Origin of the sequence: Nitratireductor aquibiodomus (assembly GCF_900105565.1) — a bacterium.
Classification (GTDB): Bacteria; Pseudomonadota; Alphaproteobacteria; order Rhizobiales; family Rhizobiaceae; genus Nitratireductor; species Nitratireductor aquibiodomus.
Genome location: NZ_FNSL01000001.1, coordinates 2389964 through 2447024, shown reverse-complemented (window position 1 = coordinate 2447024; position 57061 = coordinate 2389964). Strand labels below are relative to the sequence as shown.

The window sequence follows — 57061 nt, the reverse complement described above, 5'->3', positions numbered from 1 at the left end:
TGAAGGCGGGATCGAGATCGCGCATAGAGAGGCGGGCAACGCCCACATGGCTCCAGACCACCTCACCATCACGGGCGATGACCACAGCGCTGTTGAGCTGATGCGTGCGACCGGAAAGTTTCAGGAGGTGGCGGCGCGCACCTTCCATATCGGCCGGCTTGTGGAACACCTCGTCATCCAGCGAAAGCGTCTGGTCGGCACCGATGACGAGCGCACCCTGCTCTCGTTCAGAAACGTCAACGGCCTTGGCTTCCGCCAGAACCTGGGCGAGTGTTTCGGGATCGGCGCCGCTGCCCTCAAGTGTTTTTTCCACGGCGCGCTCGTCAATCTCGGAGCGTTCTACGCGGAAGACAACACCGGCATCGCGCAGCATTTTCTGGCGAAAGGCGCTGCCGGAGGCCAGGACGATGGCGGGCCTGCTGGTCATGTCGTCACCCTCTGTTTTCTCGTGCCTTCGCATACAATGCGAGAATGGCCGCTGCGGTTTCCTCGATGGAGCGGCGGGTTACATCGATTACCGGCCAGCCATGGCGTGTGCAGAGCTGGCGCGCATAGGCGATCTCGCGGGAGATCGTCACACGGTCGGTATAGGGGTTGAAGGCGTTTTCATCCACCGATCCCAGAATCCGGTTCTGGCGGATCTGCGAAATGCGTTCGGCGGAGGCGACCAGTCCGACAATCAGGGGCCTTTTCGCCAGGGCGAGCGCTTCCGGCAGTTTCATGTCGAGCACGATAGGCACGTTTGCGGTCTTCACACCACGATTGGCCAGATAGATGCTGGTCGGCGTCTTGGACGTGCGGGATATGCCGACGAGGATGACATCCGCTTCCTCGACATCGAGCGGAAGCTGACCATCGTCATGCTCCATGGTGAAATTGAGCGCCTCGATGCGGTGAAAATACTGCGCATCCAGCACATGCTGCGCGCCGACCCGACGGCCGGCGGGGGTGCCCAGATAAGACTGGAAGACCATCAGAACGGGTTCGAGCACCGACACGCATGGCAGGCCGAGCGCGGCGCAGCTTTCATCCACCTGACGGGCAAGCTTTTGGTCCACCACCGTATAAAGCACGATGCCGGGCTCGCGCTCCACCTCGTCAAGCACACGAGCGAGCTGCTTCTCATTTCGAATCAGCGGGTAGATGTGCTCGATCGCCCGCGCGTCCTTGTATTGCGCGGCTGCGGCGCGTCCTGCGGCCAGGAGAGTCTCGCCGGTCGCATCAGAAATCATGTGAAGATGGAAGAAGCGCTGCGGCTGTTGCACGGATTTTTGCCCCGCCATGTGGATGCCTGTTGATAACGCGGGCCCGAAAAAATGGCGAGGCCGCACCTTTTGATAACTCCACCCGTTCTTCCACAGACAGGCCCCGTGTGAATTCCAATCGTCCCATGTGGAGAACAATCGACAACCCCCGAACCTTCCTTCACTGTCCACCGGGCGAGGTCAACCGAAATCGCTACAGCCTATTGAATCTGCGCGCTGAATCCGCATTATCCCCGTTCTTCTGAATATGTGCATTTCTGCGAGGCGCGGCAATAAGACCGAGCTCGCGATGCGCAAAACCGTGGACAGATTTGAATCCACATTACAAACAGAGTCTAAGAATCAGAAGAATCTTCAGATCTGTAATTATCTTTTGAATCCTGACTGTGGAGCAGCCTGATGGGGCAGCGAAAAATCCTTGATGTGCTTAGAGGCGAGACGGTGTTTCCGCCTCCCGTCTGGATGATGCGCCAGGCCGGACGATATCTGCCGGAATACCGGGAAGTCCGGAAACAGGCAGGGAGCTTTCTCGATCTTTGCTACAACCCCGATCTGGCAGTGGAAGTGACATTGCAGCCGATCCGTCGTTTCGGATTTGATGCATCGATCCTCTTTTCCGATATTCTTGTTGTGCCGCATGCGCTCGGCCGCGATCTGCGCTTCGAGGAGGGCAGGGGTCCGCTTCTGACGCCAATCGATGCAAGCGGTATCGCAAAACTTGAGACATCGGGTTTTCACGATCACCTGGCGCCGGTCTACGAAACGGTGCGGCGGCTTCGCAGGGAGCTTCCCGATGAAACGACACTGCTCGGATTCTGCGGAGCGCCCTGGACGGTGGCGACCTACATGATTGCCGGGCATGGCACGCCGGACCAGGCACCGGCCCGCATGTTCGCGCTTGAGCAGCCGGAGGCCTTCTCCGCGCTGATCGACTGCCTTGCGGACTGTTCCGCCGATTATCTCATCCGGCAGATCGACGCTGGCGCCGATGCCGTGCAGATTTTCGATTCCTGGGCGGGCGTTCTCGACGAGCTGTCTTTCGAGCGGTGGTGCGTGAAGCCGGTGGCGCGGATGGTGGCGAAGGTGCGGGAAAAGCACCCCGACACACCGATTATCGGCTTTCCGAAGGGTGCAGGCGCGCTTTACGCGGGCTATCGCCGGGAGACGGGCGTGACGGCACTCGGGCTCGACTGGACGGTTCCTCTGGGCACAGCGCGCCGCCTGCAGGCCGAGGGAGCGGTTCAGGGCAATCTGGACCCTCTGAGACTGATCGCCGGCGGAGAGGCGCTCCACGAGGGCGTGGACGCGATTGTGGAGGCACTACGGCATGGGCCGTTCATCTTCAACCTTGGCCACGGCATCACGCCGAAGACGCCGGTTGAGCATGTGGAAGCGATGCTGAAACGGATTCGGGAGGCCGAGTGATGGCTGCGAGCGATACGGGCGGTAAAAAGGCTGCAGGCAGGGCTTTCGCGGCGCTGGCGATCTTTATCGCCCTGACAGCGCTTCTGTTTTTCTACAATCCGTCCGGATTTTATCTCTGGGCCAAGGCCATTCATGTGATCGCGGTGATCGCCTGGATGGCGGGCATGCTCTACCTGCCACGTCTCTTCGTCTATCACGCGGATGCCGCGCCGGGATCGGAGACATCCGAGACCTTCAAGATCATGGAGGGGCGCCTCTTACGGCTGATCATCAACCCGGCGATGATGGTCACCTGGGTGCTCGGCCTGTGGCTTGCCTGGAGCGGCTTCGGCTTCTCCGGCGGATGGCTGCATGCCAAGATCGCGCTGGTGGTGGCCATGTCGGGCGTGCACGGCTATTTCTCCGCCGCCGTGCGCCGGTTTGCCGCCGACCAGAACACCAAGCCGGCGCGTCATTGGCGTATAATGAACGAAGTGCCGACGCTTCTGATGATCGTCATCGTCATCCTTGTTATCGTCAAACCCTTCTGATACGGGTTTCGAAGACCGCCCATGACGTCGCCCATGACATGGAACCGGGAAAGCCGTCTTGCCCTTTGGCAGAGACGGCGGTAAGAGATGGTTCCTTCCTTTTAGTCCGGTTCCACGAATATCTTCCGTTTCGAGTGAAACCGGCCGGCTTCAAATACGCCTACCTCCACCTTTTCCGTTGCCTTTCCAGAGTCCGCACATGCAGGAAATGAAACTCCAAGAGCTGAAAAGCAAATCGCCAACTGATCTCATTGCGTTCGCAGAATCGCTTGAGGTCGAGAACGCCAGCATCATGCGCAAGCAGGAGCTGATGTTCGCGATCTTAAAGAAGCTCTCCACCCAGGATATCGAAATCATCGGTGAGGGTGTCGTCGAAGTGCTGCAGGATGGCTTCGGCTTTCTCCGTTCGGCAACAGCCAACTATCTGCCGGGTCCCGACGATATCTACATCTCTCCCTCGCAGATCCGCCGTTTCTCGCTGAAAACCGGCGATACGGTGGAGGGTCCGATCCGCAGCCCCAAGGAAGGCGAGCGCTACTTCGCCCTTCTGAAGGTCAACACGATCAATTTCGAGGATCCGGAGAAGATCCGCCACAAGATCCATTTCGATAACCTGACTCCGCTCTATCCCGATGAGCGGCTGAACATGGAAATCGAAGATCCGACAAAGAAAGACCTGTCGGCGCGTGTGATCGACCTGGTGGCGCCGCTCGGCAAGGGGCAGCGTGGCCTGATCGTCGCGCCGCCGCGCACGGGTAAGACGGTTCTTCTGCAGAACATCGCCCATTCGATCACGTCCAACCACCCGGAATGTTTCCTGATCGTGCTTCTGATCGACGAGCGTCCGGAAGAAGTGACCGACATGCAGCGCTCGGTGAATGGTGAGGTGATTTCCTCCACCTTCGACGAGCCGGCCTCGCGCCACGTGCAGGTTGCCGAAATGGTGATCGAGAAGGCGAAGCGTCTTGTGGAGCATGGCCGCGACGTGGTTATCCTGCTCGATTCGATCACCCGCCTCGGTCGTGCCTACAACACGGTGGTGCCATCCTCAGGCAAGGTGCTGACGGGTGGTGTCGATGCCAACGCGCTACAGCGCCCGAAGCGCTTCTTCGGTGCAGCGCGAAACATCGAAGAGGGCGGTTCGCTGACGATCATAGCAACCGCGCTGATCGATACAGGCAGCCGCATGGACGAAGTGATCTTCGAAGAGTTCAAGGGAACGGGCAATTCCGAAATCGTGCTCGACCGCAAGGTTGCAGACAAGCGCATCTTCCCGGCGATCGACATCTTGAAGTCCGGTACCCGAAAGGAAGACCTGCTCATTCCGCGTCAGGATCTGCAGAAGATTTTCGTTCTGCGTCGCATTCTGGCGCCGATGGGCACCACGGATGCCATCGAGTTCCTGAACGACAAGCTGAAGCAGACCAAGACCAATTCGGAATTCTTCGATTCGATGAATACCTGATTGTGGCTTCGACGATCTGTCGGCGACATCCAAGTTTTCAAGGCGGCACCCCGGTGCCGCCTTTATCTTTTGTTTACCATGATTTCCGTGTGGTGCCGTCGCGCAGGGCGGCTTCGAGCTCTTCCGGCTTCAGGAACGGTGGCAGGCATGTCTGCCCAATACAGAGATACGCAGCCTGCCGCTGAGGATCGATCGTTACACCGCCCGGTAGTTTCTGTGTACTGCCATTCACCACGACGACATCGAACCGCCCGGGATTCAGGTTTCGATTCGCTACCGGAACAAAGGTCTGCTCCTTCCCCGGCTCGACCATCAGGAGTTTTGCCGCGTTCTGAGCCAGTGCCGCCGCATAGACAATGCCGGCTTGGCCATAAGTCTGTGTGGTTGCGCGGCCGAGCGCTGCCTGCGCGACTTCCGCGACCCGATTGTCCGGATCGTCCCCGGAGAGCACTGAAAGCGTTAACAGAGCTTCGATAACCTGGCTCGTGGCAGACGGTATGGCCTCGTCAACATCACCGCGTATGCGCATGGGGACATCGGACGCGTCACTCGCGGTCAGGTAATGTCCGGTTTCGCTTTTGTCCGAGTACCAGGTGTGCAGTTCGCGCGCCCAGGCATGTGCCTGATCGATTAGGGAAGGCTCGGCAGTTGCCTGATAAAGCGCGCCGGCGGCGGAAATCATGCACGCATAGTCGCTCGAAAGACCGGGGAACACCGCTTTGCCGTTGCGAGAGCTGTGTGGAAGGCGGCCCTCCTTCATCGATTCGCATACGAAACGAAAAGCCCCGCGCGCTGCCTCCAGCCAGTCGGGGCGATCAAGCAGTCGCGCTGCATCGGCAAGCGCTGCAATCGTGAGCCCATTCCAGTCGGTCAAAACCTTGTCATCGCGTCCGGGTTGGTCCCGCTCGCCTCTGATCGAGAGAAGTGTGTCCAGCATGGCGCGCAGCTCTGCTTCCTTCTGGTCGCCGAGATAGCCCGCGTGGCCGCGGCGGTGAAGTATCGGGTTTCCTTCCCAGTTCTCAGGCTGTGCCAGCGAGAAGATTTCGAGAAAGCCATCGGCTCTGCTATCGAGCGCGCTGCGTATCTGTGCTTCCGTCCAGAGATAGGTCTGTCCTTCAATCCCGTCGGTGTCGGCATCGAGGCTGGATGCGAAAGCACCGCCTGCAACCCTCATTTCGCGGAGAAGCCAACCCACCGTCTCTTCGATTCGTATCCGAAACAATGCATTGCGTGTATCGCTGTAGACCCAACACAACATGCGCAGAAGCTGGGCGTTGTCATACAGCATTTTCTCAAAATGCGGGACGAGCCATTTGTCGTCAGTGGAATAGCGTGCAAGGCCGCCACCCACATGATCGTAGATGCCGCCGGCTAGCATCGAAGTCAGACTTTCCACCACCGCGGTCCTGTGCGCCGGGTCATCGCTTAGCCAGAGAATACGCATGAAGGGGACATTCGGAAATTTGGGTGCCCCGCGCAGACCGCCAGACTTGTGATCGATCATTCTATGGATGTTGCCGGCCAGAGTCTGGAGAACCTCCTGCGGCGACCCAGCAGCACCCGGTGCCGGAGCGAGACGGGTTTCCACGTGGGCGCCAAGTGCACCAGCGCTCCTGACAAGTTCGGCGCGTTTGCCCTGCCAGGCCGCATTGACGGCCTCGAGCACCTGAAGAAATCCTGGACGCCCGTATCGCTGCTCTGGCGGAAAGTAGGTTCCGCCCCAGAAGGGCTGCCCGTCGAAGTCCAGAAACATGGTTAGAGGCCAGCCGCCCTGTTCGCCCATCGCGGAGAGCGCGGCCATGTAGATCTGATCGATCTCTGGCCGCTCCTCCCGATCGACCTTGATGTTGACGAAATGCCGGTTCATCGCTGCGGCGATTTCCGGGTTCTCGAAAGACTCGTGCGCCATTACATGGCACCAGTGGCAGGCTGCATAGCCGACCGAGAGGAGAATGGGTCTGTCGCTCTCTCTCGCCTCGCTCAGGGCCGCTGCCGACCACGGCCTCCAGTGAACCGGGTTGTTTCGGTGCTGAAGCAGATAGGGGCTTGTTTCTGCAGCCAGAAGATTTTTTGCAGGCAGCGGCATTGGGGCTCCTTGCACATCGAACCGTTATGGAAAATATCTGGGGTCAGGGCCTGACTCTGGCCCACGGTAGGGCGCTTTGGACGTGAGAGCAAATGAGATGAGAGAAACCATATTCGCACTTTCCAGCGGTGCTTTGCCGTCGGGCGTCGCTGTTGTGCGATTGTCGGGCCCTGGCACCTGCTTCGCGCTCGAAGCTCTGGCAGGAAAACTCCCGGAGCCGCGCCATGCGACGCTGCGAACATTGCGGGACAGCCGGGGCGGCATTCTCGATCGATCTCTTGTCCTCTTCTTTCCAGGCCCAGAGAGCTTTACGGGGGAAGACTGTGGCGAACTCCACCTCCATGGCGGGCGGGCTGTTGTGCAGGCCGTTCTGGAGACGCTTTCAGGCTATCCCGATTTTCGCCTTGCCGAAGCGGGTGAGTTCACACGACGCGCCTTTCTGAATGGAAAGTTCGATCTCACGGAGGCCGAAGCGCTCTCCGACCTCATTTCTGCGGAAACCGAGGCGCAACGCCGTTTTGCTCTCGCAAATGCGGAAAGCCGGCACAGGGCTCTTTATGACGGATGGCGAAAGACACTCATCCACGCGCGGGCAATGATCGAGGCGGAACTCGATTTCTCGGATGAAGAAGACGTACCAGGCTCTGTTGCCGAACGCGTCTGGGAGGAGATTGCCGAGCTACGGAGTTCGCTTGAACGTCACGCCGCCGGTTACCGCACTGCCGAGATCATCCGCGAAGGATTTCGCGTGGTGATCCTAGGGGCGCCGAATGCTGGAAAGTCCAGCCTTCTGAACATGCTGGCCCGCCGGGACATCGCCATCGTCACGGAAGAGCCTGGCACGACACGCGATGTTCTTGAGGCTGCGCTGGATGTAGGCGGTGTCAAGGTGATCATGACAGACACAGCGGGCATTCGTGAGAACCCCGGGAGGGTCGAGGCGCTGGGGATCGACCGTGCGATTGATCGCGCCCGGGAGGCTGATCTCATTCTTCTCCTCGAAGACTGCAATGCACCGGTCAGGGTCCGGCTTCCGGAAGGCATTCCGCATCGACGGATAGGCAACAAGCTCGACCTTGCAGAGAAGACACTCCACCCGGGACACTATGACTTTCTCATCTCAGCCCATACGGGTGAGGGCATTGATCGCCTTCTAAGCGAAGTGCGTGAGCTCGCTGTGCAAGCGACATCAAATGCCGGTGAAACACTTCCTTTCCGCGAGCGGCATGTGCAGCTGATTCTGGATGCTGCGAAGCATGTGGATACTGCGGCGACACAAACCAGCCTCCCGCTGGAAGTTCGGGCGGAGGAGCTGCGGCTTGCAGGCGATGCGCTTGGGCGAATAAGCGGCACGATCGACGTCGAAGATCTTTTGGACACCATCTTTTCGCAGTTTTGTATTGGGAAATGACTCACGTGAAACACCGCAAAGCCAGTTTGAACCGGTGACTCACGTGAAACATTGTCGACTTGGTTGATGAGTGACTCACGTGAAACACAGAATTCGGATCCGGATGCGTACGCAACAATGTTTCACGTGAAACCGACAGAGCCTCGCAAATCCCTTGACTGCTTGTTCAGAAAAAGACATGTCTGACGCTCTCCAATCCCCGCGAAGTATCGGGCTTCCATAGCATCTCTCCACGCTGTGAAGGCATCGATGGAATCGGATTATGAAGAACAGTAGCTACGATGTAATTGTTATCGGCGGTGGCCACGCCGGCGTTGAAGCCGCTTCCGCTTCCGCGCGATCCGGTGCCAGAACGGCGCTGGTCACGCTTCGTTTCGATACCGTTGGTGCGATGTCCTGCAATCCAGCAATCGGCGGGTTGGGCAAGGGACATCTTGTGCGCGAAGTGGATGCGCTGGATGGTGTTATGGGTCGTGCTGCGGATGCGGCGGGTATCCAGTTTCGGCTCCTCAATCGGCGCAAGGGTCCAGCAGTGCGGGGACCGCGCACGCAGGCCGACCGCAAGCTCTATCGCAATGCGGTGCAAAGTGCGATCAGGGCCGTACCCAACCTTGAAGTGATTGAAGGGGAGGCGCTGGAACTGCGCATCAGTGAGGGCCGCATCGCCGGAGTTGTGGTCTCTGGAGAGCGCCATCTGTCCTGCGGCTCCGTTGTGCTGACAACCGGGACCTTTTTGCGCGGCCTCATTCATATTGGGGAGAAGACGATCCCGGCGGGCCGTATGAACGAGCAGGCGGCCGAGCGGCTTTCCATTTCAATGGAAGCGGCGGGTTTTCGTCTCGGGCGACTGAAGACGGGGACGCCACCACGTCTCGACGGACGTACGATTGACTGGGCTTCGCTGGACATGCAGCCAGCGGACGACGACCCGACACCCTTTTCCTTACTGACGGATCAGATTACCAACCGCCAGATCGAATGCGGCATCACACGCACCACCAGCGAAACGCATGCCGTGATCCGCCAGCATCTGCATCGCTCCGCCATGTATTCCGGCGCGATAGATGGAATCGGACCACGCTATTGCCCTTCGATTGAAGACAAAATCGTCAAGTTTGGAGATCGCGAGGGCCATCAGATTTTTCTCGAGCCGGAAGGTCTCGACGATCATACGGTCTATCCGAACGGTATCTCCACATCGCTTCCTGAAGATGCGCAACTCGCGCTTCTGGAGACCATCCCCGGCCTTGAGCGGGCAGTGATGCTGCAGCCAGGCTATGCGATCGAATATGACCATATCGATCCGCGTGATCTTGAGCCGACGCTCGAGACGCGAAAGGTTCGCGGTCTTTTTCTCGCTGGGCAGATTAACGGAACGACTGGATATGAAGAAGCAGCGGCGCAGGGCATTCTGGCTGGAATCAACGCGGCTCGCGCGGCTTCGGGTAGCGAGATGGTGATACTGGGCCGTGCTGACGCCTATATCGGCGTTCTGATTGACGATCTGGTTACGCGGGGTGTGAGCGAGCCGTATCGCATGTTCACATCGCGGGCGGAATATCGGCTTTCGCTGCGTGCCGATAACGCCGATATGAGGCTGACGCCGCTTGCCGTTCGGCTGGGCATCGCATCTGCGGAGCGGGAGAAGCGGTTTAGCGCGATGGAGCGTTCGCTTGAGGCTGCGCGCTCGCTGCTCAAAGACAGGGCTCTGAGCCCGAATGAAGCGGGCCGGCATAATATCAATCTCAACAGGGATGGGGTTCGCCGTTCTGCTTATGAGCTCTTATCCTATCCTGATATGGACATAAGCCGGCTTATTAACATCTGGCCGGAGCTGTCCGAGATTCCGTCCGGTCTGGTTGAAAAGATTGAAACGGAAGCACGCTATGCCGTTTATCTGGAGCGTCAGGGCAATGACGCTGCCATGCTGCGGCGCGAGGAAGCGCGCCTTATTCCTGCTGAGCTGGCGTTTGACGGGATTGCAGGACTCTCAAACGAATTGAAGCAGAAGCTGAAGGACCGGAGGCCACGAAGCATCGCCGATGCCCAAAGGATTGATGGAATGACGCCCGCCGCTTTGGCGTTGATTATCGCAAGTCTGCGCCAGTTCGAGACACAGAAGGGCGCTGCCTGATGGATTCAGCGCGGTTTTCGCGGCTTTTGGAGATTTCAGGGCCGGTTTCACGTGAAACATTTGATCGTCTGGTTGCATTTGAGGGGATTTTTCGGCGCTGGTCACGACGAATCAATTTGGCCGCCCCATCAACGCTGAACGATCTCTGGGAGCGTCATATTCTTGACAGCGCCCAATTGCTGCGTCTCGCACCCGATGCGCTAAAGTGGCTCGACGTGGGATCCGGTGGTGGATTTCCCGGTGCCGTTATGGCCATTCTTCTGGCTGAGAAGTCGGGCGCCGAGGTGCATCTCGTTGAGAGCAATCGGAAAAAGGCGTCGTTTCTGGTGTCTGCTCTGAATGAAGTGGGTGTTGCGCCCCGCGTTCATGCAAGGCGGATCGAAGACACATATGATGCGATTGGTACGCCAGACATCGTTACAGCGCGTGCGCTCGCGCCTTTGCCGCTTCTTATCGAACTTACGGAGCCCTGGCTGACGCAGGGCGCACGGGCGCTCTTTCACAAAGGTCGGGATTACCGCAGGGAAGTGGAAGAAAGCGGTAACACGTGGCGATTCGATCTGGTAGAACATGAAGATAAGGTTGATGCGGCAGCCATCATTCTTGAAGTGAGCCATCCGCTCCGGCGATAGCCGGCTTGCCGCAGAGCCTTCCAGTAGGGTCAGATCGGGGTAGCAGCAGCGATGAACAGCGGCACGCGAATCATCACAGTCGCAAACCAGAAGGGCGGGGTCGGCAAAACGACAACGGCCATCAATCTCGCTACGGCGCTCGCTGCCATTGGCGAGAATGTTCTCGTGGTCGATCTGGATCCGCAGGGTAATGCCAGTACCGGGCTTGGCATCGACCGTCAGCAACGACTTGTTTCGTCCTATGATGTTCTGACGGGCAATGCGGGTGTTATGGAAGCGGCCATGGCAACGGCGGTTCCCGGGCTTTCCATCGTGGCATCTACGCTCGATCTTCTCGGTATCGAAATGGAAATTTCGAGTGCACCGGATCGCGTTCTAAAGTTGCGTAACGCCTTGAATGAAGACGGTATTCCGTATTCATACGTGCTGGTGGACTGCCCACCTTCACTGAACCTTCTGACCTTGAACGCAATGGCAGCGGCGGATTCGATCCTTGTGCCGCTGCAATGCGAATTCTTCGCCCTTGAAGGTCTCAGCCAGCTTCTGGAAACGGTGGAGCAGGTGCGCGGCTCGATCAATCCGCATCTGGGTATTCAGGGCATCGTGCTGACCATGTTCGACCGGCGCAACAATCTGGCCAATCAGGTGGTTGAGGATGTCCGCGCGCATATGGGCGACACGGTCTATGAGACGATTATCCCGCGCAATGTGCGCGTTTCGGAAGCGCCATCCTACGGAAAGCCGGCGATTCTCTACGATCTGAAATGCTCCGGCAGCCAGGCCTATTTGCAGCTTGCGTCGGAGGTGATTCGCCGCGAGCGCCGACTGCGGGCGGCATGAGATGGATGCGAAGATGTTCGCAGGAAGACTGAGTTTTGTGGTTGATGGTGTTGTGACATGAACGAAGATCCCTCACGCAAGCGCCTGGGGCGCGGTCTCGCCGCGTTGATCGGTGAGATGGACAAGCCGGAAACCGAGCAGAAAGAGGCGGTGCGTGCCGATCGTTCTGTTCCAATCGAGTTTATTTCTCCCAATCCGCGCAATCCGCGTCGGCAGTTCGTCGAGAGCGATCTGAGCGATCTGGCGCAGTCCATTCGCGAGCATGGAATCGTGCAGCCCGTGGTCGTGCGCTCGGGCGACGCGCCGGGCCGCTTTGAAATCATCGCCGGTGAACGGCGGTGGCGTGCGGCACAGCGGGCCGGTTTGACGGAAGTGCCGGTGATCCTGCGGGAAGTGGATGACAAGGCCGCGCTGGAACTCGCCATCATCGAGAACGTCCAGCGTGCCGATCTCAACCCGCTTGAAGAAGCGCGGGGCTATCAGCAGCTTATCGATGAGCACAATTACACGCAGGCCGATCTGGGGCAGGTTATCGGCAAGAGCCGAAGCCATGTGGCCAATACATTGCGGCTTCTGAAGCTGCCGGACGCGATTGGCGATCTGATCATTGACGGTTCCCTGTCGGCGGGTCATGCGCGCACACTGGTTACGGCGGAAGATCCCGTTGGTCTCGCGCAGCGCATTGTCGAGGATGGTCTTTCGGTACGCCAGGCAGAAGCTCTGGCCGCTGCGCCACGCGGTGAGGAAAAAGCGCCGCGGCCGCCCAAGAAGGAAAAAGACGCTGATACGCTGGCGCTGCAGAAGCTTCTCAGTGATCGCACTGGCCTCAACGTCGTGATCAATCACAAGGAGCGTGGCGGTGAATTGAAGATCGCCTATCGCTCTCTTGAGCAGCTCGACGAACTGTGCCGGCTTTTGCAGCAGTAGTGCCCGGGATCGGCCTGGCTGCTTTTGCCTGGCCGATCATCATCGACCCTGCTCCCGGCATTCTTTGAATGGCAGGCATGCCGCGTGGGCCTGATGCGTAGGCAATTCAACGTCTTATGTGGTTTCCGACAGCTTAGCGGCGTCCGCGCGCACCCTCGACCGTCAGGGCAAGCAGTGCCTGGCGGGCGATCGAGCCGGCCAGTGCCGGCTTCTGGCGGGTGCGCAGGATCGTCGCCTGCAGGCGCTCCGCGGCATTCTGCAGTGCCGTGCTGCTCCAGCGGCCCAGTGCGTTTTCAACGGTTTTGCGACGCGAGAAGAAGACCGGTGGCCTGGCGCCGGCAACGGCTGCGCTGGCTGACACGCCCTTGTTGTCCATCGCGGTGCGCATGACCTGTAGCGCATGGATCTGACGGAGCGTTGCGGAGAGCACGAGAAAAGGCGGATTTCCAGCGGCAAGAAAGCGCTGAAATGCGCTGTCGAATGCCTGAAAACGGCCGGAAATAATCGCGTCCACCGCCTCGTCGCTGCTCAGGCCCGCGACGTCGCCGATGAGCAGGCGGATGTCCTCCGGTGTTACCTCGCTGGCACCAGCGCAGTAGAGCGTCAGCTTCTCCAGCTCGCCGCGTGTCGCCAGCCGGTCGCCGCCAAGGTTGGCTTTGAGAAGCTGGCGTGCCTCCAGTGAGATTTTCAGGCCTGCGCCGCCGAGCGTTTCATCGATAACCGCATCGATGCCGCGCCCGTCATCCGCGTAGCAGGGCAGGGCCATGGCGCCTGCGCCACGCTCGACCGCCGAACGCAGGGAGGAGCCTTTGCGAAGGTCGCCGCCTTCGATGAGAATTGCGCAGTCCGCAGGGGGCGCTGCGATGAGCGCGGTGACGTCGCTGACAAGCGCCTTCTGGTTGCCTGCGCCCTTCACCCAGATGAGGCGCTGATCGGAAAACATCGGCACGGTCTGTGCCTCGTCGGCAAGACGCCCCGGCTGCTGCTCCACTTCATTGGCCTCAATGCGCACAACGGTGAAGGGGTCGTCCAGCGGCAGGCCTGTGCCGGCAGCAAAGCGCTTGGCGCGCTCACTGACAAGTCCGCGATCAGGCCCGTATATCAGAATGATCCGATAGGCCTGCTCCGGCTTTGCAAGCCAACGGTCGACTTCGTGCGCTTTCTTCTGTGCCATGTCGGCTGGATACCACAGCGAACGGCCAAGGGCACGCGTGAAAAAGGGCGGGTGATGATCAGATAGTCGGTCGCGCGCTGCACTATTTGCCGGGGTTCTTTCATGCAAGGGTGCAGCTGCGGGCGCGGGGCCGCTGGCTGAAGAAGAGCAGCGTCGATATCACCGGCCGTGTTCAATTCATATGCATATGAAACTGTTTACGTGCGATGCGATCGTAGGGTTCCAGATGTGCTGTGGGCGTGTCTTAGCCGGGCAATCAAGACAGGAATGCAAAATGGGAGCGTAATCCAAGATCGCGTGGCCGGGCTACATGTGTGTGATGATATTTGCATATGCATCCTTTTTCCGTTAGACCGTTTCAAGCTGCCTGTGGTGTTTCACCACGGCCTCAAATGTTTCTGGGAGGAGACTTATGAGCCAGTCCATTATCGGTGAATTTGCCAACCAGTTGCTGTTAGGCAAGGTCGAGGTCGTCGATCTGTCTGCGGTGCTGGGGCCCGACACCCCGCTTCTCAAGCTGCCGCCTGAGCTTGCCGTGGATACCCCGAAAATCGAGATTCACAAGATCTCCGCTTATGATGACAACGGGCCCTGGTGGGCCTGGAACTGGCTCAAGCTTGGCGAACATTCCGGCACCCATTTCGATGCGCCGATCCACTGGATCACCGGACGCGACCATCCCGATGGTTCTACCGACACGATCGACCCTGCGAATTTTGTCGCTCCAGTCAATGTGATCGACTGTTCCAGGGAAACGGCAGAGAATCCCGATTTTCTGCTGACGGTCGACCATATCAAGGCCTGGGAGGCCGAGCATGGCGAGATACGGACAGGCGAATGGGTCGTTCTGCGCAGCGACTGGTACAAGCGAAACGGTTCTGAAGAGAGCTTTCTGAACGCCGACGAAACCGGCCCGCATTCGCCGGGGCCAACGCCTGAAGCGATCACCTATCTGCTGGACAAGGGGATCATCGGCTGGGGCAGCGAGACGATCGGCACCGATGCCGGCCAGGCCGGTGGAATGGAGCCGCCATTCCCTGCGCACAACCTTCTGCACAAGGCCAATCGTTACGGTCTCGCCAGTCTCGCCAATCTCGACAAATTGCCGCCGAAGGGAGCAATCCTGATCGCGGCACCGCTGAAAATCGAGCATGGCACGGGCAGCCCCTGCCGCGTTCTGGCGCTTGTGGCCCGGGATTAAGCCGCCAGCACAATGGCGAACCCTCACAGAAGAATCACGGGCAGCGGCTTAAACGCGCTGCCCGCCGCTGAGAAGAGGGTTTTCATCCGCAATTGCCTGACATTTCGTGTGTCATGGAAGGTAGGGTAGCGGTTCAGACAGTCTGCTGGTGAGAGGCTTTGATGGACGAACGCTTGGATAGCAGGAACTCGAGAATTGAGACGCTGGGCCAGATGGGGCTTCAGCAATTCGCGCCTTATCTGATGAACCGCATCATGGGGCGTTACAATGCGACCCTGCGGCAGGATCTGCGCCGGCAGGGGCTGACGGTGCCGCAGGTGCGTGCGCTTGCCGTCCTGGCGGTCGGGGATGGCATGTCGATCAATGAGTTATCCGTCTACACGGTGATTGAGCAGTCGACCATGAGCCGCACGCTTGATGCACTGGAAGCTCAAGGCCTTGTTCGGCGCGAAGCCTGCCAGGACGACAGCCGCACCCGAAACATCTTCCTGACCGATAAGGGACGGGAAGAGTTCAACCGTGCATGGCCAGCCATGCACGAAGCCTTTGCCGAAATGTTCAGGGACATTGACGAAGCGGAATACTCGGCCTTCGTCGCCACGCTTCAGAAGATTCTTGGCAACATCAGAAAGCACGATTTTTAGCGAGCCCGCCTGCAGTGTGGAACTGCGGTGCCAGCGACGGGAGACTGCATCATGGCTGAACGTTCGTTTGTGAAGGAGGTCCAGAAGCTTCGACTCGGGACCGGCGAGACCTTCCACGGCGAAGGGATTCTCGCCATCACCAAGGCGCTTCTGCAATGCGGCGTGGGGTATGTGGGCGGCTATCAGGGCGCCCCCATCAGCCATCTGATGGATGTTCTGGCTGACGCACAGGACATTCTGGGCGAGCTCGGCGTGCATTTTGAAGCCAGCGCTTCCGAAGCGACGGCGACGGCCATGCTCGCGGCCTCCGTGCATTATCCCATTCGTGGCGCCTGCACATTCAAGTCGGCGGTGGGCCTCAATGTCGCTTCGGATGCCCTTGCCAATCTCGCCTCTGGCGGTGTGACCGGGGGTGCGCTCATCATCGTTGGCGAGGATTATGGCGAAGGCTCTTCCATCATGCAGGAGCGCAGCCACCCCTTTGCCATGAAGAGCCAGGTCTGGCTGCTCGATCCGCGTCCCAATCTGCCCTCCATCGTCAAGGCCGTGGAAGATGGGTTCGAGCTTTCGGAAGTTTCCAACACCCCGGTCATGCTGATGGTGCGCATTCGCAGCTGCCATGTGACCGGCAGTTTCGAGACAAAGGACAACAAGCGCCCGGAAATGACCGTTGCGGACGCGCTGGAAAATCCGCGGCGCGACACCAACCGCATCGTTCTGCCGCCTGCCTCCTTCCTGCATGAGAAGGAGAAGGTGGAGAAGCGCATGCCGGCCGCGGTGGATTTTATCCGCTCGCGCAGGATCAACGAGTTCTTCGGGCCCGAGCGGGGCAAGGCCGGCATCATTCTGCAGGGTGGCATGTACAACAGTGTCATCCGGGCGCTGCAGCGCATCGGCCTTGCCGATGTCTATGGCGAGACGGACGTGCCGCTCTATGTGCTCAACGCCGTCTATCCGCTCATCGATGACGAGGTGATCGACTTCTGCGCGGACAAGGATTCCGTTCTGATCGTGGAGGAGGGGCAGCCCAACTATCTTGAGCAGGCCATCGCCTCGATGATGCACAAGAAGGGCATCGACACACGCATTCTTGGCAAGGATGTCCTACCCATGGCGGGTGAATATACCGGCCAGGTCATGCTCGATGGCATCAGCGCCTATCTGCGTGCCAATGCGCCGGAGCTTCTGGCGGCGCAGGTGCTGGCCCCCAATGCGCCGGGCGAAAACACGCTGGCAGCGGATCTCGCCAAGGTGGTTCCGGGCCGGCCGCCGGGGTTTTGCACGGGCTGTCCCGAGCGGCCGATCTTCGCTGCCACCAAGCTGATCGAACAGGAAATGGGACCGCACCACATCTCGTCGGATATCGGCTGTCATCTGTTCTCGATCATGCCGCCCTTCGAGCTTGGGGCGACAACGATGGGCTATGGGCTTGGGCCGGCATCTGCATCTGCATTCAATTCACCGGATGCGAAGCGGCGCTCGATCTCCTTCGTCGGCGATGGCGGCTTCTGGCACAACGGCCTGACCTCCTCGATCGGCAATGCGGTGTTCAACGAGAATGACGGCGTCATTGTCGTGGTCGACAACTTCTATTCGGCGGCGACCGGCGGGCAGGACATTCTTTCTTCCCGTGCCGACAATCCCACAAAGTCGACGAAACATCCGATCACCGATGCGGTGAAGGGGATGGGCGTGAAATGGGTTCGGCATATCGACCGCACCTATGACGTGACCAAGGTACGCGCCGCACTGCGCGAGGCGCTGACGACAAAGGAGAAGGGGCCGAAGGTGATCGTGGCCTCCTCCGAATGCATGCTCAACCGCCAGCGCCGGGAAAAGCCCCTTGTGGCAAAAGCGATCTCGGGTGGCGAGCGGGTGGTGAAGCCGCGTTTCGGCGTCGACGAGGATGTCTGCACCGGTGATCACGCCTGTATGCGGCTTTCAGGCTGTCCGTCGCTTTCGGTCAAGAAACTGGATGATCCGTTGCGGGACGACCCGGTGGCCTCGATCGACCACACCTGCGTGGGCTGCGGGAATTGCGGCGAGGTGGCCGATGCGGCGGTTCTGTGCCCGTCCTTCTACCGCGCGGATGTGGTGCACAATCCTGGCCGGTGGGACCGTTTCGCAAACAGGGTGCGCAACACGGTGACCGGCTTTCTGCAGACACGTCGTGAAAAACGGCGCCTGACATTCGCAGACGCTTGAGGGAACGACCATGGCCGAGCGCATGAACGAAAAAGAAGAGCAGAAGATCATCAAGCTCGCCATTCTTGCCGTGGGCGGGCAGGGCGGCGGTGTTCTCACCAACTGGATCACCGATGTGGCCGAGCGCAACGGCTACCTTGCACAGGCAACATCCGTTGCGGGCGTGGCACAGCGCACCGGGGCGACGATCTACTATGTGGAGATGTGTCAGGATACCGGTCGCCGGCCGGTTTTCTCGCTGGCGCCGGCGCAGGGCGACATCGACATTCTGATTGCCGCCGAGCTCATGGAGGCGGGGCGTGCGGTGATGCGCGGCTTCGTGACACCCGACCGCACGACGCTGATTGCCTCGGCGCACCGCATCGCGGCCGTTTCGGAGAAGATCGAGCCCGGTGACGGGCGCGCGGATTCGCCTACCGTTCACCGGAATGCGCGCGAAGCGGCGAACCGCTATATCTGTTTCGACATGGAAAAGGTGGCTGTCGAAGCCGGCTCTGTGATCTCATCGAGCCTGTTTGGCGCACTCGCGGGCTCGGGCGCGCTGCCATTTCCGCGTGAAAGCTACGAGGAAACCATCGAGGCTTCCGGGCGCGGGGTGAAGGCGAGCCTCGCGGCATTCGGCAGGGCGTTCGAGCTCACGGTTTCCGGTGAGCGCGTGGAAGAGGTGCGTGCCAATGCAGCGCCGGCTTCAAGGCAGATCGCGGTGGAGGGGCCGGAACGACTTGTGGCGCGGTGGAACGCATTGGCCGCCCGCGCGGAGGCCTATCCCGAACCGGTGAGAGCCATGGCGCTCGCCGGGCTGCGCAAGGTGGTCGACTATCAGGACCTCGCCTATGGCGCGGAATATCTCGACCGGCTCGAGAGTGCGCTGGCGCTGGACAGCGCAGAAAAGGGCCATGCCCTGGGAGAAGCAGCGGCCAAGCATGTGGCCAACGCCATGTGCTATGACGACATTCTGCGCGTTGCCGATCTGAAAACGCGAACCGCGCGCGCCGAGCGCATCCGCAAGGAGATGAAGGTCGGCGAGGCCCATGTTCTGCAGGTGACGGAGTTCTTTCACCCCCGCGTGGAAGAATTCTGTGGCACACTGCCGGCGGGGCTTGGCCGTTTCATCGAAAACAGGCCGGGACTTGCCCGCTGGGTCGACCGGCGCATCAATCGCGGAAGGCGGATCCGGACCGACAGCCTGTTCGGCTTTGGCGCGTTGTGGCTGATCGGCACGCTGCGGCCATGGCGCCGATCGCTGCTGCGTCATCAGGTGGAAGAGGCGCATCTGGAACGCTGGTATGCGCTGGCGCTCGACACGGCGCAGCGCGACTATGCGCTGGGGGTGGAAATTCTCAATTGCCGACGGCTCATCAAGGGTTACAGCGACACGCATGTGCGCGCGCACTCCAAGTTCGACCGGGTGCTCTCCGGCCTGACCCTGCTGGAGGGCCGCGATGATGCAGCAGACTGGCTTCGACGGCTGCGTGACGCCGCGCTCAAGGACGAGAAGGGCGAAATGCTCGATGGGGCGCTCAAGACGGTGGCGACGCTGGAAGCAGCCTGAGCACATTTGCGTGGGGGGGCGGGGCCATGCCGGAAACGGCGTGGCCTCTTTCGTTTGCAGGCACTGGAATTTGCAGACACTGGCATTTGCGGGGACTGGTCTTGCCCGCGCCGCCATTCCTGATATTAGTCGCCTCGACTTCCAAGGCTCCGGCGTGCGGAGCCGGCCGGCCATGCCGTACCTCTCATACCGGGAAAGACCATGACGAAACTCAAAGACGTGAAAAAGGTCGTGCTTGCCTATTCGGGCGGCCTCGATACCTCGATCATCCTCAAATGGCTGCAGACGGAGCTCAATGCCGAGGTGGTGACCTTCACTGCCGATCTCGGCCAGGGCGACGAGCTGGAGCCGGCGCGCAAGAAGGCCGAGATGCTCGGCATCAAGGAAATCTACATCGAGGATGTGCGCGAGGAATTCGTGCGCGATTTCGTCTTCCCGATGTTCCGCGCCAATGCCGTTTATGAGGGCGTCTATCTGCTGGGCACGTCGATTGCCCGACCGCTGATCTCCAAGCGTCTGGTGGAAATCGCTGCCGAGACCGGGGCTGACGCCATCGCCCACGGCGCGACCGGCAAGGGCAACGACCAGGTGCGTTTCGAGCTTTCGGCCTATGCGCTTAATCCCGACATCAAGGTGATCGCACCCTGGCGTGACTGGGAGTTCAAGTCCCGCACCGACCTGATCAATTTTGCCGAGGCACACCAGATCCCGGTGCCCAAGGACAAGCAGGGCGAGGCGCCTTTCTCCGTCGATGCGAACCTCCTGCACTCCTCTTCCGAAGGCAAGGTGCTGGAGGACCCGTGGGTGGAGCCGCCGGAATATGTGCATCAACGCAGCGTTTCGCCAATGGATGCGCCCGACGAGCCGACCGAGATCACCATCTCCTTCAAGGCGGGCGATGCCGTTGCCATCAATGGCGAGGCGCTTTCGCCGGCAACGCTGCTCAAGGCGCTGAACGATCTTGGCCGCGACAATGGCATTGGCCGCCTCGACCTCGTGGAAAACCGCTTCGTGGGCATGAAGTCGCGCGGCGTCTACGAGACGCCCGGCGGTACCATTCTGCTTGCGGCGCACCGCGCGATGGAGTCCGTCACGCTCGACCGCGGTGCTGCGCATCTCAAGGATGAGCTGATGCCGCGTTATGCGGAGCTGATCTACAATGGCTTCTGGTTCTCGCCGGAACGCGAGATGCTGCAGGCCGCCATCGACAAGAGCCAGGAAGACGTGGAAGGCGAAGTGCGCCTGAAACTCTACAAGGGCAATGTGATCGTGACCGGCCGCAAGTCCGACAAGTCGCTTTATTCTGATGCACTGGTCACCTTTGAGGACGATCAGGGCGCTTACGACCAGAAGGATGCTGCCGGCTTCATCAAGCTGAATGCCTTGCGCCTGCGTACACTGGCCGCAAGGAAGCGTGGCCGGTGATCGTTCCAGCATTTGGATAATGAAAAAGCCGGCTGTGATGCCGGCTTTTTTGTGCGTTGAGCTGCAGGCGCAGGGTTTGGCGTCTGCCGGCCCTTCGCTATGGCTCCGGGCGTTCGTCGCTCAAAAAGCCAAATCGTTGGCTTTTTGCCCGCTACGCGGGACGCTCCTCACCCATCGATTTCCCTGGCCATGATGGCGATGGCCTGCTGGTAGACGCTCGCCGCGTTCCAGCCCTGAATGGCGCGGAAGTTCGGCTGCCCCGGCTGATAGCCGGCACCGCGCTGCCAGCCATGGGCGCGCAGGAAGTTTGCGGTTGAGGCAAGCGCATCGGCCTGCGAACGGATCATGTCGACCCGGCCGTTGCCGTCGCCATCGACGCCATATTTCAGAGCGTTGCCCGGCAGGAACTGGGTCTGGCCGATCTCGCCATGGGCTGCGCCCCTGGCATTGGGATCAAGCATGCCGCGATCCACCATTGTCAGCGCGCCGTAGAGGTGGCCGGTGAAGAACTCCGAGCGACGACAGTCATAGGCGAGTGTGGCAACAGCCGAGACGATGTTCTGATTGCCGAGGAAGCCGCCAAAGCCCGTCTCCATGCCCCAGATGGCGATCAGCGGACCGGCAGGCACACCGTAGCGCTTCTCGATGTTTGCGAAGAGACGCGCATACTTCTTCTTCATTCCCTTGCCGCGCGAAATGATCGCGTTCGAGCCCCGCTTCTGCATGAACGAATTCAGCGACAGCTTGAAGCTCTTCTGGCCACGGTCGGCGGCAATCGTCTTGCTGGCATAGCTGGTTCTGGCCAGAGCGTTCAATCCGCGCTTACCAATGCCGCGTGATGCCGCTTCCTGGCTGAACTGTGCCTTCCAGGCTTCAAATCCCCCGGCGTTGTTTCCACACTGCGCGGCGGAGGCCTGCCCCGCCATGAGAAGTGAGGCACAAACCGAAGCGGCCAGGACCACCGCTCTTCCCCCGAAAGCCATGTTGCTCTCCTTAAGATAAATGATGGCTAGATAATGTGATGCTGGCAGCGATTACACAACATTTCGGTGGCCGCAAGCGTTGAGTTTCCTAGCATAGCGGTCATTACCGAACCGTTTCGCGGGCCGGAATGCTCCATTTCCGCTTATTTGTCGCGGAACCGATCGCGGTCCGCTCCGTTTGATGCCCCAGTTGAAACCGACTGGAGATGAGTCATGAACAAGGTGTTTCTCAAGGGCGCTGCCGCCGGTATGGCGTTGCTGGCTTTCGCTGGTGTGGCAGGTGCAGAAGTGCTTGCACGGGCGACCGCAGATCTGAACATTCGCTCGGGCCCGGGGCCGCAATATCCGGTTGTCGGGGTGATCAGGGTTGATGAAGAGGCCGCCATTGAAGGTTGCCGAGAAGGCAGCAAATGGTGTGCCGTCAATCATGCCGGCGTGAATGGCTGGGCTTATTCGGACTATCTGACGGCACCTTTCGATGGCGCCGGGGAGTATGTAGTGGTGACCGACCGCCCGGCTGAGGCGCTGCCTCCGGTTTCCTATGAAGCCACGTCGAGTGTCGAAATCGCGCCGGTTCATGGTGAGCTGATCGGCCGCAAGACCGCTCTCGGCACGGTGGAACCCATCGCTCCTCCGCCCGCGGAGGTAACAACCTATATCCAGACCAACCGGGTGGAACCCGTTTATCTGGAGGGTGAAGCCGTCGTTGGCGCCGTTGTTCCCGAAACTGTCGAGGTCCGCGAGATTCCCGACTACGACTACCGCTATGTCTATGTGAACCAACAGCCGGTTTTGATCGAACCCGAGACACGGCGCATCGTTTATGTTCTGCGATGACACTTAACGCCGGGCTTGAGCTGACGGTACAATGTTCAGCACCGATGATCGAACGCTGTGGCGATGGTCTCGCCGCAGCGTTTTTTGATGATCTCTTGGTAACGGCTTGACAGCAGCGAACAACGAAGGCACTTTTCCTCATATTATTAGCTGGCTAATTATAATGTTGGAAACGGACTACCGGAAATTTTTCAGACAGAGATACTCGCCTGCGCCGAGAGCGCTTGCAGGCCCATGCGCAATATCGCAAAAACAGGACTCTACCGTGATAACACCACAGTCCGGACGAGCGCGCGCTCATCCATTCGCGGCGGTCGCGACTGCCTTCGTGATTTCATCATTTCCCTATACCGCGGGCGCGCGGCATTTGAATGATCAGGCTGTCGGCCCTGAAACGGCTGCGATGCAACAATCGCCGTCGGCCCGGATGCCGCTTCCGCCGAAAGACATAGTGCCGCGCCATCATACTTACCGACAGTCTGAACCTGGCGTGGCGGCCGGGCAGCAGGTCGCATCCAGTTGGGTGATAATCTGGCTGGCAGCGCGTTACTATCCCGGTTTTTGCGAGGATCTGCCAACGCATCTTCTGGAGATGTGCGGCGAGGAAAAGCGAAAGGCGGAGCTGGAGAAACGCCGGCAGCCGACAGACGGAGACTGAGCCACTTTGTGCCGCGCAGGCGCGTTCTTTTGACTGGGCTCAATCTCACGATCTGACGCGCTTTGCGTAGCCGAAGCCATGCTCTCCTTGACTCTAGAGACGATTTCCTGTCTACAGGCGCAGAATTTCCGCGACGAGTGACAACTCCGAGCAGCCGACCAGGGCGCCTTTCAACAGAAAGTGACGATCCTGGAGGTCAACACCCGGCAGCGCGATGCGCCCCCGGGTGCTTTTCGGCTTTGCGCGATGTTTGAAGCTCAGGCGCGGATGCATTACCTCTCGCATGAACACGAATGATGCGAGACATGAGGAACGCGGATGTTTGAATCGCTTCAGGAACGCCTTGGTTCCATCCTGAATGGCCTGACGGGCCGCGGTGCGCTGTCGGAGGCGGATGTCTCTGCGGCCCTGCGCGAGGTGCGCCGTGCGCTGATCGAGGCGGATGTGGCGCTCGATGTGGTGCGTTCCTTCACGGACCGTGTGCGCGAAAAGGCCGTCGGTGCCGAGGTTCTGAAATCCATTAAGCCCGGCCAGATGGTCGTCAAGATCGTCCACGACGAGCTTGTCGAGATGCTGGGCACCGAGGGCGAGACCATCGACCTCAACGCGCCGGCCCCCGTCGTCATCATGATGGTGGGTCTGCAGGGCTCTGGTAAGACCACCACGACCGGCAAGATCGCCAAGCGCCTGACCGAGAAGCAGGGCAAGAAGGTTCTGATGGCGTCGCTCGATACGCGCCGCCCCGCCGCCCAGGAACAGCTCAAGCAGATCGGTGAGCAGACCGGTGTCGCCACGCTGCCGATCATTGCCGGCCAGACGCCGGTCGAGATCGCCAAGCGCGCCACGCAGGCGGCCCGCCTCGGCGGCCATGATGTGGTGATCCTCGATACGGCAGGCCGTACGCATATCGACGAGCCGCTGATGGTCGAGATGTCGGACATCAAGAGCGCGTCGAACCCGCACGAGATTCTGCTCGTGGCCGACTCGCTCACCGGTCAGGACGCCGTCAATCTCGCCAACAACTTCAACGACCGCGTCGGTATTACCGGCCTCGTTCTGACCCGTATGGATGGTGACGGGCGCGGCGGTGCGGCGCTTTCCATGCGTGCCGTTACCGGCAAGCCGATCAAGCTGATCGGTGTTGGCGAAAAGATGGACGCGCTCGAGGAGTTTTATCCCAAGCGCATTGCCGACCGTATTCTGGGCATGGGCGATATCGTTTCGCTGGTCGAGAAGGCCTCCGAGACCATCGACGCGGAAAAGGCCGCGGCGATGGCCAAGAAGATGCAGGCCGGCAAATTCGACCTGAACGATCTCGCCGAGCAGTTGCGCCAGATGCAGAACATGGGTGGCATGGGCGGTATCATGGGCATGATGCCCGGCATGGGCAAGATGAAGGACCAGATGGCTGCCGCCGGTCTCGACGACAAGATGTTCGGTCGTCAGATCGCCATCATCCAGTCGATGACGCCGAAGGAGCGCGCCAACCCGGAGCTGCTCAAGCACAGCCGCAAGAAGCGCATTGCCGCTGGCTCCGGCACGGACTCGGCGCAGATCAACAAGCTCCTGAAGATGCACCGCCAGATGGCCGACATGATGAAGGCCATGGGCGGTAAGGGCCGCAAGGGCGGCATGATGCGCGGCCTCATGGGCGGCATGGCGCAGAAGATGGGCCTTGGTGGCATGCCGGGTGGCCTTGGGGGCGGCATGCCTGATCTGTCCAAGATGGACCCGAAGCAGCTCGAGGCTCTGCAGAAGCAGGCAGAAGCCGCTGGCCTGGGCGGCGGTCTGCCCAAGGGCGGTTTGCCGAAGAGCCTTCCGGGAATGCCGGGTGGCGGCTTGCCGGGGCTTCCTGGCGGTCTGCCCGGCCTGCCGAAGAAGAAGTAAGGGAAGCCGATGAGCGACAACACGGATCAGGCCAGGGCAAAGCTTCTCGAGCTGCGCGCCTCCATCGACAATATCGATGCTGCACTCGTGCACATGCTGGCGGAGCGTTTCCGCTGCACCAAGGCGGTCGGTCATCTCAAGGCCGTTCATGATCTGCCTCCGGCCGATCCTGCGCGCGAGGAGCGCCAGATTGCGCGCCTGCGCCGTCTCGCCGACGATGCAAATCTCGACCCGGATTTCGCCGAGAAGTTTCTCAATTTCATTATCCGCGAAGTGATCCGTCATCACGAGGCGATTGCCGAGGAGCACGGCAACGGCTCCAAGACCGGCGAGAAGGCCTGAGCATGACACCGGTCCTCGAAAGCGAGCGCCTCATTCTGCGCGGCTGGCAGCGGGAAGACTTTCCCGCCTATGCAGCCTTTTGCGCGGATGCGAAACGCACGCTTCATACCGGCGGACAGAAGGACGCCTTCCAGGCATGGACCGCTTTCTCGTCCATGGTTGGCGCATGGGCGCTCAATGGCTACGGCATGTTCGCCGTCGAGCCGAAAGACGCTGATGCAGTGGCCGGTTTCGTTGGTCTCTGGCATCCGCCGGCGATTGATGAGCCGGAGCTTGCCTGGAGCCTCTATGAGGGGTTTGAGGGTAGGGGCTACGCGGTGGAGGCAGCACGCCGCGTGCAGGTCTGGGCAGCCGAAGACCTGAAACTGCCGCCGCTTATGAGCTTCGTCCACCCGGACAATCTGGCCTCACAGGCCGTTGCAAAGAGGCTGGGTGCCGAGCCCATGTCTCCCACTGAACTGCGCGGCGAGCCGCGCCTGAGATTCCGGCACGTGTTGCCGGCTTGAAAGCCATTATCGAAAGGAAGAAACCATGGCACTGAAAATTCGTCTGGCCCGTGCGGGCTCCAAGAAGCGTCCTTACTACCACGTCGTCATCGCCGACGTGCGCAGCCCGCGTGACGGCCGTTTCATCGAGAAGGTCGGCTCCTGGAACCCGATGCTGCCCAAGGATGGCGAGCGCATCGTTCTGAACGAGGAGCGCATCAAGCATTGGCTTTCCAACGGCGCTCTGCCGACCGACCGCGTTCTGCGCTTCCTCGATGAGGCCGGCATTGCCAAGCGCGATGCGCGGAGCAACCCGAACAAGGCGAAGCCCGGCAAGAAGGCTCAGGAGCGCCTCGACGCTGCCAAGCAGGCCGAGGAAGATGCAAAGGCTGCTGCCGCCGAAGCTGAAGCCGCTGCCGCCGAGGCACCGGCCGAAGAGGCTGCTGCAAGCGAATAAGCTTTGCAGGCATGTCTATTGAGAATGGCGGGCCGAAAGGCCCGCCATTTTTGTTTGGGTTGGCCCTACCCGGAATAATTGTAATAAAATAAAAAACTCCTTCATACGTGTGCAAGCAGTTGCGAATCATCATCAGCAGGGGTTTTCAGAAATGGGGATTCGAGAACACCCGCCACCGGGCTGCATCGTCATGGTTGACTACTCTGCAGGTGGCTTCAAGGAACCAGAAATGACGAAGCGGCGACTTGCAGTGATCCTTACTCCCAAGATCAAGGCTCGCCCTCACCTTTGCACAGTCGTTCCGCTGAGCTTGACGGAGCCGGAAAAGATTATGCCTTATCATCAGCAGATCGACATACCCTTCGAACTGCCGAAAAGATGGGGAGCTGCTGAGCGTTGGGTTAAGGGCGATATGGTCAATGCCGTTGGCTTTCACCGAGTGGATTTACTCCGTTTAGGCAAGGATGGTGCCGGAAAGCGCATCTACCAGATGAAATGTCTTCCGGATGATATGTTCAAAACTGTTCGCGCCTGCGCACTGCATGGAATGGGGCTCTCACACTTGACAAAATACCTTTAGAAACCCATCTTCTGGTAGATAGCGGCTCTGCACATGCCATCCGCGTCTAAGACCCTTCCAAGGGCCACTGGTCGAAGCGAGCGAAGGCAAGCTCCTGATCAGTGTCGATTTTCCAAAACTCCGCTTCGGCGGAGTTTTGTGTTTCTAGGGGCCTTCACCCGGAAAGCACTGGCTCGCCCTCGTTCTTATATGCAAGGTCGAAGCCACTCTCTGAATGAGACCACTTGCCCCCAAGGCGCTGCGTCAGATCCAAACCGGGAACACCCATACTGGGCAAAAGAAAAGCGGACCCGAAAGCCCGCCTCTCTCATTCTCAATCGAAGAACCCGCCTGAGATCAGGCAGCTTCCTTCTTCGGCTGGATCAGGCCGCGCGCCACGAGAAGCTCGGCGATCTGAACCGTGTTGAGTGCAGCGCCCTTGCGCAGATTGTCGGCCACGACCCACAGAGCCAGCCCGTTGTCGACCGTCGGGTCTTCACGCAGGCGGCTGATATAGGTGGCGTCTTCGCCGGCGCTCTCGTAAGGCGTCACGTAACCGCCGTCCTCGCGCTTGTCGATGACCTGGCAACCCGGTGCCTCGCGCAGGATCTCGCGTGCCTCGTCAGCCGTGATCGGCTTCTCGAACTCCAGGTTCACCGCTTCCGCATGGCCGATGAACACCGGCACGCGCACACAGGTGGCCGTGAGCTTGATCTTCGGGTCGAGCATCTTCTTGGTCTCGGCGACCATCTTCCACTCTTCCTTCGTAAAGCCGTCTTCCATGAAGACGTCGATATGGGGAATGCAGTTGAAGGCGATGCGCTTGGTGAACTTGTTGGCCGAGATCGGATCGGCGACGAAAACGGCGCGCGTCTGCTCGAACAGCTCGTCCATGCCTTCCTTGCCCGCGCCGGAAACCGACTGGTAGGTGGACACGACCACGCGCTTGATCGTTGCTGCCTCATGCAGCGGCTTCAGCGCGACCACAAGCTGCGCCGTGGAGCAGTTCGGATTGGCGATGATGTTCTTCTTGGTGAAGCCGTCGATCGCGTCGGGGTTCACTTCAGGAACGATCAGCGGAACGTCCTGATCGTAGCGCCAGGCCGACGAATTGTCGATCACGACGCAGCCCTGCTTTCCGATCTTCGGAGAATACTCCTTGGAGATCGAACCGCCGGCCGACATCAGGCAGATGTCGGTGTCGGAAAAGTCGTAGGACTCGAGTGCCTTAACCTTCAGCGTCTTGTCGCCGTAGGAAACCTCGGTGCCGACCGAACGGCGTGAAGCAAGCGGGACGATCTCGTCTGCCGGGAAGCCGCGCTCTTCGAGGATATTGAGCATTTCGCGGCCGACATTCCCCGTGGCGCCGGCGACAGCTATCTTGAAACCCATGTGGTTTTTAACTCCTGTCTCTCTCCGCTTGGCTTAGATTTGAAGGCCTGCAGCCAGCAGGCATCTTCTCCCCGGCTAGGCCCGGGGAGAGAACGAGCAGCCGAGGCGTCAGACCGTTTTGGTCGTCGTTTTGGCTGTCGTTTTGGTAAAGCAGAGACCGACGCTGCCGTTCCCGGCTGCGTTTAAAAAACTTTGTGCAAATGGCGCTTCGTGATGCGCGCGCATGGCAAAGGGGTCTCCGTTTCCGCGCGTTGTTTTACGCTGAATCAGGCGCAAGTCAACGAAATAGCGTGCGCGGCCGGCCATGCCGGCCGCAAACAGAGGTCAGGCGAGCGCCTTGTATTTGGCCACGATGGCATCGCCCATGGCGGTGGTGCCGACCTCGGTCATGCCCTCGGACATCAGGTCTTTCGTGCGAAGGCCGTCGTCCAGAACCGAAGCGATGGCCTTCTCGAGGCGGTCTGCCTCTTCAACCATGTTGAAGGAGTAGCGCAGGCACATGGCAAAGGAAGCGATCATGGCGATCGGGTTTGCGATGCCCTGGCCGGCGATGTCCGGTGCGGAACCATGTACCGGCTCGTAGAGCGCCTTGCGCGAGCCGGTTTTCTCGTCCGGCGCGCCGAGCGAAGCCGAAGGCAGCATGCCGAGCGAGCCGGTGAGCATGGCGGCAACGTCAGACAGCATGTCGCCGAACAGATTGTCGGTGACGATGACGTCGAACTGCTTGGGCCAGCGCACGAGCTGCATGCCGCCGGCATCGGCCAGCATGTGGGTCAGCTCGACGTCGGAATACTTTGCCTTGTGCGTGTTGGCGACGACCTCTTTCCAGAGCACGCCCGACTTCATGACGTTGTGCTTTTCCATGGAGCAGACCCTGTTGCTCCGCGTGCGCGCTAGCTCGAAGGCGACGCCGGAAATGCGCTCGATCTCGTAGGTGTCGTAAACCTGGGTGTCGATGCCGCGCTTCTGGCCATTGCCAAGGTCGATGATCTCCTTGGGCTCGCCGAAATACACGCCGCCGGTCAGCTCGCGCAGGATGAGAATGTCGAGGCCTTCGACGACTTCCGGCTTGAGGGAGGACGTGGCGGCCAGCGCCGGGTAGCAGATGGCCGGACGCAGATTGGCGAACAGCTCCATCTCCTTGCGCAGGCGCAGAAGGCCGGCTTCCGGACGAACCTCGTAGGGAACGCCGTCCCATTTGGGGCCGCCGACTGCGCCGAACAGCACGGCATCCGCCGCCATGGCCTTGTCCATGTCGGCATCGGAGATCGACTGGCCGTGCGCGTCATAGGCGCAGCCGCCGACGAGGCCTTCCTCTGTCTCGAACCCGGCATTGAAGTCGGCGTTCATCATGTCGATGAGTTTCTTGACCTCGGCCATTGCCTCGGGGCCGATGCCGTCGCCGGGGAGAAGAAGGAGTTTGCGCGTTGCCATGGAATGCCTCTCGAACTGGTAATTCGAGGGACTTGCTAATCCGCCGCGCCGGATTGCGCAAGGCTGGCAGGTCAGGAAGCGGTACGCTTGCGCCTGAGCGCGGTCACCTCGATCTCGATCTTCATCTCCGGCTCATTGAGCTCGCAGACGATCATCGTCGCTGCTGGCCGGATATCGCCGAAGGCTTCGCCCAGGATCGGGAAGACCCGGGACACATAAGAGCGGCTGGTTACGTAGTAATGCGCGCGCACTACGTCGGCGAGCTCGAAGCCGCCCTCGTTCAACGCTGCGCGAATGGTGGAAAGGCAGTTGCGTGTCTGCTCTTCCACGCTGTCGGGCATGGCCATGGTTGCATAGTCATAGCCCGTGGTGCCGGAAACGAAGCACCAGTCTCCATCAACCACCGCGCGGCTGTAGCCCGCGGTCTTCTCGAAGGGAGACCCGGTGGAGATGAGGCGGCGCTGGCCGCCTCTGTCATCCCGGCTTACGCCCACGGATGGCTTTCCGTGTACTTGTTCTCGAAGGTTTCGATGGCCGGAGCTTTCTCCATGGTCAGGCCGATGTCGTCGAGGCCATTCAGCAGGCAGTGCCGCTTGAAGGCGTCGATCTCGAACTTAACCACGCCGCCGTCCGGACCGCGGATTTCCTGCTCTTCCAGATCGACGGTCAGCGTCGCGTTGGCGCCGCGCTGCGCGTCGTCCATCAGCATGTCCAGTTCTTCCTGGCTGACCTTGATGGGCAGGATGCCGTTCTTGAAGCAGTTGTTGTAGAAAATGTCGGCAAAGCTGGTGGAGATGACGCAGCGAATGCCGAAATCGAGCAGCGCCCAGGGGGCATGCTCACGGCTCGAGCCGCAGCCGAAATTGTCGCCGGCAACGAGAATGCTGGCATTGCGGTAGGCCGGCTTGTTGAGCACGAAGTCCGGGTTCTCGGAACCGTCCTCGTTGAAACGCATTTCGGCGAAAAGCCCGGCGCCGAGGCCGGTGCGCTTGATCGTCTTGAGATAATCCTTCGGGATGATCATGTCGGTGTCGACATTGACGATCGGCATGGGCGCGGCGACGCCCGTCAGCTTGGTAAACTTGTCCATGAATCCTGGTCCGTTGTCTGCGCGGCCATTTTATCTGCCGCATCTCCATACACAAGCCAACCCCGCAAAGCAAAGCTCTCTTGTTTTTGTCCCTCAAGCGCCGGGCGGGCGCATCCGCGCCCCTGGCTTTCGGCGCACAGGCGCCGGCGGCCGGTCGGCCTTGCCATCTTGCTGCGCAGAATGGAAATCTTTCTTCCGTTCGGATTGTGCAAGGAAGTTTTCCCTTGGCCAATTGTCCTGTCTTGCTTCGAATGCAGTACTGAGCCATGAAACGGACATGCATCATCATCATCCAGCACAGCTTCGCCGTTCGGTTCTTTACGTGCCCGCCAGCAATGAAAAGGCGCTGGTCAAAAGCGCAACGCTTGCCTGCGACGCGGTGATCTACGATCTGGAAGATGCTGTCGGACCGGAAGAAAAACTGGATGCGCGCGAGAGGTTGCGCGACTTTCTGAATGGCGGGGATCGTCCGCGCTGCGAGGTCGTCGTGCGCATCAATGCGCTCTCCAGCATCTGGGGAACGGAAGATTTTCTGGCTGCGCGCGCGGTGAAGCCCGATGCCATTCTCCTGCCCAAGGTGAATGGTCCCCGTGACATTCTCGACGCGGATGCGGCGCTTGATGAAACCGATGCGCCGCGCAGTCTGAAGCTCTGGGCGATGATCGAGACACCGCGCGCCGTGCTCAATCTGGGGCCAATCGCGGAGCTCGGGCGCGATCCGGCTGCCCGCCTCGCCTGTCTCGTTGCCGGCACGAACGACCTTGCCAAGGAAACCGGCGTCGAACTGACGGAAGATCGCCGCTACCTGGCGCCGTTCCTGTTCCAGCTTGTCATGGCGGCGCGGGCCGGAGGTATTTCAGTGCTTGATGGCGTTTCCAATGATTTCCGCGACCTCGACGCATTCGGGAAAGGCTGTCGCGAGGCACGGTCGATGGGTTTCGACGGCAAGACGCTCATCCACCCGGCGCAGATCGCGCCGGCCAATGCGGTTTTTGCACCGTCCTCCGAAGCGATTGCCGAGGCTGAGGCCATCGTTGCCGCTTTCGCAGATCCCGAAAACGCCGGGCGCGGCGTGATTTCGCTCAACGGGCGCATGGTGGAGCGCCTGCACCTGGAGATGGCGCAGACACTGCTCGAGCGCGCCAGCGCAATCAGACTCAAAGAGAGTGGAGAGACGGCCCGATGAGGCTCTATCGTTTTTTGACCGGTCCGGACGATGCAAGCTTCTGTCACAAGGTGACAGTGGCCTTGAATAGGGGCTGGCTGCTCCACGGCTCCCCCAGCTATGCCTATGATGCCGAGGCCAAATCGATGCGATGTGGCCAGGCCGTCTACAAGGAAATCGACGGGCTGGAATACACGCCGGAGATGAAGCTCGGCGACTACTAGTGTAATTAAAGTTGCGCTCCGGTTCGTTTCTTGCTTTCCTCACTCCGGGCAAGGGAGGGGGACGAAATGAACACGATCAATATCGTCAATACAGGAAATCACTCACCGGAAGAGAGTGGCTCCGTTCGGTTGCGTTGCAACTACTCAATCATGGAGGCGACCGGCTATATAATCATCTGGGCGGTTGTCTCTATTGTCACGCTCGGGATCGGCGCATTCTTTGCGATCTACTATTTCTACAAGTCGATCATCAACAAGACCTACCTGATAAACCGGGAAGGGCATGCCATCGCCAGGCTCGAGTGCGAACTCAACCTCGCCGAAATCATCGGGCACGTGATCCTCTGGATCATCCTGACCGTAATCACTTTCGGTATCGGGTTGCTGTTCTACATGTTCCGAACACTGCGCCTGTGCATGAACAAGACGCGGATGGTTCGCCTTTAGATCGTCCTTTTTTCGGTCCGATGATCCAGGATCAGGCAACGGCCTCTTCGATCCGGGCCATATCGTCGTCGGATAAGCCGAAATGATGGCCGACCTCGTGAATGAGCACGTGGTTGACGATATCTCCGAGCGTTTCTTCGTTCTCGGCCCAATAGTCGAGGATCGCCCGGCGGTAAAGCGTGATGCGGTTGGGGCCTTCTCCGGTCGCCGGGTTCCAGCGTTCGGCGATGCCGCGCCCTTCAAACAGGCCGAGCAGGTCGAAAGGCGTCTCCAGAGCGAGATCGTCCATGATCTCCTCCGTGGGAAACTCGGCCACCTGGATGATGATCTCGCCGGTCAGCGTGCGGAAGTCATCGGGAAAATTCGCATAGGATTCGAGCGCCAATAACTCCATCTCCTGAAGCGAAGGCGAAAGCTGGCTTTCCCAGGCCCGTGTCTGATAGATGCGTGCCATTCCTAGTCCTTTGAGGCGCCATATAGCGGTTTATGTGACGGCTTTCGAGTACGAAATGCGCCCCTGCATTCGGCGTCAGACGTCAAAAATCAAAATTTGGCCGAAGTCTCGCGCCCTGATAAAGAGCAAATGGGGCGATGAACAGCCCCGTTGTCTATTGCGAAAGCGAGAGTGGAATGTTTTTGCGAACGGTTCTCGGCGGCGTTCTGGCGTTGCCGTTTCTCATGGCGGGGCAGGCGTTGGCGCTTGGCCCTGCGGCACTTCCATCGACGGGGTTTGCCAAGCAGGATGGCGGAAATGTCATTCTCGCCCAGGCGGGAGACCCGCGTGTCAGCGGCCTGGAAGAGCAGGTGCGCCAGCTCAACGGGCGGGTGGAAGAGTTGAATTTCCAGATTCTGCAGATGCAGGATCAGCTCCGGCGGATGCAGGAAGACAATGAATTCCGCTTCCAGGAACTGGAAAAGAACGGCGGGTCGGGTGCCGCGCCTGCCGGTGGTCTGCCCGATCAGCGAACCGAGCGCATGCCGTCAGACGGCGGCCTCGGGGGCGGACCTGGGGGCGGCCTAGGGGGCGACACGGCGAATGGCATGGAAAGCGGTACACAAAGCGCGTCACGGGACGCGCCGACCGTGGGTGAGCCACCGCGCACGCTTGGAAGTGTCCGCTTCGATGCGAATGGCAACATTGTCGGCGGCGAAGTCGGCGAGCCCATCGACCTCACCCGGTCGGGCGAGATCGGGCCGATCGGGCAGGGTGATCAGATGGCATCGCTCCCCTCGGCCGATGATCCGGAAGAACTTTACAGGAATTCCTACGAATTCATCCTGTCGGGCGATTACAAAACGGCGGAGGCCGGGTTCCGTCAGCACATCGAGCGTTTCCCGGGCGACACCCGCACGCCTGATGCGCATTTCTGGCTTGGGGAATCCCTTCTAGGGCAGGATCGCTACCGCGACGCCGCCGAGATTTTTCTGCGCGCCAGCCGCGAATACCCTTCGGCCGACAAGGCACCCGACATGCTTCTCAAGCTTGGCATATCGCTGGCGGCAATGAACCAGCGCGACGTGGCCTGCGTCACCTATAATGAAATTGGTCAGAAATACCCTGATGTTTCCACGGCGCTGCGTGAGCGCGTGAAGCAGGAACAGGCGCTCGCGGGTTGCTGAACCCGGCGATGCAGCCAGATCCGAGACAGATCTTCGACGGTATCGCATTTTCCCGACAGACCGGGGTGATTGCAGCGGTTTCCGGCGGTGGCGACTCCCTCGCCCTTCTTCTCCTTTTGAAAGAATTCCTTGATTTGCAGGCAGGCGCTCCGGCCCTCACGGCGGTGACGGTGGATCACGCCCTGCGAGCCGAGGCGGCCGAAGAGGCGCGCTTTGTCGCTGCCCTTTGTGCCAGCCGCGGCATAGCTCATTGCACAATGGTCTGGCGCGGCGAAAAGCCGGCGACGGGCATTTCCGCTGCCGCGCGCTCGGCACGGCTGTCGCTACTGGCGCAGGCGGCACGTGAGGCGGGTGTCGGGCTGGTTTTCACCGGCCACACGCGTGACGATCAGGCTGAAACCGTTTCGATGCGCGCCGGGCGCGGCACGGGGCTGGGCACGGGGCTAGGCGGGGCGGGGATTGCCCCCGCTTCGCTCTATGAGGGTGCGATCTGGTTTGTCCGGCCGCTGCTTTCTCACGGCCGCGCCGATCTGCGCAGCTATCTGGCATCGCGGGATGTGTGCTGGATCGACGACCCGACCAATGACGATACGACCTATGAGCGCGTGCGCGTGCGCCGCTCGCTGACTGCCGAAATGGCGGCCAGACGAATTGCGGAAGCCGAGACCGCCGCCGCCCGGCGTGTTGCGCTTGGCGCGCGCGCAGCGCGTCTGATCGATGGGCATGCATGCTGTGTTGCGCCGGGGCTCTATCGCGTTGATCCGGCGTTTGTCGAGGACGCGGACGCCGAGGCTGCGCTCCATGCCCTGCGGGTGCTGACGGCGATGGCTGGTGGCGCTCTGCACCTGCCTTCCGAAGAGCCGTCGGCCCGTGTGCTTGCCGGGCTGCGCGCTGGAGTTTGCGCCACATTGTCGCGGGCGGTGATCGACCGGCGCGCAAGCGGCATCTACCTTCACCGCGAACGGCGCAACCTTCCGACAGGAAACGAAGCGACGCGGAAGGTGCTGTGGGATCGGCGCTACAGGCTTTCCGCGCCGGAAGGCCTGCACATTGCTCCGTTTGGCGCTGCAGCGCGCGATCTTCTGCCGGAGGCGAACCCCACCCTGCCGCAGGATCTTCTTTTTGCAGCGCAATTTGCCGAGCCGGCTCTGTGGCGCGACGATATCTGCATTGGACCCGCGCGTATGGCGCTGCCGGGAAACGGGATCGGCGTGCCAGCCCCCTGGGCGCACCTGCTTCCATCCTTCGATGTTGACGTCGCGCAGGCCCTCATTCGACTGGTTGGCTGCAAAACAGTTCTAAAACTGCCATGAGCGCACCACATTCGGCATGGAAGCTTAACCTAAAGGTGAGCAGGTGTGGTGCCCTGGCTTGGCAAGGAAGCACCGGCTCCCTATGTTAATCCTGACCACGAAAAACGGACGATCGCCGGGCTTCGGCGAGTATGCGGGACTTATATGAATCCGAATTACAGAAACTTTGCGCTCTGGGCGATTATCGCCGTTCTGCTGATTGCGCTCTTCAACCTGTTCCAGGCTCCCCAGCAGCGCGGTGCGACGCGCGATATCGCGTATTCGCAGTTTCTGGAAGAGCTTTCGTCGGGAAGCGTTGAATCGGTGACGATCACGGGCGATCGCATCACCGGCACCTATACGGGCAACCGCACCCCCTTCCAGACATACTCTCCGGGCGATCCTTCGCTGGTGCAGCGTCTTGAAGAGCGCGGCGTGACGATCAACGCCCGGCCTGAAAGCGACGGTTCCAACTCGTTCCTTGGCTATCTTGTCTCTTGGCTGCCCATGATCCTGATCCTTGGCGTGTGGATATTCTTCATGCGCCAGATGCAGTCGGGCTCGGGCCGCGCCATGGGGTTCGGCAAATCGAAGGCCAAGCTCCTGACCGAAGCGCATGGCCGCGTTACATTCCAGGATGTCGCGGGCGTCGATGAAGCCAAGGAAGACCTTGAGGAAATCGTCGAGTTCCTGCGCGATCCGCAGAAATTCCAGCGCCTCGGCGGCAAGATCCCGCGTGGCGTGCTGCTTGTCGGCCCGCCCGGAACGGGCAAGACGCTTCTTGCCCGTTCGGTGGCGGGTGAGGCCAATGTGCCGTTCTTCACCATTTCGGGTTCGGATTTCGTGGAAATGTTCGTCGGTGTCGGCGCGTCCCGCGTGCGTGACATGTTCGAACAGGCCAAGAAGAACGCGCCCTGCATCATCTTCATCGACGAAATCGATGCGGTCGGTCGTCATCGCGGTGCCGGTCTCGGCGGCGGCAATGACGAGCGCGAGCAGACGCTGAACCAGCTTCTCGTCGAGATGGATGGCTTCGAGGCCAATGAAGGCATTATCCTGATCGCAGCCACCAACCGTCCGGACGTGCTCGACCCCGCGCTTCTGCGTCCGGGCCGTTTTGACCGCCAGGTCGTGGTGCCGAATCCGGATGTGGCCGGCCGCGAGAAGATTCTCAAAGTGCATGTGCGCAATGTGCCGATGGCGCCGAATGTCGATCTTAAGATTGTTGCACGCGGCACGCCGGGCTTCTCCGGTGCGGACCTCGCCAACCTCGTCAATGAGGCTGCCCTGATGGCGGCCCGGCGCAACAAGCGCCTCGTCACCATGCAGGAGTTCGAAGACGCCAAGGACAAGGTCATGATGGGTGCCGAGCGACGCTCGCATGCCATGACCCAGGAAGAAAAGGAACTGACCGCCTATCATGAGGCCGGTCACGCCATGGTCGCAATCAACGTGCCGAAGGCCGATCCGCTCCACAAGGCGACCATTATTCCGCGCGGGCGCGCGCTCGGTATGGTCATGCAGCTTCCCGAGGGCGACCGCTACTCGATGAGCTACAAGTGGATGATTTCGCGCCTTGCCATCATGATGGGCGGACGCGTGGCCGAAGAGCTCAAGTTCGGCAAGGAGAACATCACCTCCGGTGCTTCCTCCGACATTGAGCAGGCTACCAAGCTTGCCCGCGCCATGGTCACGCAGTGGGGCTTCTCCGACGAGCTCGGCCAGGTGGCTTATGGCGAGAACCAGGAAGAGGTGTTCCTGGGCCATTCCGTGGCGCGCCAGCAGAACATGTCGCAGGAAACGCAGCAGAAGATCGACAGCGAAGTGCGCCGTCTGATCGATGAAGCCTACGCGACCGCGCGCGATATCCTGACCAAGAAGAAAAAGGGCTGGATCGCCATCGCCGAAGGGCTGCTGGAGTACGAGACGCTTTCGGGCGACGAAATTCAGGCGCTGCTCAAGGGTGAGAAGCCGTCGCGCGATTCCGGCGACGACACGCCCCCGTCCCGCGGTTCAGCCGTGCCGAAGACAGGCACGCGGTCCCAGGGGCAGAAAAAGGGCGGCGATGAGCCCGAGGGTGGCATGGAGCCACAGCCGCAGGGCTAAAGAACGTTCTTTCGGACGAACGTCACTTTTAGATCGTCGTGCGTCCATCTGGACTCACGAAGATCTAAACTATTAATGGAGCATCGGAATAACCCGAAAACCGGATTCCACTTTTCGGTCCGGTGCTCTAGAAAGCCGTGAACATCGTTTCACGGCTTTTTTGTTGCGGTTTGACCAGACCAAAATCGCGCTTTGGTTGAGTTTGCAGGGTTGCCCTGTCTCTTAACTTGCTATTAAGCATAATTCGCAAGCAGACGTTTATTTGAGAAGCGTTACACTGTCTCACAGAATTTGATGCAAACGAGTGCTGCTCCTGTGGCAAAGAGTGAGCGAGGGACGCCGCTTTGACAGAAAAACCAGACAAAGTGCGCCGAACGGGCAGCAAGGGTAAAATGGCAAAAAAATACTTTGGTACGGACGGGATTCGCGGTCGCGCGAACCGCTTCCCGATGACGGGCGAAATTGCGATGAAGGTCGGCATGGCGGCTGGCCTTTCGTTTCAGAATGGCAGTCATCGCCACCGGGTGGTGCTTGGCAAGGACACGCGGCTTTCCGGTTATATGATCGAGAATGCGCTGGTTTCGGGCTTTTGCGCCGCCGGGATGGACGTCTTCCTGCTAGGGCCCATACCGACCCCGGCCGTTGCCATGCTGGTTCGGTCGCTGCGCGCCGATATCGGCGTGATGATCTCGGCCTCGCACAATCCCTATTACGACAACGGCATCAAGCTCTTCGGTCCGGACGGCTACAAGCTCTCCGACAAGATCGAAGGCCGCATCGAGGCGATGCTCGACAAGGAGGTAGAGCTAGCGCTTGCCGATAATGGCGGGCTGGGGCGCGCAAAGCGTGTCGACGGTGTCCATGACCGATACATCGAGTTTGCCAAGCGCACCCTGCCGCGCTCCATGTCTCTTTCAGGGCTGCGCATCGTGGTCGACTGCGCCAATGGCGCCGCCTACAAGGTTGCCCCTGCCGTGCTCTGGGAACTCGGTGCCGAAGTGGTGGCGATCAATGACGAGCCGAACGGCGTCAACATCAATGAGGATTGCGGTTCCACGCATCCGCTCGGCCTTGCCAAGAAGGTTCATGAGGTGCGGGCCGATATCGGCATCGCACTCGATGGCGATGCCGATCGCGTGGTCATCGTCGATGAGAACGGCACGGTGATCGATGGCGACCAGATCATGGCGCTCATCGCCCAGTCCTGGCACAAGGCCGGAAAGCTGCAGGGTGGCGGTGTTGTCGCCACTGTCATGTCCAATCTCGGGCTTGAGCGCTTTATGGGCGACCTAAAGCTTGATCTGCACCGCGTGAAGGTCGGCGATCGCTATGTGGTCGAGCGCATGCGCGCCAACGGGCTGAACGTCGGTGGAGAGCAGTCAGGCCATGTCGTCCTCTCGGATTTCTCCACCACGGGAGACGGGCTGGTGGCGGCGCTGCAGGTGCTGGCCTGCATCAAGCGCGAGAACCGCCCGGCCAGCGAGGTCTGCAAGAAATTCGAGCCGGTTCCGCAACTCTTGAAGAATGTGCGTATCTCCGGCGGGAAGCCACTCGAATCGGCGCCGGTCAAATCGGCCATTGCCGAGGCCGAGGCACGGCTCGGTGGTAAGGGGCGGCTTGTCATCCGCCCGTCCGGCACTGAGCCGCTTATCCGCGTGATGGCCGAGGCTGACGATCCGGCGCTGGTTGAAAGCGTGGTGGATGACGTGATCAACGCAATCGCCGATTCGAAGAACGCAGCCTGACGCGGCAGAACAGAGACAGTGGAAAAGCCGGTGCTCAGCGCCGGCTTTTTTCGTTCCGGCGTTGCGTGCTCGCTGGAAGCTGGCGTTTGCCCTCGATCCGCCTGTGCACAGCAGGACATGTCTTCCTGCACCCGTTCGGTGATCTCCAAGGCCCGGCGCATATGGGGCGGCTTCGTTCCTTGATCATGTAATTCCCGCAAAACGTGCATGCCGAACGTGGTTAAGGCTTAGGGTTAAGGCGTATTTAACTTTTTTCCTCAAATACTCCCGGCGAGTTGCAATTTGCCACTGTGCCCAGGGGGGCGCGGCAACGCCAAGGATGGGAAGATATGTTGAAGTCTATGAAGGTCTTCGGGGCGGCCTTGCTGCTAATCGCTCCGACCGCGGGCTATGCTGCAGATCTGTATGAGCCACCGATCATCGAAGCTCCCGAACCCCTGCCACCCGTGATCCAGCCGGACCCGGCTCCGTCCTTCGGCGGCTGGTATATTCGCGGCGACATCGACTATCACTGGTCGAAGCTGCGAGGCACCGAATACATCACCTATGGAGATGCGCCGGGCGGCCTTCGCGGCGGAACGGCCTCCTTCGATACGACAGACCTCAAGGGCGCCATGTCGCTCGGAGCCGGTATCGGCTACCAGATCAACAAATACCTGCGCGCCGACCTGACGGCGGATTACTGGTTCAAGTCCGACTTCACCGGCTCCACCTCGGGCACGTGCGGCGGTAGCCCCTGTGTGTCTACGGATACGTCGGCTTACAGCGCCTGGCTCCTGATGGCCAACGCCTATGTGGATCTCGGCACCTATTACGGGTTCACGCCCTATGTCGGTGCGGGTATCGGTGGCGCCTACATTATGTGGGACGATCTGACGAACTCGATATCGGGTGGCAGCACCACCGTGCATGAGGGCTCCAGCAACTGGCGTTTTGCCTACTCGCTGATGGCCGGTACCTCTTACTGCCTCACCGAAAACCTCAATCTCGATATGGGCTATCGCTTCACGCGCGTCGCAGGCGGCCGCATGTTCGAATACGCTTCGGGCGTTGCACCGGGCTTCGACGATGGCTTCAATGTGCACGAGGCACGCGCCGGCCTGCGCTACCAGTTCGGGGGCAACTCGAACTGTGCCCAGCCGCAGGTGGTCAGCTACGACCCGCCGCCGTTTGAACCGCCGGTTTACAAGTAAAATCAGCTATTTGGCTTTTGGTACCGCCCGGCTTTGCGCCGGGCGGTTTTTATTTGCGCGGTTGTTCTGAACAAGTGCGGTAACCCTGCGTTAGCCTTAACCTCGGCTTAACCCGAATGGTTAACAATGCTCTCCAACAGCGGCGGGGGCAGCGTTTATCCGTCGCATTTTGCGGAGTTCGGATTATGCGCACCATCACCCGTTTGCTTGCTTCTTCGGTATGCCTGACGCTGATTTCGATCGGCGCGGCAGCCGCCGCTGACTACGATCCACCCATCATCATCGATCAGGCGCCTGACGTGGTGCCGGTGGAGATTGGCAGCGGCTGGTATCTGCGCGGCGATATCGGCTATTCGCTGAAGACCGAAGCGAAGGATCCCTTCACCTACCGGACATTTGACGGTGTCAGCTATGGATCCGCGTCGTTCGACAGCGTTTCCTTATCCGATAACTTCACGTTCGGCATCGGCGCCGGCTATTCCTTCACGGACTGGCTTCGCGCCGATGTGACGCTGGACCGTTTTTCGGCTGATTTCAGCGGCACGACCTCGAGCTCGTCTCCCTGCCCCGGAAGCCCCGGCGGTACCACTTGCCGGTCAGAGGATTCGTCCGAGGTCACCGGATACTCCATGCTTCTCAATGGATATATTGACCTTGGCACCTATGTCGGCTTCACGCCCTATGTCGGTGCAGGCATCGGTTACACCTATCTTCGCTGGGATGATCTCTCCAACAGTTCATACTGCGTGGGCGGAAGTTGCGGTGGCACCGGTCTTGTCGGCACGACAGCCCATGGCGGCGAGTCCGACTGGCGCTTTACCTATGCCTTGATGGCCGGCGTTTCCTACGACTTCTCCAACAACATGAAGGTCGATCTGGGTTATCGCTATCGCAATATCGACGGCGGTCAGATGTTTGGCTGGGATGCTGCCACGGCGGCGGCCGGGGCCACTGGAATTCAGGGCACCGACAGCGGCCTGTCGATGCATGAGATCCGGGTGGGTCTGCGCTACGAACTGTGGTGAGCGTTTTCCTCACCACGAGGCCGAGAACAATTCGCAACCCCGCCGGCACTGGCGGGGTTTTCGTCTACGGATGACTGCCGCTGACGGTCAGATTTGGTGTCGGCCTCAGCCTCAATGAGCCTCATCCCAGTTGCTTGCCGCGCGTGCCTCGACCTGTAGGGGAACGGAGAGGGCGCGTGCGGGAAGTGCCGCGTTCTCCATGACCTCGCAGATGACGGGAATGGCCTTCTCCACCTTGCTTTCCGGCGCTTCAAAGATCAGTTCGTCATGCACCTGAAGCAGCATCTGCACGTCTTCAAGACCGGCATCGGCAAGGGCGCCTTCCATGCGCGCCATCGCGCGGCGGATGATGTCGGCTGCCGAGCCCTGGATCGGCGCGTTGATTGCCGCACGTTCGTTGAAGGCGCGCAGTTGCGGGTTTGACGAGCGGATTTCGGGATAGTGTGCCCGGCGGCCGAACACGGTCTCTACATAACCCTGCTCGCGTGCCTGGGCCTTGGTGGAATCCATATAGTCCTTGATGCCGGGAAAACGCTCGAAATAGCGCTTGATATAGGCGCTGGCCTCTTCGCGCGGAATGCCAAGCTGATTGGCCAGACCAAAGGCCGAGATGCCGTAGATGATGCCGAAATTGATTGCCTTGGCGCGGCGGCGCACCTCTGGCGGCATGCCTTCCACCGGTACATCGAACATTTCCGACGCCGTCATGGCGTGAATATCGAGCCCGTCGGCAAAGGCTTTCTTGAGCTCGGGGATATCCGCCACATGGGCGAGCACACGCAGTTCGATCTGGCTGTAATCGGCCGAAATCAGCTTTGTGCCTTCCGGTGCCACGAAGGCGGTGCGGATCTTGCGGCCCTCGGCGGTGCGGATCGGGATGTTCTGCAGGTTCGGTTCGGACGATGAGAGGCGTCCGGTCGTGGTGGAAGCGAGTGCGTAGGAGGTGTGCACCCGCTTGGTTTCAGGGTTGATGTAGCCCGGCAGGGCATCCGTATAGGTGGATTTGAGCTTGGTGACCTGACGCCAGTCGACGATCTTGCGCGGGAGCTCGTGGCCCGCGGCTGCGAGGTCTTCGAGCACCTGCGCCGAGGTTGACCACTGGCCGGTCTTCGTCTTGCTGCCGCCCGGAAGGCCCATCTTGCCGAACAGGATCTCGCCAAGCTGCTTGGGCGAGCCGATGGTGAAGCGTTCACCGGCCAGCTCGTAGATCTCGTCTTCGATGCCCGCTGCCGTCTGTGCGAAATCGCCTGAAAGCCGCGAAAGAATCTGCCTGTCGACGGCGACGCCGCGATGCTCCATGCGGCCGATCACCGGAATCATGGGTCGCTCGAGCCGCTCATAGACGGAAACGAGGCCTTCGGCGGCAAGCCGCGGCTTCAGCACCTGCCAGAGCCGGAGCGTGATATCGGCATCTTCGGCGGCGTAGGCGGTGGCGCGCTCCAGATCGACCATGTCGAAGGTGACCTGCTTGCGGCCCGTTCCCGTCAGTTCCTTGTAGGGGATGGGTTTGTGACCCAGCCAGCGTTCGGAGAGCGCGTCCATGCCGTGGCTCACTGTGCCGTGGCTGCCGGTTCCGGCGTCGAGCACATAGGACATAAGCATGGTGTCGTCCACGCCGACGATCTCCACGCCGAGCCGATACATCAGCAGCCAGTCATATTTGAGGTTCTGGCCGATCTTGAGCACGGCAGGATTGGCCATGACGGCTTTGATTGCCTCCAGCGCGTCCTTCTGCGGAATCTGGTCCTCGATCAGCCCGCCGCCCAGAAGGTCGCCGTCGCCGCTCTTGTGGTTGAGCGGGACATAGGCGGCACGGCCGGGCTTCGTGGCGAGCGAAAAGCCGCAGAGTTCCGCCTGCATCGGGTCGAGCGAGGTGGTCTCGGTGTCGAAGGCGAGGATGCCGGTCTCGCAGGCTTCCTCGACCCACAGCTTCAGCGTGTCCAGATCGCGGATGCATTCGTAGCCGGCGTGGTCGAAAGTCTGCGCTGCGCAAGCTTCTGCGATACCGGCTGCAAGTTTCGCAGGGGTTGCCGCGTCACCGTCGCTTTCGGCGGGGGAGGGGTCGAGGTCCGGCCCGTGGGCGCTTTCGCCTGCTTCCACCTCCACATGAGCGGCTTCGATTTCCGCCACTTCAGCGCCGGTGGCTTCCGCTACGCGGCGCGTCAGGGTGGAGAACTCCATCGCTTTCAGGAAGCCGATCAGCTTCGGCCCGTCGGGCGGGGCGAGCTCGAACGTGTCGATTCCGTGCTCGACCGGGACGTCGATCCTGAGCTTCACCAATTCGCGGGAAATGCGTGCCTTTTCGGCGAATTCGATCAGGTTTTCGCGTCTTTTGTTCTGTTTTATCTCATTTGCGCGAGAAAGCAGCGTGTCGAGATCGCCATACTCTTCGAGCAGTTGGGCGGCCGTTTTCGGGCCGATCCCGGGGACGCCAGGGACGTTGTCAACTGAATCGCCCGTCAGCGCCTGAAGGTCGATCATTTTCTCGGGCGGAACGCCCCATTTCTCGATCACTTCCGGAATCCGGATCTCGCGATCCTTCATCGGGTCGTACATGGAGACGTGATCGGTGACGAGCTGCATCAGGTCCTTGTCGGAGGAAATGATGGTGGTTTCGCCGCCTGCTTCACTCGCAAGCCTGGCATAGGTGGCAATCAGGTCATCAGCTTCGAAACCGGCCATTTCGATGCAGGGCAGGTCGAAAGCCTGTGTCGCTTCGCGGATCAGGCCGAACTGCGGCACCAGGTCTTCCGGCGGTTCAGAGCGGTTGGCCTTGTATTCCGGGTAGAGGTCGTTGCGGAAGGTTTTCGAGGAATGGTCGAAAATCACCGCGAAATGCGTCGGCGTGACGCCGACATCCGTATCCCGCGCATTCTGCAGCAGTTTCCAGAGCATGTTGCAGAAGCCGGCCACTGCGCCGACCGGCAGGCCGTCGGATTTGCGGGTTAGCGGGGGCAGTGCGTGATAGGCACGAAAGATGTAGCCCGAGCCGTCAACGAGGAAGAGATGATCGCCTTTTTTCATGGCTGTACGGGTAGCGCGGCAGGGTGCGCCTGTCCATGGAAAAGGGGGTGTTCAGCGCCTTTCGGAGAAGTGTGCTGACATGGTCGAACGCCGCCTACCGCTTTCTATCACGCGTTTGTTACGAAGATGTAATGTTCGTGCCCTTGAATAGCCACGTTCGAACACAAAATATCAGACAGCGGCAATTTTTCGCCGTGGTCCGGCCTAGGCTCGTCCCCCGCCTTTTCCGGACGAAATAGCGGCAGCCTCATCCCCCCTCTCCGGGCTGCCGCGGTGTTTCAAGCATGGCCGCCGTGGTTTCCCCTCCACCACGGCGGCTCTTGATCTGCCGCGAAAACCATCCAAAACCAGGCTCTTCAGGCAGGCTCCTCGGCGCCGGATTCCGTCACTGCTGCGGGCTGCCCGCCTACGATCATGGCCATGGCGGGCACGGCGCAGAGAGCGACAATCGCGGCCATGCCGAAAAACGTGCCATAGCCGAAATGGCTGGAAACGAATCCGGCCACGAGACCGCCAAGCATGCTGATGCCCGCATCCATCGACTGAAACAGCGTGAAATCGATCCCACCCTGGCGAACGTCAGACCAGCGCATGAACTGAGCGTAGAGCGCCACGAAGCCAAGGGCCATGATCGCCGATCCACTGGCCACGGCGAAGCACGCAAGAAGCCAGTTGGGCAACCCCGGAAAGAAATCATACAGGCTGAAGAAGCCCAATGCGATGGATTGTAGCGCCAGAGCAAGAACCAGCACGGGCCTCGGCCCCAGCCTGCGAACCAGCGCGCCACCCGCCAGGGCGGCGACCAGACCGACCGATAGTCCAGCCAGACCGTTGACGAGGCCTATCGTTTCCAGAGAGAGGCCGGCATCGACGAGTAGAGGGCCGAGCATCATCATGCCGCCCTTCTGGGCCAGCACGTAGACACCGGCTGCCAGCAGGCCCTTGCGGATTTCCGGGCGTCGGAGCGCCGCTTTCAGCGATGGTGTGTGTGGGCGTTCTCGTGTCGGGAACTGCATTCGAAAGAGAAAGGGAGCGCCGAGGGCAACCAGAAAAAGAGCCATCAGCGGGACCGCCTTCATCCAGCCCAGATAGGAGACGAGGACAAGAAACAGCCCGCCGCCGAGGGCTGAACCCAGATAGGCGCCGCCGACCTGTGCAGCGTTGGCCCAGCCATGCTGCGCGCGGGGAAGGGCTTCCACCGCGAACCCGTCCACCGCGATGTCCACCGTGGCAGCGGCGAATGCGACGACGGTGAGCATCGCGATTATGAGCGGCACCGAATGCAGACCCACAAAGCCGGCAATGACCAGACCGAGCACAGAGATCCCGCCCCCGATCATGACCACGATGCCGGAACGATTGCGCCCCTGCGGCGGCAGCCGAAAACGCTCGATGGCGGGTGCCCAGAGAAATTTGAGCGCCCAGGGCAAAGCAATCAGGGACAGGAGACTGAGCAGGTCGAGCGGGAGCCCTTCTTCACGCATCACTGCCGGAAGCCCGATCCAGGTAATGCCCCCGATCACGCTTTGCGCCACATACAGGCCTCCAACCGCCATCACGATGGCGATCGGGCCTGTTTTTTGGTCGGTGGTTTCGGCCATAAGCTAGAACCTGTAGCGCAGGCTGCCCGTTATCTGGCGACCTTCGTCCAGATAACAATTGCCGGCGGTGCAGATCTGCTTGCGTGTGTCAAACAGGTTCTTCGCGTTGACCTGAAGGCTGAGGCCGTCCCACTCCGGCTTTGCCGCGCCGAAGTCATAAGACAGGGAAGCATCCACCAGCACGCGGGCGTCATTCCTGAAGCTGTTCGCGTCGTCGCCGAAGCTTTCGCCCACATAGCGCAGACCAGCGCCGATACCGAGCCCCGCCATCGGCCCGTCCTGCACATCATAGGTGCCCCAGATTGAGAACATGTGGTTGGGCGTGGAGGAGAGTTCGTTGCCGACAGTGCCGGGCAGGCCGTCTTCGATCTTCATGCGCATATATGTGTATGAGGCGAGCATACCGAAGCCATTGCCAAGAGACGCCTGCGCCTCAAGTTCCACGCCGCGCGCGTTGAGGTCGAGCTGGCGCTGGCGCTGATTGCCCGCCGCATCGAATGTGCCGTCATAGACGACACCGTCTGTCTGATCGATGTTGAAGAATGCCGCGCTGATGACGGCGTTGTGGTCGGGCAGTTCATACTTCACGCCTGCCTCGAACTGTCTGCCCTTTGTCGGCCGGGCGACGGAGCGTGCATTGGTGGCATAGTCGTAGACAAAACCGAGATTGGGCGAGAAGGAGGTCGAATAATTCACATAAGGGATCAGGCCCCAGGGGGTGCGGTAGGACAGGCCGACCCGACCTGATAACGCCTTGTCGGTCTGTTCCGATCCGACGAGGGCCGCAGAAACGCTGTCCGATTTGACCCAGTCGTGCCGTGCGCTGACAAACAGTGTCCAGTCGTTCCACTCCATCTGATCATGGGCGTAAAGGCCGTATTGGTGCATCTTCTGGCTGCCGGAGAAGGCGTAGGGCACCATATCGAGAGAGGCGCTGCCCGAGAGAGAGCGCGCCGAACGGGCCGTGTAATCGGACCAGGAATAGTCGAGCCCGACAACTGCAGTATGCTCGATCGAGCCAGTGTCGAAGTCGAACTGCGCGATGTTGTCGACGACGAAATTTCTTGTCTCTTCCTGATAGCGCGCCCATATCCGGCTCGGGGGAGCGGGGTAGAAGCCGCTGTATTTCAGATCTGCATCGACAGCCTGGAAACGTAAATTCTGTCTCAGGGTCACAACATCGTTGAGACTGTGCTCGAACTCAAATCCGATGCGACCCTGCCGGAGGTCGAAGTCGTTCCAGTCGGGATCGCCGGCATAAAGATCGGACAACACGCCATAGGATGAATTGTGATACCACGCGGTGGCGCCCGTTACGGCCTTTGAATACTCGCCGAGAATGGTGAGTTTTGTGCCAGCGTCGGGCTGCAGGGTTACTGCTGGTGCGATGTAGAACTTGTCGTCTTCGTATCCGGGGATCTCGGTGTCGGAGACGCGCCCGAGACCGGTGAGACGATAGAGGATCGTGCCGCTTTCATTGACCGGGCCGCTGAAATCGAATGCGCCCTGGAAGCGTTGATTGGTCCCGGCAAGGAGTTCGACCTCGCGAAAGGTCTCTTCTTTCGGGCGTTTGGTGACGATGTTGACGATGCCGCCCGGGCCACTCACGCCATATAGGGAAGACGCGGGGCCCTTGAGAACCATAAGTCCCTCGATCCCGTAGGGCTCGGTTCGAAACCAGGCCGAAGGGCCATTATACTGTCGCAGACCGTCCCGGAACGTGCCTGTGGAATAGGCCGGGAAGCCACGCAGGGTGAACGCGTCATAGCGATTGTCGAAACCGAAGCCGTTCGGGTTGGCGCTTGCGATATAGCCAAGGCTCTCATTGAGCGTGCGCGGCTTCTGGTCTTCCAGCTGATCCTGCGTGACTACGGAGATGGCCTGCGGGATCTGCACGATGGGAGTGTCGGTCTTTGTTCCGGTACGGCTTTCCTGAACGATGTAGCCGTCCTGCAGGAGAATGTCGTCGCTCTCCGCTTCCACCGTCAGGCGTTGCAACACGGTTGCTTCCTGCGCCAGCACGGTCTTTGCGGTCACGGGTAAGGTCATTGCCGCCATCAACGCTAAGTGGCTGATGCGGGCTGGGTGAATTGCGGACAACGCACTCTCCATTTTCCGGGAATTTTCAGGCACGGAATGCGCCGGGAGAAACAATAGCCAAGGCTTCTATTTATTATGACTATTGGAGTCAAGTTTATGGATGAGACCGCACAATACAGGGGCCCTGAGCCGAGAGAGCCAACGGGAAACGGTGTTTCGATGTCAGGTGGAGTGTGTTTGGAGCGGTTCACCGTTTCACTGAAACGCTGCTCCGCTCAATCCATCAGTTTTTTCGCTTTGTGCGGACGTCAGGTGATGCCACCTGACTGCAAAATGCTCTAGTCGGAGCGTTGAGCGCGCTCCGAAGGGCCTCAGCTTCTCTTTCGCTTGCGCCCGTAGAGTTCCAGCCGGTGGTGCACGATGTCGTAGCCGAGTGCGCTGGCAATTTCTTCCTGCAACTCTTCGATGCGCTTCGAATGGAATTCGATCACGTCACCCGTGTCGATATCGATCAGGTGGTCGTGATGCTCGCCGTCGGCCTGCTCGAAACGGGCGCGCCCGCCTTCAAAGGCATGGCGGTGGATCGCCCCCATCTCTTCCAGAAGCTTCATGGTGCGGTAGACGGTCGATAGTGAGATGCTCGGATCGATGGCCGAAGCACGCTGGAAAATTTCCATGGCGTCCGGATGATCGTCCGTTTCTGTCAGAATTCGCAGAATCACTTTGCGCGGCCGGGTGATGCGAACGCCGGCGCGGCGCAGTTCCTTCTCGTAATCCGGCTTATGGCTGGCATGCTGATTCATAGGGCAACTATGCGCCAGATGACAATCAGTTGCAAAGATTCCATCTGTTCGCACTCAAGTTTCTCCTCAGGAAACCCTGCAGTTTCAGGGTTTCAGCTTTTTTATTGCAAACGATTTGCAATTGCATTGACGAGTTGAGAAATACAGCCTAGCTTCAGGCAGTCACAGCAGTTTGATGTGTTTCAGGGGATTTTCATGCGTTTAGCCAAAGGATTGGCCACTTTCATCGTCGCAGCACTCGCCGCGACCTCCGCCTTCGCTCAGGATGAGCGCTTCAAGGCGGTCACGACATTTACCGTTATCGCGGATATGGCACGCAACGTTGCGGGCGAGGCGGCGGTGGTCGAATCGATCACCAAGCCGAATGCGGAAATTCACAATTACCAGCCGACACCGGGCGATATTCTGCGGGCTCAGGATGCCGACCTGATCCTGTGGAACGGGCTCAATCTCGAGCTCTGGTTCGAGCGCTTCTTCCGCAATCTCAAGGATGTTCCGAGCGTGGTGGTTTCGCAGGGCGTGGAGCCGATGAGCATTGGCGAGGGCCCCTATACGGGCAAGCCCAACCCACATGCCTGGATGTCGCCGAGCGATGCGCTGACCTATGTCGACAACATCCGCGACGCGTTTTCGAAGCATGATCCTGAGAATGCCGGGGTGTATGCAAAGAATGCCGAGGCTTACAAGTCGCAGATCAAGGCGGTTGTTGATCCGATCCGCGAAAGGCTTGCTGCCATTCCCGAGGATCACCGGGTTCTCGTCACCAGCGAGGGCGCGTTCAGCTATCTTGCCCGCGACTTCGGACTGAAGGAGCTTTATATCTGGCCAATCAACGCGGATCAGCAGGGTACGCCGCAGCAGGTGCGCCATGTGATTGACCAGATCAGGGAAACCAGGGCGCCGGCCGTCTTCAGCGAAAGCACGGTGTCACCGGACCCGGCGCAACAGGTGGCGCGTGAAACCGGTGCGAAGTATGGCGGGGTTCTCTACGTGGATTCGCTGAGCGATGCGAGCGGCGAGGTGCCGACCTATCTGGACCTCCTGCGGGTAACGAGCGAAACGATCGCCGAAGGACTGAGCGGGCAATGAACGCACCCGTGATCAACAGGGACAGAAAGCCGGCGGCGAAATCCGCCGGCATTGATGTTCGCGATGTGACGGTTACCTATCGGAACGGTCACACGGCGCTGCGTGACGCCAGTTTTTCAATCCCCACCGGCACAATCACGGCGCTTGTGGGCGTGAATGGCAGTGGCAAGTCCACGCTCTTCAAGGCAATCATGGGCTTCGTGCCGTTGGCCAAGGGAGAGGTATCCATCCTGGACCAGCAGGCAGGGCGGGCCCTGAAGCGCAACGTCGTTGCCTATGTGCCCCAGGCCGAAGAGGTTGACTGGAACTTTCCCGTTCTCGTCGAGGACGTAGTGATGATGGGCCGCTATGGCCACATGAATTTCATGCGTTGGCCGCGCCGGCACGATCATGAGAAGGTCGCGGCGGCGCTGGAGCGTGTGGGCATGGCGGATTTCCGCAAGCGGCAGATCGGTGAACTGTCCGGCGGCCAGAAGAAGCGCGTCTTCCTGGCGCGGGCGCTGGCGCAGGAGGGCCGGGTGATTCTGCTCGACGAGCCGTTCACCGGCGTCGATGTCCGCACGGAAGAATCCATCATCGCGCTTCTGAAGGCGTTACGTGAGGAAGGGCATGTCATGCTGGTCTCGACGCACAATCTGGGCAGTGTGCCGCGCTTCTGCGATCGAACCGTTCTGATCAACCGAACGGTGCTGGCTTCCGGGCTGACACCGGAAGTCTTCACCCGCGCCAATCTGGAAAAGGCGTTTGGTGGTGTCCTGCGCCAGTTCACGCTTGGCGGGGCGGATCTGCATGAAGACGCAGAAGAAGATTCCCGCAAGCTCACCGTTCTGACCGACGATGAGCGCCCCTTCGTCATTTATGGCGATGAGGACGGTGCCTCGGAAGCGGGTGACAGGAAATGAGCGCCTATCTGCTCGAACCTTTCTCCTATGGCTACATGGTCAACGCCATGTGGGTGAGCGCGCTGGTGGGCGGGGTCTGCGCCTTTCTCTCCGCCTATCTGATGCTCAAGGGCTGGTCGCTGATCGGTGATGCGCTTTCGCACTCCATCGTGCCGGGCGTAGCCGGGGCCTATATGCTGGGCCTGCCGTTTTCTATCGGCGCGTTCTTTGCTGGCGGGCTTGCGGCCGGTGCGATGTTCTTTCTCAATCAGCGCACCAAGCTGCGCGAGGATGCGATCATCGGCCTGATCTTCACATCGTTCTTTGGGCTCGGACTGTTTATGGTTTCGCTGTCGCCGGCGGCGGTGAACATCCAGACCATCGTTCTGGGCAATGTGCTGGCGATCACGCCATCGGACACGCTGCAGCTTGTCATCATTTCCGGCGTCACTCTGCTGGTCCTCGCATTCAAGTGGAAAGACCTGATGGTCGCGTTTTTCGACGAGAACCATGCGCGCTCCATCGGCCTCAACCCGGGCTTTCTGCGGCTCATCTTCTTCACGCTTCTGAGTGCCTGCACGGTGGCCGCCATGCAGACCGTGGGCGCCTTTCTCGTTATCGCCATGGTGGTGACGCCGGGGGCGACAGCATACCTTCTGACCGACCGCTTTCCACGGCTCGTTGCCATTGCGGTGGCGATTGGCGCGCTCTCAAGCTTCACCGGGGCCTATGCGAGCTATTTTCTCGATGGGGCGACGGGCGGGATCATCGTCGTGTTGCAGACGCTGGCGTTTCTGACAGCCTTCGTGTTTGCGCCGAAGCACGGGCTTCTGGCGGCACGCCGGCGGGCGCGTGAGGCGCTGGAAGGCGACATGCAGGAGATGAGCGCATGAGTGGCTTTTTCGATACGCTGATGCTGCCCTTCGCGTTTCCCTTCATGCAGCAGGCGTTCATCATCTCGGTGTTGATTGCTGCGCCCATGGCGCTGCTTTCCTGCTTCCTCGTGCTCAAGGGCTGGTCGCTGATGGGCGATGCCGTGAGCCATGCGGTGCTACCGGGTGTGGTGATCGCCTATATTATCGGCATACCCTTTGCCATCGGCGCTTTCGTGGCCGGCATGACCTGCGTTGTGGGCATCGGCTATCTGAAGGAGAACAGCCGTGTGAAGGAAGACACGATTATGGGCGTGGTCTTCTCCGGCATGTTCGGGCTCGGCCTTCTGCTCTACACCAAGATCCAGACCGAGGTGCATCTCGATCACATCCTGTTCGGCGACATGCTGGGCGTGACGTGGGGAGACATCGCGCAGACGGGGATTATCGCGCTTTTCGTCTGCGTGGCGATCGTGCTCTTTCGCCGGGATCTACTTCTGAATGCGTTTGACGGACAGCACGCCAAGGCGATTGGCCTGCCGGTGCGGGTGCTGCATTACGGGCTCTTGTCCATCCTCTCGCTCACCATCGTGGCGGCGTTGACGGCAGTGGGCATCATTCTGGCGATTGCGCTTCTGATCGGGCCGGGAGCGGTGGCGTTTCTGCTGGTCAGGCGGTTCGACAGGATGCTGCTGGTCAGCCTGGCAGTTGCATTGTTCTCGTCGTTCTTCGGCGTTTACCTGAGCTTCTTCCTTGATAGCGCGCCGGCGCCGACGATCGTGCTTCTGATGACCGGCCTGTTCGTGGCGGCGTTCTTCTACACGCTGCGCCGAAATGCGCGCGAGGATGCGGCGCAGCTTGCGGACATCGGGACCGCCGGTTGAATCCAGTGTGAGCCCACTCCCTCTTTGCCGGCTCACACGGAACGCCTCTCCCCCACCTGGTGGTTGTGGGGGAGAGGCGAAAACGGTGTTGGAACATGGGCTAATCCGGCAGGACGGCCGTGGCCTCGATCTCCACCTTCGCTTCATCCTCGATGAGCGCGGTGACCTGAACGACGCTCATGGGCGGGAAGTTGCGGCCCATGACGGAGCGATAGGCTTCGCCCAGCTCGCGCAGGCGGGTGGCGTAGGCTTGCTTGTCGGTGATGAACCAGGTGAGGCGCACCACATGCTCCGGGCCGGCGCCGGCTTCCTTCAGAAGCGTGACGATGTTTTCAAGCGCCTGTCGCACCTGGGCGATGAAATCGTCCGTCTCGAACACCTGATTGCCGTTCCAGCCGATCTGTCCACCAAGGAAGACGGTGCGCCCCCTTGCAACAACACCATTGGAATACCCTCTGGCCGGAACCCAGTCGGCGGGCTGGAGAATCTGGTGAAGCGGGACAGTCATGCTATTTCCTTCGTGCTTGGGAACTAAGGTCAGTCGATCCTGACCGTAAAGGCGTGGTCACACGCCGAGAAAGCGCTCCTGGATCTCGTCCGTGAGTGCTGAGGGTGCACCGGTCCATGCAGTGCGGCCTTTTTCGAGAATGACGCAGCGATCCGCCACGGGCAGAAGCTCGCTCAGTGTCTTGTCGACGATCAGGATCGACTGGCCTTCCGCCCGGATGGTGCGGATGGCGCGCCAGATATCCTGCCGGATGACCGGGGCAAGACCCTCGGTCGCCTCGTCGAGAATGAGCAGACGCGGATTGGTGGCCAGCGCCCGCCCGATGGCAAGCATCTGCTGTTCGCCGCCCGAAAGCGTGCTCGCATATTGATCGCGCCGTTCCGCCAGGCGCGGAAACAGCGCGTTCACGCCATCGAGCGTCCACTTGCCCGGACGGGCGGCGGCGAGGATGTTTTCCTCCACCGTCAGATTGGGGAAGCAGCGGCGGCCTTCCGGTACCAGACCCACGCCGAGCCGCGCGATGCGGTGCGGCTTCAGGCGCATGATATTTTTGCCGGCAAAGTTTATGCTGCCTGACTGCGCCGGGGTGAGGTGGCAGATGGAGCGGATCGTCGTGGTCTTGCCCATGCCGTTACGGCCCATCAGCGCCACGGCTTCGCCTTCCTCGACCGAAAGGTCGATGCCGAAAAGCGCCTGCGATTTTCCGTAGAAAGTTTTGAGATCCTGGATGTCGAGCAGCTTCATGCGCCGTCTCCCAGATAGGCTTCGCGCACGGCGGGGTGATTGCGGATCTCATCCACCGAGCCGGTGGCGATGATGCGGCCATAGACAAGAACGGAGATGCGGTCGGCAAGGGCGAAGACGGCGTCCATGTCGTGCTCGATCAGGAGGATCGGTGCTTCGCCGCGCAGACGGTCGAGGAAGCGGGTGAGCGCCTGTGAGCCTTCGGGGCCCATGCCGGCCATGGGCTCATCCAGCAGAAACGCCTTTGCACCGAGCGCCAGGGCGATGGCGATTTCGAGCTGGCGGCGTTCGCCGTGCGAAAGCTCGGCGGCGGGCACGTCGGCACGGTCCGACAGGCCGACACGGGCGAGCGCTTCATGAGCGGGCTCGGTGAGGCCTCGGTCGTGCATGACGGGTTTGAAGAAACGGAAGCTGGAGCCCTGACGCGCCTGCACCGCGAGCATCACATTGCGCAGGGCGGAAAATTCGGGCGCCAACGAGGAAACCTGAAATGTGCGGCCCATGCCGAGCCGCGCGCGGGCGGCCATGTCGAGCGGTTTCACGTCGCGGCCCTCGAAGCGGATTTCACCGCTGTCCGGTTTCAGCGAGCCGGCAATCTGGTGGATGAGGGTCGATTTGCCTGCACCGTTAGGGCCTATCAGGGCGTGGATTTCGCCGGGTCTGAGATCGAGGCTCACGCCATCAGTCGCCTTCAGCGCGCCGAAGCTTTTCTTCAAGTCGCGGATGTCGAGGATCGGTTCAGCCATGCCGCGCCCTCCCGGCCAAGAGGCCCATTACGCCGCCGCGGGCAAACAGCACCACGGCCAGAAGGATGAGGCCGAGGAAAAACTGCCAGTGCTCGGTGATGCCGCCCAGCGCGAACTCGAAAAGGACGTAGACGATGGCCCCGGCCAGTGGTCCGGCCAGACGTCCGACACCGCCCAGAATGATGAGCACGATCAGTTCACCCGACATATGCCACGAGAACATGGAGGGGCTGACGAAGCGGTTCAGATCGGCAAAGAGCGCGCCGGCGAGCGCCGTCATCATGGCGGAGATGACAAAGGCCGTGAGCCGGACCCGGAATGGCGCGATGCCGACGGCGGCAAGGCGCGTCTCGTTTTGCCGCCCGGCCTGAAGTGCCGCGCCAAAGCGGGATGCGCGGATGAGCGCGAAGAGGACGAGGCCGAGCGCCAGAAGGCCGAAGCAGATGAGGAAAAAGCTCATCGGCGCGAGCGTGTTCGCGCCGGGAAAGGCGTTGCGCACATAGATCGAAAGACCGTCCTCACCGCCATAGGCGGGCCAGGAGATAGCGAAATAGTAGATCATCTGCGCGAAGGCGAGGGTGATCATGATGAAATAGACGCCTGAGGTTCTGAGCGAGATCAGGCCGATCAGAACGGCAACGAGCCCGGCGGCGATGGCGCCGGCAATCCAGATGACGATCATCTGGTTGGTGCCGGGAAGGCCGAGGAGCAGCGGTTCGCTGTTGAAGGCGTGGGTGGCCAGAATGCCCGCCGCATAGCCGCCAATGCCGAAGAAGGCGGCATGGCCGAAGGAGACCAGACCGCCGAGGCCGAGCGCGATGTTGAGCCCGGTGGCGGCGAGGCCGAGGATCGCCATGCGGGTCGCAAGCGTGATGTAGAAGGTCTCACCCATCGCCTGCGCGATGAAGGCGGCGGCGAGAAGGCCGGCGACGATGACGATGCTGATGGTTGTTTCGCGTGTCATGCCCGCCCCCTCACGCATTCGCCGCAAACAGGCCCTGTGGCCTGAAAGCGAGGATGAGGGCCATGACGATGTAGATCAGCATGGAGGCAAGTGCCGCGCCCACGGTGGCGGCTTCAGAATTGGACATGAACAGGCCGAAGAGATGCGGCAGCAGGAAACGGCCGAGCGTCTCCGTCAGTCCCACGAGAATGGAGCCGATCAGCGCGCCCTTGATGGAGCCGATGCCGCCAATGACGATGACCACGAAGGCGAGGATCAGCACCGGCTCGCCCATGCCCACCTGCACCGACTGAAGCGCGCCGACCATCGCGCCGGCGAGGCCGGCAAGGGCAGCGCCCAGCGCGAAAACGAGCGTGTAGAGGGTGCCGATGTCGATGCCGAGCGCGCCGATCATTTCACGGTCGGACTCGCCGGCGCGGATGCGCATGCCGAGCCGCGTCTTGCCGATGAGGAGATAAAGCCCCACGGCCACCGCAATGCCCACACCGATCACCGCGAGACGGTATATTGGGTACTGCGCGCCGCCGGGCAGATGCACCGCGCCTGACAGAAGCTGCGGAATGTCGAGATAGAGCGGGAAGGAGCCGAACACCCAGCGGGTGCCTTCCGAGAAGATGAGGATCAGCGCAAAGGTGGCGAGCACCTGGTCGAGATGGTCACGTTCATAGAGCCGTCTGATGACGAGGATTTCGACCAGCGCGCCGGCGGCGGCTGCGGCGGCAAGGCTGGCGATGAGGCCGAGCCAGAAGGAGCCGGTGGCGGCAGCCACGGCCGCGCAGGCAAACGCGCCGACCATGAAGAGTGAACCATGCGCAAGGTTGATGAGCCCCATGACGCCGAAGATCAGCGTCAGGCCGGCGGCCATCAGGAACAGCATCACGCCGAACTGCAGGCCGTTCAATATCTGCTCTATGAATAGGGTTAGGGACACGGGTCAGCTGCTGTTTGGGTTGACTGGAAACGACCGTGGTGCGCTTCACCCCCGCCCTTCGACGGGCTCAGGATGAGGGTGAAACAGACACGTCGGCCAAACACGACAAAAAAAGAG

At 60.5% G+C, this 57061-nt stretch carries 52 protein-coding genes (1 of these 52 only partly in view); 32 read left to right on the top strand and 20 right to left on the bottom strand.

Annotation, left to right across the window (positions count from 1 at the left end):
• Together BLW55_RS11655 and BLW55_RS11650 are read right to left on the bottom strand one after the other, a co-directional pair.
• Positions 1-427 carry the 5' portion of a Maf-like protein gene (locus BLW55_RS11655; RefSeq protein WP_090328921.1) on the bottom strand. It extends 179 nt beyond the left edge of the window, so 427 of the gene's 606 nt are visible here — the first part of the coding sequence; its start codon is at positions 425-427; its stop codon lies beyond the left edge, outside the window.
• Between the two features lie 4 nt (positions 428-431).
• Positions 432-1265 carry a pyruvate, water dikinase regulatory protein gene (locus tag BLW55_RS11650; protein WP_007009132.1) on the bottom strand — a complete coding sequence of 278 codons (834 nt, stop codon included), beginning with the start codon at positions 1263-1265 and terminating at the stop codon, positions 432-434.
• A gap of 399 nt (positions 1266-1664) precedes the next feature.
• On the opposite strand from BLW55_RS11650, the gene hemE reads away from it, so the two are divergent.
• The 3 genes from hemE to rho all read left to right on the top strand — a co-directional run bounded on the left by hemE (position 1665) and on the right by rho (position 4685).
• Positions 1665-2690: a uroporphyrinogen decarboxylase gene (gene hemE, locus BLW55_RS11645; protein WP_090328920.1), complete on the top strand. Its 1026-nt coding sequence runs from the start codon at positions 1665-1667 to the stop codon at positions 2688-2690.
• Positions 2690-3220, top strand: a complete 531-nt coding sequence (gene hemJ / locus BLW55_RS11640) for a protoporphyrinogen oxidase HemJ (protein ID WP_090328919.1) — start codon at positions 2690-2692, stop codon at positions 3218-3220. The genes hemE and hemJ overlap by 1 nt, the downstream gene beginning before the upstream one ends.
• A gap of 199 nt (positions 3221-3419) precedes the next feature.
• Complete coding sequence (rho, locus tag BLW55_RS11635; protein WP_025029315.1) at positions 3420-4685, top strand: transcription termination factor Rho; 1266 nt, start codon at positions 3420-3422, stop codon at positions 4683-4685.
• A gap of 73 nt (positions 4686-4758) precedes the next feature.
• On the opposite strand, the gene BLW55_RS11630 is transcribed toward rho, so the two are convergent.
• Entirely contained in the window at positions 4759-6771 is a 2013-nt protein-coding gene (locus tag BLW55_RS11630; RefSeq protein ID WP_090328918.1) for a thioredoxin domain-containing protein, read from the bottom strand.
• Between the two features lie 97 nt (positions 6772-6868).
• Between BLW55_RS11630 and mnmE the strand changes: the two genes are divergently transcribed.
• The 5 genes from mnmE (at position 6869) to BLW55_RS11605 (ending at position 12715) form a co-directional block, all read left to right on the top strand.
• On the top strand, positions 6869-8182 hold the full coding sequence (mnmE, locus tag BLW55_RS11625; RefSeq protein WP_090328917.1) for a tRNA uridine-5-carboxymethylaminomethyl(34) synthesis GTPase MnmE: 1314 nt from the start codon (positions 6869-6871) through the stop codon (positions 8180-8182).
• A 262-nt stretch (positions 8183-8444) separates the two neighbouring features.
• On the top strand, positions 8445-10316 hold the full coding sequence (mnmG, locus tag BLW55_RS11620; protein ID WP_090328916.1) for a tRNA uridine-5-carboxymethylaminomethyl(34) synthesis enzyme MnmG: 1872 nt from the start codon (positions 8445-8447) through the stop codon (positions 10314-10316).
• A complete protein-coding gene (rsmG, locus tag BLW55_RS11615; RefSeq protein WP_090328915.1) occupies positions 10316-10948 on the top strand; it encodes a 16S rRNA (guanine(527)-N(7))-methyltransferase RsmG in 633 nt (210 codons plus the stop codon). The genes mnmG and rsmG overlap by 1 nt, the downstream gene beginning before the upstream one ends.
• A gap of 51 nt (positions 10949-10999) precedes the next feature.
• The gene (locus BLW55_RS11610) at positions 11000-11788 is read left to right on the top strand and encodes a ParA family protein (protein ID WP_090328914.1); all 789 of its coding nucleotides are present in this window, start codon (positions 11000-11002) and stop codon (positions 11786-11788) included.
• 57 nt (positions 11789-11845) lie between these two features.
• On the top strand, positions 11846-12715 hold the full coding sequence (locus BLW55_RS11605) for a ParB/RepB/Spo0J family partition protein (RefSeq protein WP_007009140.1): 870 nt from the start codon (positions 11846-11848) through the stop codon (positions 12713-12715).
• 133 nt (positions 12716-12848) lie between these two features.
• Here the strand turns inward: BLW55_RS11605 and holA are convergent, their stop codons facing one another.
• Positions 12849-13889, bottom strand: coding sequence for a DNA polymerase III subunit delta (holA, locus tag BLW55_RS11600; RefSeq protein ID WP_090328913.1), 1041 nt, complete (start codon positions 13887-13889; stop codon positions 12849-12851).
• A 412-nt stretch (positions 13890-14301) separates the two neighbouring features.
• Between holA and BLW55_RS11595 the strand changes: the two genes are divergently transcribed.
• The 5 genes from BLW55_RS11595 (at position 14302) to BLW55_RS11575 (ending at position 20916) form a co-directional block, all read left to right on the top strand.
• Positions 14302-15090 carry a cyclase family protein gene (locus BLW55_RS11595; protein WP_090328912.1) on the top strand — a complete coding sequence of 263 codons (789 nt, stop codon included), beginning with the start codon at positions 14302-14304 and terminating at the stop codon, positions 15088-15090.
• Positions 15091-15251: 161 nt separating this feature from the next.
• Entirely contained in the window at positions 15252-15734 is a 483-nt protein-coding gene (locus BLW55_RS11590; protein ID WP_007009143.1) for a MarR family winged helix-turn-helix transcriptional regulator, read from the top strand.
• Positions 15735-15785: 51 nt separating this feature from the next.
• On the top strand, positions 15786-17939 hold the full coding sequence (locus tag BLW55_RS11585; protein ID WP_090328911.1) for a thiamine pyrophosphate-dependent enzyme: 2154 nt from the start codon (positions 15786-15788) through the stop codon (positions 17937-17939).
• A 10-nt stretch (positions 17940-17949) separates the two neighbouring features.
• Positions 17950-19491 (top strand): indolepyruvate oxidoreductase subunit beta family protein, encoded by a 1542-nt coding sequence (locus BLW55_RS11580; RefSeq protein ID WP_090328910.1) that lies wholly within the window; start codon positions 17950-17952, stop codon positions 19489-19491.
• A gap of 201 nt (positions 19492-19692) precedes the next feature.
• Entirely contained in the window at positions 19693-20916 is a 1224-nt protein-coding gene (locus BLW55_RS11575) for an argininosuccinate synthase (protein WP_090328909.1), read from the top strand.
• Positions 20917-21083: 167 nt separating this feature from the next.
• Here the strand turns inward: BLW55_RS11575 and BLW55_RS11570 are convergent, their stop codons facing one another.
• On the bottom strand, positions 21084-21899 hold the full coding sequence (locus tag BLW55_RS11570; RefSeq protein WP_007009147.1) for a lytic murein transglycosylase: 816 nt from the start codon (positions 21897-21899) through the stop codon (positions 21084-21086).
• A gap of 213 nt (positions 21900-22112) precedes the next feature.
• On the opposite strand from BLW55_RS11570, the gene BLW55_RS11565 reads away from it, so the two are divergent.
• On the top strand, positions 22113-22736 hold the full coding sequence (locus tag BLW55_RS11565) for a DUF1236 domain-containing protein (RefSeq protein WP_090328908.1): 624 nt from the start codon (positions 22113-22115) through the stop codon (positions 22734-22736).
• A 769-nt stretch (positions 22737-23505) separates the two neighbouring features.
• On the opposite strand, the gene BLW55_RS20805 is transcribed toward BLW55_RS11565, so the two are convergent.
• Positions 23506-23667 (bottom strand): hypothetical protein, encoded by a 162-nt coding sequence (locus BLW55_RS20805; RefSeq protein ID WP_177175065.1) that lies wholly within the window; start codon positions 23665-23667, stop codon positions 23506-23508.
• 45 nt (positions 23668-23712) lie between these two features.
• Between BLW55_RS20805 and ffh the strand changes: the two genes are divergently transcribed.
• The 5 genes from ffh (at position 23713) to BLW55_RS11535 (ending at position 27145) form a co-directional block, all read left to right on the top strand.
• Positions 23713-25281, top strand: a complete 1569-nt coding sequence (gene ffh, locus BLW55_RS11555; RefSeq protein WP_007009149.1) for a signal recognition particle protein — start codon at positions 23713-23715, stop codon at positions 25279-25281.
• A 9-nt stretch (positions 25282-25290) separates the two neighbouring features.
• Positions 25291-25623, top strand: a complete 333-nt coding sequence (locus tag BLW55_RS11550) for a chorismate mutase (protein WP_007009150.1) — start codon at positions 25291-25293, stop codon at positions 25621-25623.
• 2 nt (positions 25624-25625) lie between these two features.
• Entirely contained in the window at positions 25626-26129 is a 504-nt protein-coding gene (locus tag BLW55_RS11545) for a GNAT family N-acetyltransferase (RefSeq protein WP_025029325.1), read from the top strand.
• A 25-nt stretch (positions 26130-26154) separates the two neighbouring features.
• Entirely contained in the window at positions 26155-26565 is a 411-nt protein-coding gene (rpsP, locus tag BLW55_RS11540) for a 30S ribosomal protein S16 (RefSeq protein ID WP_007010736.1), read from the top strand.
• Positions 26566-26755: 190 nt separating this feature from the next.
• Positions 26756-27145, top strand: a complete 390-nt coding sequence (locus tag BLW55_RS11535; RefSeq protein ID WP_100213251.1) for a type II toxin-antitoxin system PemK/MazF family toxin — start codon at positions 26756-26758, stop codon at positions 27143-27145.
• Positions 27146-27481: 336 nt separating this feature from the next.
• Here BLW55_RS11535 and BLW55_RS11530 read toward each other — a convergent pair whose 3' ends face one another.
• From BLW55_RS11530 to leuD, 4 genes are all read right to left on the bottom strand, one after another.
• Positions 27482-28516 (bottom strand): aspartate-semialdehyde dehydrogenase, encoded by a 1035-nt coding sequence (locus BLW55_RS11530; RefSeq protein WP_007010734.1) that lies wholly within the window; start codon positions 28514-28516, stop codon positions 27482-27484.
• A 324-nt stretch (positions 28517-28840) separates the two neighbouring features.
• Complete coding sequence (leuB, locus tag BLW55_RS11520) at positions 28841-29950, bottom strand: 3-isopropylmalate dehydrogenase (RefSeq protein ID WP_007010732.1); 1110 nt, start codon at positions 29948-29950, stop codon at positions 28841-28843.
• Between the two features lie 71 nt (positions 29951-30021).
• Entirely contained in the window at positions 30022-30444 is a 423-nt protein-coding gene (locus BLW55_RS11515) for a RidA family protein (protein ID WP_090328906.1), read from the bottom strand.
• Positions 30435-31040: a 3-isopropylmalate dehydratase small subunit gene (gene leuD / locus BLW55_RS11510; protein ID WP_007010730.1), complete on the bottom strand. Its 606-nt coding sequence runs from the start codon at positions 31038-31040 to the stop codon at positions 30435-30437. The genes BLW55_RS11515 and leuD overlap by 10 nt, the downstream gene beginning before the upstream one ends.
• 277 nt (positions 31041-31317) lie before the next feature.
• Here leuD and BLW55_RS11505 point away from each other — a divergent pair, with 277 nt between their 5' ends.
• From BLW55_RS11505 to BLW55_RS11495, 3 genes are all read left to right on the top strand, one after another.
• Positions 31318-32226 (top strand): HpcH/HpaI aldolase/citrate lyase family protein, encoded by a 909-nt coding sequence (locus BLW55_RS11505; RefSeq protein ID WP_090328905.1) that lies wholly within the window; start codon positions 31318-31320, stop codon positions 32224-32226.
• Entirely contained in the window at positions 32223-32429 is a 207-nt protein-coding gene (locus tag BLW55_RS11500) for a DUF1737 domain-containing protein (protein WP_090328904.1), read from the top strand. The genes BLW55_RS11505 and BLW55_RS11500 overlap by 4 nt, the downstream gene beginning before the upstream one ends.
• A 66-nt stretch (positions 32430-32495) precedes the next feature.
• Complete coding sequence (locus BLW55_RS11495) at positions 32496-32876, top strand: DUF6693 family protein (RefSeq protein WP_090328903.1); 381 nt, start codon at positions 32496-32498, stop codon at positions 32874-32876.
• Positions 32877-32907: 31 nt separating this feature from the next.
• Here the strand turns inward: BLW55_RS11495 and BLW55_RS11490 are convergent, their stop codons facing one another.
• Positions 32908-33330, bottom strand: coding sequence for a metallopeptidase family protein (locus BLW55_RS11490; protein WP_007010726.1), 423 nt, complete (start codon positions 33328-33330; stop codon positions 32908-32910).
• A gap of 137 nt (positions 33331-33467) precedes the next feature.
• Here BLW55_RS11490 and ybgF point away from each other — a divergent pair, with 137 nt between their 5' ends.
• The 6 genes from ybgF (at position 33468) to BLW55_RS11460 (ending at position 41857) form a co-directional block, all read left to right on the top strand.
• A complete protein-coding gene (gene ybgF, locus BLW55_RS11485; protein WP_090328902.1) occupies positions 33468-34496 on the top strand; it encodes a tol-pal system protein YbgF in 1029 nt (342 codons plus the stop codon).
• Positions 34497-34504: 8 nt separating this feature from the next.
• Complete coding sequence (gene tilS / locus BLW55_RS11480; RefSeq protein WP_090329975.1) at positions 34505-35809, top strand: tRNA lysidine(34) synthetase TilS; 1305 nt, start codon at positions 34505-34507, stop codon at positions 35807-35809.
• Positions 35810-35953: 144 nt separating this feature from the next.
• Entirely contained in the window at positions 35954-37894 is a 1941-nt protein-coding gene (ftsH, locus tag BLW55_RS11475) for an ATP-dependent zinc metalloprotease FtsH (RefSeq protein ID WP_007010723.1), read from the top strand.
• 392 nt (positions 37895-38286) lie between these two features.
• The gene (gene glmM / locus BLW55_RS11470; RefSeq protein WP_007010722.1) at positions 38287-39639 is read left to right on the top strand and encodes a phosphoglucosamine mutase; all 1353 of its coding nucleotides are present in this window, start codon (positions 38287-38289) and stop codon (positions 39637-39639) included.
• A gap of 329 nt (positions 39640-39968) precedes the next feature.
• Positions 39969-40832: an outer membrane protein gene (locus BLW55_RS11465; RefSeq protein ID WP_065816789.1), complete on the top strand. Its 864-nt coding sequence runs from the start codon at positions 39969-39971 to the stop codon at positions 40830-40832.
• Between the two features lie 185 nt (positions 40833-41017).
• Positions 41018-41857 carry an outer membrane protein gene (locus BLW55_RS11460; RefSeq protein WP_090328901.1) on the top strand — a complete coding sequence of 280 codons (840 nt, stop codon included), beginning with the start codon at positions 41018-41020 and terminating at the stop codon, positions 41855-41857.
• Between the two features lie 111 nt (positions 41858-41968).
• On the opposite strand, the gene polA is transcribed toward BLW55_RS11460, so the two are convergent.
• The 4 genes from polA to BLW55_RS11440 all read right to left on the bottom strand — a co-directional run bounded on the left by polA (position 41969) and on the right by BLW55_RS11440 (position 49325).
• A complete protein-coding gene (polA, locus tag BLW55_RS11455; protein ID WP_090328900.1) occupies positions 41969-44881 on the bottom strand; it encodes a DNA polymerase I in 2913 nt (970 codons plus the stop codon).
• A 356-nt stretch (positions 44882-45237) separates the two neighbouring features.
• On the bottom strand, positions 45238-46482 hold the full coding sequence (locus BLW55_RS11450) for an MFS transporter (protein ID WP_244509060.1): 1245 nt from the start codon (positions 46480-46482) through the stop codon (positions 45238-45240).
• A 3-nt stretch (positions 46483-46485) separates the two neighbouring features.
• Complete coding sequence (locus BLW55_RS11445) at positions 46486-48531, bottom strand: TonB-dependent siderophore receptor (RefSeq protein WP_244509059.1); 2046 nt, start codon at positions 48529-48531, stop codon at positions 46486-46488.
• Positions 48532-48893: 362 nt separating this feature from the next.
• Complete coding sequence (locus BLW55_RS11440; protein ID WP_007010719.1) at positions 48894-49325, bottom strand: Fur family transcriptional regulator; 432 nt, start codon at positions 49323-49325, stop codon at positions 48894-48896.
• Positions 49326-49520: 195 nt separating this feature from the next.
• Here BLW55_RS11440 and BLW55_RS11435 point away from each other — a divergent pair, with 195 nt between their 5' ends.
• The 4 genes from BLW55_RS11435 to BLW55_RS11420 are packed head-to-tail and all read left to right on the top strand — an operon-like array spanning position 49521 to position 53051.
• Positions 49521-50414: a metal ABC transporter substrate-binding protein gene (locus tag BLW55_RS11435; RefSeq protein WP_090328898.1), complete on the top strand. Its 894-nt coding sequence runs from the start codon at positions 49521-49523 to the stop codon at positions 50412-50414.
• The gene (locus tag BLW55_RS11430) at positions 50411-51316 is read left to right on the top strand and encodes a manganese/iron ABC transporter ATP-binding protein (protein WP_090328897.1); all 906 of its coding nucleotides are present in this window, start codon (positions 50411-50413) and stop codon (positions 51314-51316) included. The genes BLW55_RS11435 and BLW55_RS11430 overlap by 4 nt, the downstream gene beginning before the upstream one ends.
• A complete protein-coding gene (locus BLW55_RS11425; protein WP_007010716.1) occupies positions 51313-52188 on the top strand; it encodes a metal ABC transporter permease in 876 nt (291 codons plus the stop codon). The genes BLW55_RS11430 and BLW55_RS11425 overlap by 4 nt, the downstream gene beginning before the upstream one ends.
• Positions 52185-53051 carry a metal ABC transporter permease gene (locus tag BLW55_RS11420; RefSeq protein WP_007010715.1) on the top strand — a complete coding sequence of 289 codons (867 nt, stop codon included), beginning with the start codon at positions 52185-52187 and terminating at the stop codon, positions 53049-53051. Before BLW55_RS11425 ends, BLW55_RS11420 begins: the two co-directional genes overlap by 4 nt.
• Before the next feature lie 100 nt (positions 53052-53151).
• Here the strand turns inward: BLW55_RS11420 and BLW55_RS11415 are convergent, their stop codons facing one another.
• The 5 genes from BLW55_RS11415 to BLW55_RS11395 are packed head-to-tail and all read right to left on the bottom strand — an operon-like array spanning position 53152 to position 56944.
• Positions 53152-53559 carry a RidA family protein gene (locus BLW55_RS11415; protein WP_007010714.1) on the bottom strand — a complete coding sequence of 136 codons (408 nt, stop codon included), beginning with the start codon at positions 53557-53559 and terminating at the stop codon, positions 53152-53154.
• Between the two features lie 57 nt (positions 53560-53616).
• Positions 53617-54303 carry an ABC transporter ATP-binding protein gene (locus BLW55_RS11410; RefSeq protein WP_007010713.1) on the bottom strand — a complete coding sequence of 229 codons (687 nt, stop codon included), beginning with the start codon at positions 54301-54303 and terminating at the stop codon, positions 53617-53619.
• Complete coding sequence (locus tag BLW55_RS11405; RefSeq protein WP_007010712.1) at positions 54300-55049, bottom strand: ABC transporter ATP-binding protein; 750 nt, start codon at positions 55047-55049, stop codon at positions 54300-54302. Before BLW55_RS11405 ends, BLW55_RS11410 begins: the two co-directional genes overlap by 4 nt.
• Entirely contained in the window at positions 55042-56013 is a 972-nt protein-coding gene (locus BLW55_RS11400; RefSeq protein WP_025029333.1) for a branched-chain amino acid ABC transporter permease, read from the bottom strand. Before BLW55_RS11400 ends, BLW55_RS11405 begins: the two co-directional genes overlap by 8 nt.
• Before the next feature lie 10 nt (positions 56014-56023).
• A complete protein-coding gene (locus BLW55_RS11395; RefSeq protein ID WP_007010710.1) occupies positions 56024-56944 on the bottom strand; it encodes a branched-chain amino acid ABC transporter permease in 921 nt (306 codons plus the stop codon).
• Positions 56945-57061: the final 117 nt, after the last annotated feature.

Bases quoted from the DNA above. Each gene is read 5' to 3' on its own strand.
- hemE (WP_090328920.1), top strand. From the start codon at position 1,665: ATGGGGCAGCGAAAAATCCTTGATGTGCTTAGAGGCGAGACGGTGTTT.
- hemJ (WP_090328919.1), top strand. From the start codon at position 2,690: ATGGCTGCGAGCGATACGGGCGGTAAAAAGGCTGCAGGCAGGGCTTTC.
- rho (WP_025029315.1), top strand. From the start codon at position 3,420: ATGCAGGAAATGAAACTCCAAGAGCTGAAAAGCAAATCGCCAACTGAT.
- BLW55_RS11630 (WP_090328918.1), bottom strand. From the start codon at position 6,771: ATGCCGCTGCCTGCAAAAAATCTTCTGGCTGCAGAAACAAGCCCCTAT.
- mnmE (WP_090328917.1), top strand. From the start codon at position 6,869: ATGAGAGAAACCATATTCGCACTTTCCAGCGGTGCTTTGCCGTCGGGC.
- mnmG (WP_090328916.1), top strand. From the start codon at position 8,445: ATGAAGAACAGTAGCTACGATGTAATTGTTATCGGCGGTGGCCACGCC.
- rsmG (WP_090328915.1), top strand. From the start codon at position 10,316: ATGGATTCAGCGCGGTTTTCGCGGCTTTTGGAGATTTCAGGGCCGGTT.
- BLW55_RS11610 (WP_090328914.1), top strand. From the start codon at position 11,000: ATGAACAGCGGCACGCGAATCATCACAGTCGCAAACCAGAAGGGCGGG.
- BLW55_RS11605 (WP_007009140.1), top strand. From the start codon at position 11,846: ATGAACGAAGATCCCTCACGCAAGCGCCTGGGGCGCGGTCTCGCCGCG.
- holA (WP_090328913.1), bottom strand. From the start codon at position 13,889: ATGGCACAGAAGAAAGCGCACGAAGTCGACCGTTGGCTTGCAAAGCCG.
- BLW55_RS11595 (WP_090328912.1), top strand. From the start codon at position 14,302: ATGAGCCAGTCCATTATCGGTGAATTTGCCAACCAGTTGCTGTTAGGC.
- BLW55_RS11590 (WP_007009143.1), top strand. From the start codon at position 15,252: ATGGACGAACGCTTGGATAGCAGGAACTCGAGAATTGAGACGCTGGGC.
- BLW55_RS11585 (WP_090328911.1), top strand. From the start codon at position 15,786: ATGGCTGAACGTTCGTTTGTGAAGGAGGTCCAGAAGCTTCGACTCGGG.
- BLW55_RS11580 (WP_090328910.1), top strand. From the start codon at position 17,950: ATGGCCGAGCGCATGAACGAAAAAGAAGAGCAGAAGATCATCAAGCTC.
- BLW55_RS11575 (WP_090328909.1), top strand. From the start codon at position 19,693: ATGACGAAACTCAAAGACGTGAAAAAGGTCGTGCTTGCCTATTCGGGC.
- BLW55_RS11570 (WP_007009147.1), bottom strand. From the start codon at position 21,899: ATGGCTTTCGGGGGAAGAGCGGTGGTCCTGGCCGCTTCGGTTTGTGCC.
- BLW55_RS11565 (WP_090328908.1), top strand. From the start codon at position 22,113: ATGAACAAGGTGTTTCTCAAGGGCGCTGCCGCCGGTATGGCGTTGCTG.
- BLW55_RS20805 (WP_177175065.1), bottom strand. From the start codon at position 23,667: ATGCATCCGCGCCTGAGCTTCAAACATCGCGCAAAGCCGAAAAGCACC.
- ffh (WP_007009149.1), top strand. From the start codon at position 23,713: ATGTTTGAATCGCTTCAGGAACGCCTTGGTTCCATCCTGAATGGCCTG.
- BLW55_RS11550 (WP_007009150.1), top strand. From the start codon at position 25,291: ATGAGCGACAACACGGATCAGGCCAGGGCAAAGCTTCTCGAGCTGCGC.
- BLW55_RS11545 (WP_025029325.1), top strand. From the start codon at position 25,626: ATGACACCGGTCCTCGAAAGCGAGCGCCTCATTCTGCGCGGCTGGCAG.
- rpsP (WP_007010736.1), top strand. From the start codon at position 26,155: ATGGCACTGAAAATTCGTCTGGCCCGTGCGGGCTCCAAGAAGCGTCCT.
- BLW55_RS11535 (WP_100213251.1), top strand. From the start codon at position 26,756: ATGGTTGACTACTCTGCAGGTGGCTTCAAGGAACCAGAAATGACGAAG.
- BLW55_RS11530 (WP_007010734.1), bottom strand. From the start codon at position 28,516: ATGGGTTTCAAGATAGCTGTCGCCGGCGCCACGGGGAATGTCGGCCGC.
- leuB (WP_007010732.1), bottom strand. From the start codon at position 29,950: ATGGCAACGCGCAAACTCCTTCTTCTCCCCGGCGACGGCATCGGCCCC.
- leuD (WP_007010730.1), bottom strand. From the start codon at position 31,040: ATGGACAAGTTTACCAAGCTGACGGGCGTCGCCGCGCCCATGCCGATC.
- BLW55_RS11505 (WP_090328905.1), top strand. From the start codon at position 31,318: ATGCATCATCATCATCCAGCACAGCTTCGCCGTTCGGTTCTTTACGTG.
- BLW55_RS11500 (WP_090328904.1), top strand. From the start codon at position 32,223: ATGAGGCTCTATCGTTTTTTGACCGGTCCGGACGATGCAAGCTTCTGT.
- BLW55_RS11495 (WP_090328903.1), top strand. From the start codon at position 32,496: ATGAACACGATCAATATCGTCAATACAGGAAATCACTCACCGGAAGAG.
- BLW55_RS11490 (WP_007010726.1), bottom strand. From the start codon at position 33,330: ATGGCACGCATCTATCAGACACGGGCCTGGGAAAGCCAGCTTTCGCCT.
- ybgF (WP_090328902.1), top strand. From the start codon at position 33,468: ATGAACAGCCCCGTTGTCTATTGCGAAAGCGAGAGTGGAATGTTTTTG.
- tilS (WP_090329975.1), top strand. From the start codon at position 34,505: ATGCAGCCAGATCCGAGACAGATCTTCGACGGTATCGCATTTTCCCGA.
- ftsH (WP_007010723.1), top strand. From the start codon at position 35,954: ATGAATCCGAATTACAGAAACTTTGCGCTCTGGGCGATTATCGCCGTT.
- glmM (WP_007010722.1), top strand. From the start codon at position 38,287: ATGGCAAAAAAATACTTTGGTACGGACGGGATTCGCGGTCGCGCGAAC.
- BLW55_RS11465 (WP_065816789.1), top strand. From the start codon at position 39,969: ATGTTGAAGTCTATGAAGGTCTTCGGGGCGGCCTTGCTGCTAATCGCT.
- BLW55_RS11460 (WP_090328901.1), top strand. From the start codon at position 41,018: ATGCGCACCATCACCCGTTTGCTTGCTTCTTCGGTATGCCTGACGCTG.
- polA (WP_090328900.1), bottom strand. From the start codon at position 44,881: ATGAAAAAAGGCGATCATCTCTTCCTCGTTGACGGCTCGGGCTACATC.
- BLW55_RS11450 (WP_244509060.1), bottom strand. From the start codon at position 46,482: ATGGCCGAAACCACCGACCAAAAAACAGGCCCGATCGCCATCGTGATG.
- BLW55_RS11445 (WP_244509059.1), bottom strand. From the start codon at position 48,531: ATGACCTTACCCGTGACCGCAAAGACCGTGCTGGCGCAGGAAGCAACC.
- BLW55_RS11440 (WP_007010719.1), bottom strand. From the start codon at position 49,325: ATGAATCAGCATGCCAGCCATAAGCCGGATTACGAGAAGGAACTGCGC.
- BLW55_RS11435 (WP_090328898.1), top strand. From the start codon at position 49,521: ATGCGTTTAGCCAAAGGATTGGCCACTTTCATCGTCGCAGCACTCGCC.
- BLW55_RS11430 (WP_090328897.1), top strand. From the start codon at position 50,411: ATGAACGCACCCGTGATCAACAGGGACAGAAAGCCGGCGGCGAAATCC.
- BLW55_RS11425 (WP_007010716.1), top strand. From the start codon at position 51,313: ATGAGCGCCTATCTGCTCGAACCTTTCTCCTATGGCTACATGGTCAAC.
- BLW55_RS11420 (WP_007010715.1), top strand. From the start codon at position 52,185: ATGAGTGGCTTTTTCGATACGCTGATGCTGCCCTTCGCGTTTCCCTTC.
- BLW55_RS11415 (WP_007010714.1), bottom strand. From the start codon at position 53,559: ATGACTGTCCCGCTTCACCAGATTCTCCAGCCCGCCGACTGGGTTCCG.
- BLW55_RS11410 (WP_007010713.1), bottom strand. From the start codon at position 54,303: ATGAAGCTGCTCGACATCCAGGATCTCAAAACTTTCTACGGAAAATCG.
- BLW55_RS11405 (WP_007010712.1), bottom strand. From the start codon at position 55,049: ATGGCTGAACCGATCCTCGACATCCGCGACTTGAAGAAAAGCTTCGGC.
- BLW55_RS11400 (WP_025029333.1), bottom strand. From the start codon at position 56,013: ATGACACGCGAAACAACCATCAGCATCGTCATCGTCGCCGGCCTTCTC.